Source organism: Dickeya aquatica, assembly GCF_900095885.1.
GTDB classification, from domain to species: Bacteria; Pseudomonadota; Gammaproteobacteria; order Enterobacterales; family Enterobacteriaceae; genus Dickeya; species Dickeya aquatica.
This window is the reverse complement of record NZ_LT615367.1, coordinates 4,032,679-4,084,841: the sequence shown is the minus strand read 5'-3', so window position 1 is coordinate 4,084,841 and position 52,163 is coordinate 4,032,679. Positions and strand designations below refer to the sequence as shown.

Here is a 52,163-nt window from a genome sequence, read left to right as displayed (position 1 = left end):
GGTAAATTACCGATTCTTGGCGTGTGCCTGGGTCATCAGGCGCTGGGTCAGGTTTTTGGCGCACGCGTGGTGCGGGCGCGCGAGGTGATGCATGGCAAAACCTCACCGGTGCGTCATACCGCGCAGGGGGTGTTTCGCGGGCTGGCGAATCCGCTGACGGTGACGCGCTATCACTCGCTGATTCTGGAACACGCCTCGTTGCCCGATTGCTTTGAGGTGACCGCCTGGACGGCGCGCGATGGCGCGATGGATGAGATCATGGGGGTGCGTCATCGCACCTTGCCGCTTGAAGGGGTGCAGTTTCACCCGGAAAGTATTCTCAGCCAGCAAGGGCACCAGCTATTGAGAAATTTCCTTGATTTATAGCCGGATAACCCGCACCACGCGCACACAGGCAGATTAGGGATTGCCTATTTTTGATTTTTTATGCATATTTATTGACTATATTTTCACTGGTAGTCACGGAATAACACGACGGGGCCGCAGATGGCGACAGAAAAAACAGCAGTAACACGGGATACATTCGACAAGGTTATTCTTCCGGTTTATGCACCTGCGCAGTTTGTGCCGGTAAAAGGCAAGGGAAGCCGGGTGTGGGATCAACAAGGCAAAGAGTACATCGACTTTTCCGGCGGTATCGCGGTGACGGCGCTGGGCCATTGCCATCCGGCGCTGGTGGCGGCGTTGAAAGAGCAGGGTGAAATGCTCTGGCACACCAGTAATGTGTTCACCAATGAACCGGCGCTGCGCCTGGCCAGCAAGCTGATTGCCGCCACCTTTGCCGACCGTGTGTTTTTTGCCAACTCCGGCGCAGAAGCCAATGAAGCGGCGTTCAAGCTGGCGCGCCATTATGCGATAACCCGCCACAGCCCGTACAAAACCAAAATCATTTCGTTTTATCAGTCGTTCCACGGTCGTACGCTGTTTACCGTATCGGTCGGCGGGCAGCCGAAATACGCCGACGGCTTTGGCCCGAAACCGGCGGATATCGTGCATGTGCCGTTTAACGATCTGGATGCCGTGAAAGCGGTAATGGATGACCACACCTGTGCGGTGGTGCTGGAGCCGATTCAGGGCGAAGGTGGCGTAACGCCAGCGACCCCTGAGTTTCTCAAGGGCGTGCGTGAACTGTGCGACCAGCATCAGGCGCTGCTGGTGTTTGATGAAGTGCAGTGCGGCATGGGGCGCAGCGGCAAGCTGTTCTCGTACATGCATTACGGCATTACGCCTGACATTCTGACCACCGCCAAAGCGCTGGGCGGCGGTTTCCCTGTCAGCGCCATGCTGACGACCGAAGAGATTGCGTCGGTGATGGCGGTTGGCACACACGGCACCACCTATGGCGGCAACCCGCTGGCGTGTGCGGTGGCGGAAGCGGCGCTGGATGTTATCAACACGCCGGAAGTGCTCTCGGGCGTGGCTGAAAATCATGCACGTTTCGTCAGTGCGCTGGAGCGCATTAATGCGCAGTACGCGATTTTTGATGAGGTGCGCGGTATGGGGCTGTTGCTCGGCGCGCAGTTAAAACCGGCCTGGCATGGTCGTGCCCGCGATTTTCTGGCGGCCTCGGCCGAGCTGGGGCTGATGATTCTGGTGGCGGGGCCGGATGTTATCCGGTTTGTGCCGTCGCTGGTGATTACACCGCAAGAGATAGACCAGGGCATGGCGCTGTTTGAAAAAGCAGTCGCGCAGGTGGTTCAGGGCGCATAAGCCTTATTGTTATTCGTGCCTGACGCGGTATCACCGGGTCAGGCACTCGTCAGTCACACCAATATTACATGGACGCCTTTATCACGTAGCCGGGCAACCACTTGCGCATCAGCATCGTTGCCAGTGATGAGAATATCTATCCTGTCTGAGGGGCAAAACAGCATTCCGGCACGTTGTCCTACCTTCGAACTATCCGCCAGCACTACCAACTGCCCGATATGATTGAGCATTTTTTGCTCGGCCATCGCCGTGAGCATGTCCATTTTGTATAAACCATCGGCAGTAATGCCTTTGCCGCTGGTAAACATCCAGTGCCCGGCGTACAGCGAGGAGATTTCATCCTGTGGTGCCAGCGTGATGGACTGTGATTTGTTGTATTGACCACCGATAATCACCACGCCGTCATGATCATGCTCAATCAGGTAGTTCGCCAGCGGGAAATAGTTGGTTATCACCTGTACATCCTGCCCGCAAATCTCCTGACCGAGTACAAACGCGGTCGAACCACAGTTGATAACCGCACTCTCACCGGGTTTGATGAGCGCCGCCGCTGCCTGGGCGATGCGCATTTTCTCTCCGTGATTAGAAAACTCACTGTGATTAAAATTCTCATGGCTGTTGAGCGGCGACCAGTGAGTTTTGGTTTGGGCGAGTGCTTCTGCGCCATTGCGCACCTTACGCAACTTACCGGAATCGTTCAGTTTATTGATATCACGGCGGGCGGTGGCGGGCGAAATATCAAAGGCTTGTATGATGCCCGTCACCGACAGGTGGCGTTTTTGATTGAGCAATTCCAGGATGGCGCTGTGGCGCTGAGCTTCTGTCATATCGTGCCTGATAATGATTGAATTTGATTTTTTTAAGATTATATCCCGCATGCGCGTGAATGACAGCCGTTCCTGAGATTCTTTTGATGACACCGGATTAGACCAGTATCAGCCCAGTTTGACGCCCTATCTCGGCCAGGCGCGAGCGGGCCAGCGTCAGGTTTTGCGCCCACTGCGCATCATTGGCCCACATCTCCAGCACCAGCGGGCCGTTGTAACCGATATCGGCCAGCGTCTGGAAGATGGCGCTAAAATCAACCTCGCCTTCACCAATCACCAAATCGCGGAATTGCCCCGGACTGCTGGCCGAGACTTTATGGGTGTCTTTGAGGTGGATCTGCACGATGTGATCGCAACTGAGTTTTAGCTCGGTACAGGTGTCGTAGTTCCAGCCAGTGATATTGCCCACGTCCGGGTAGGCCATGAAGTAAGGCGAGGGAATGGCTTTTTTCAGCACCTCAAATTTACTCAGTGAGTTGAGGTAGGGGGTATCCATGATTTCGACGCCCAGCATGATGCCTGCGCGCTCTGCCATGCGGGTGGCGGCTTTCATCCCTTCGATAAAGTGCTGATGCGTTTCGGCAGACGGGGTTTCGTAATAGACATCATAACCCGCCAACTGAATGCAGCGGATGCCCAGTTTGTAAGCCAGATTGATAGCCTGCGCCATGATGTCATGGGCTTTCTGGCGTATTGCCGGGTCGTGTGAGCCAAACGGAAAACGGCGGTGTGCGCTCAGACACAGGGATTGCAACGGGAAGTTGTGTTGTTCGCACACATGGCGCAGTTGATAGATTTCCGCATCGCTCCAGGCCAGACGCTGCAATTTGTCGTCAGATTCGTCCACCGACATTTCAATAAAATCAAAGCCCAGCTCTTTGGCCGCCAGGATCTTCTCTTCCCACGTCAGCGTGGCGGGCAGCGCCTTCTCATACAGCCCAAGGCGAAAGGGTTTGTTAAAGTTGTGCATGGTGCCTCCTGAGTCAGGCGGGAAAATGGCGCAGCAGAATATCGAGAATGCCGCGCCCATCATTGCTTTGTTCGGTAACGCAATCAGCCTGCCAGCGGATGGCCTCTTCAGCGTTAGCCATGGCGACGCCGAGACCGGCAAGGCGCAGCATCGACAGGTCATTGTGGTTATCGCCGATGGCGATGAGTTGTGCCGGGTCGATGTGCTGCTGTTGGAGATAGTCGTTCAGGCGCGCGCCCTTGTTGTTGCCGTGGCGGGCAAAATCAATGCGGTTCGACCAGGATTGCTCGCCGCTAAAGTGCGCCTTCACCCACGGCAATTCGGCAAAGGCGCGGACTTCGGCCACCTCGCCTTCCACCACAAATTTCCAGACATGGCGGCTTTCGGCCAACGCCGCATCCAGGCTCCCGACTTTCATGATTTGCGGGCGAATCGGGTCAGGAAAGCGGCTGGCCCACTGGCAGAGTGCTTCCATATACCGGATTGGCGAGTGCGCGGCGTACACCATCCGGTCAGTCAGGTACATCACCAGATTGAGCTGGTGCTCACGCGCCAGCGCCATGAAGCGTTTTGCATCATCATGGGGGATGGCGTTTTCCGCCAGAATGCGTTGCGCGCGGTAGTCGTATACATAGGTGCCGTTGCAGCAGATGATGGGGGTGTTAAGGCCAAGCTCATGGTGATAAGGATGGGCGGCGGTGTGGTGTCGGCCGGTGACGAGGATCACGCAGGCCTGTTGTTTAATGCGCTCAATGGCGGCTTTGATGGCCGGGTTAATGGTGTGCTGGCTGGTGAGCGTGGTGCCATCGAGATCCAGCGCCAGTGCCTGATAACGCATGATGAGCCTCTTTCTGTTACCGGTTGCTTGCCGTATGTGACAAAGGCCACGGCGACCCATGCCGGGCCGCCGTGACGCTTTGTGGCATCTGCCTTACAGGAACGATTTGTAGGGCAGTTCTGGCTCATCGATGAAGATATCGTCGAAGCCACGCGGGTGCTGGTAGTGCAATGTGTTTTTATCGGTCGGGAAGGTGTATTTACCGCCAACCTGCCAGAAGAACGGGCGGAACTGGTAGCCGAGGCGATCCTTTTTCATGTTCCACAGCACTTCGATTTCACGCGGGTCACTCTGGAAGTTAGCCCAAATATCATGATGGAACGGGATAACCACCTGGGTATTGAGGGATTCACCGGCGCGCAAAATGTCAGATGCGGTCATTTTGTCGGTGACACCGCGCGGGTTCTCACCATAAGAGAGCAGCGCGACATCAATCTGGTAATCGTTGCCGTGTTTGGCGTAGTAGTTGGAGTAGTGCGAGTCACCGGAGTGATACAGGTTGCCGCCGGAGGTTTTCACCAGATAGTTGACCGCGCGGTCATCCATGCTGTCCAGAATGCTTTTATCTTTTGATGACACGCCCGCAGGCAGCGTGACCAGCGCGGTGCGATCGAATGCATCCAGCACCTGAATGACGATATCGCCAACCGGGATCTCATCGCCGACACGGGCGACGATGCAGCGCTCGGCGGGCACTCCCCAGCGTTGCCAGAGCTCGACACAGGCTTTCGGGCCGATAAATTTTACGTGTGAGCCGCCGTTCTTCAGCACGGCGGCTGCCACGTTCACATCAATGTGATCGGCATGGTCGTGGGTCGCCAGCACGGCGTCTATCTGTTTGATACCAAACGGGTCGAGCACAAATGGCGAGGTTCTCAGGTTGGGTTGCAGTTTGCGCACCCCACCCATGCGCATCATCTGGTGTTGTTTATTCATATACGGGTTGGCGTGGGTTTTTTTGCCCGTACCGCACCAGAAATCGATAGAGATATTGGTATTGCCTGCCGACTTCAGCCAAATACCGGTACAGCCCAGCCACCACATGGCGAAGGTATCGGCCTTGACCTCTTCTTGTTCAATCTCTTCGTTTAGCCAGGTGCCCCATTCCGGGAACGTGCTCAGGATCCAGGATTCACGGGTGATTTCATCAATCTTGCTCATCGGACATACCTTTCTGGTTTGGATGGCGCACTGCGATAGGGAAACCCGACAGACATATCTGGGAACCCGGCAGCGGATCATCGGACATGACAGGGCGCACATTGCGGCACGCCTATGATTGCTTTTGATTTTTCGTGACTATATCAGTGGCGTTTTTGATTATCAATGATTGCAATGATTGTTTTGTGATTCAGACGATGATTTGCTTTTTGTCTCACCGGGAGTGGTTTTTTATCTTTATGTTTTTATTAATTTTAATGATTTTTTGTGTCTTCGTGGCTGGATCGTTTGCATTAAATGCCAGGGAAAATCATTCTCAATCGAGAACGATTGTCGATCATTTTGGGGTTTTTAAGAGATTTTATACCCCACGACATTCATCACAAAAAATCATTTTTTGATGAAATATGATTCTTCCGTGAGTTTATTAAGGCGCTGGCCAATGCTGTCCAACGCCAACCGCATGAATGCAAGCAAGAATGAATGCAAGAAAACCCATACCTATACGGGTGGTGATGTCCTCCACCACTCCAATAGCAGTGTAATTGTCCTTGTGTTGGACGGAGCAACGTTATGGAAACCCTCTACAGCATTTTTTACATTTTCTACAGCCAGGTGATGACCAAAGCCCCGTTGTTACTCGGGCTGGTGACGTGTATTGGTTATCTGCTGCTCAGGCGTGATGGCACCACCGTCATTAAAGGCACTGTCAAAACGATTGTGGGTTTTATGCTGGTGCAGGTGGGGTCAACCACGCTGGTGTCAGGTTTTAAACCCGTTATCGATAAAATCTCGGAATATCATCACCTGACGGGCTCGGTCATCGACCCTTACACCACCATGATGGCGACCATGGAAACCATGGGCAGCCGCTATTCCTGGGTGGGGTATGCGGTGTTGCTGGCGCTGGGCCTGAATATCCTGTTGGTGGTGTTTCGGCGCTTAACCGGTATTCGTACCATCATGTTGACCGGCCACATCATGTTCCAGCAGGTTGGGCTGGTGGCGGTGTTCTATGTGGTGATGGGGGCATCGATGTGGGAAACCATCCTCTATTCCGCGGTCATCATGGCGCTGTACTGGGGTATTTCGTCCAACATCATGTTTAAGCCGACGGAAGCAGTAACGGGTGGCGCGGGGTTCTCGATTGGGCACCAGCAGCAGGTGGCCTCCTGGATTGCGACCAAACTGGCTCCCAGGCTGGGTGATAAAGACGACAGCGTGGATAAGCTCAACCTGCCTAAGTGGTTGCACATTTTTCACGACAGTATTACGGCTACCGCCATTGTGATGACGCTGTTTTTCGGCATCATCTTGCTCTCTTTCGGCCTGGAGAATCTCCAGAAAATGGCCGGTTCGACGCACTGGACTATCTATATTTTGGAAACCGGCCTGCGCTTTGCGGTGGCGATTCAAGTGATTGTGGCTGGCGTGCGTATGTTTGTGGCCGAGCTTTCCGAAGCCTTTAAAGGCATTTCCGAACGCGTTATCCCCAATGCGGTGCTGGCGATTGACTGCGCGGCTATCTACGCCTACTCACCGAACGCGATGGTATTCGGTTTTATCTGGGGCACCTTAGGTCAGTTCCTCGCCGTGCTTGGCCTGCTGCTGTGCAACTCCTCCATCATGATAATCCCCGGCTTTATTCCCATGTTCTTCTCTAACGCTACCATCGGCGTGTTCGCCAACCATTTCGGCGGCTGGCGCGCGGTGATGAAAATCTGTTTTGTGATGGGGATTATTGAAGTGTTGGGTTCCGCCTGGGCGATTCACCTGTTTGCCCAGAACGGCACCAGTTTTAATGGCTGGATGGGGATGGCGGACTGGGCGCTGGTGTTCCCGGCCATCATGCAGGGGCTGTCGTTCTCTTCGCTGTTCTTTGTGTTACTGCTGGCCGGTGCACTGGTCTACATGTACTTCGCGTCCCGCACGCTGCGTGCAGAGGAAGATTCGGCGCAACCGCTAGTCAGTGAGGCGGCCGCGGGCAATGTGCGCAGCAGCGATGCCGATGCCCAGCCGGTGAGCGCTGCGAACGCTCGGGTGGTGCGTATTCTGGCGGTGTGCGGCAACGGCCAGGGGTCTTCGATGATGATGAAAATGAAGATAGGCAAGTTCCTTGAACAACGGGGAGTGCCGCACATCATGGATTCCTGCGCTGTGGCAGATTACAAGACCAAACTCCCGACCACCGACATCATCGTTTCCTCGAAACATCTGGCGGGTGAAATGAGCCCCGGTGACGGCAAGTTTGTGTTGGGTGTGCAAAACATGCTCAACCCGAACTCTTTCGGTGACGAGCTGCTGGGCCTTATCAATAAAAACTTTGCCGGTTAATCACGCGTGCCTTCCTTGCAGGGTGAGGAAGGCCTAAGGAGAAGAGCATGAAATTCAAACAATCGTTAATCGACAATCACTCCGTATTGCTCAACGCCACCGCCGCTGACTGGCGTGATGCCATCAAACTGGGTACGGACATGCTGATTGCGTCCGGTGCCGTCGAGCCGCGCTATCACGAAGCGATTATCAGCAGCATCGAGAAAATGGGGCCGTATATCGTGATTGCGCCGCAATTCGCCATGCCGCACGCCCGGCCGGAAAACGGCGTGAACCGCACCGCCTTTGCGCTGGTGACGCTGACCACGCCGGTGAAGTTTGATGGCGAAGATGAACCGGTGGATGTGCTGGTGACGCTGGCGGGCAGCACCTCGGATGAGCACATGGAAGGGCTGATGGAAGTGACCCAGGTGCTGGAAGACGAGAACAGCGATACCGGAATTAACCTCGATAAACTGCGGGTGTGCACCAGCCGTGAAGAGGTATTCAGTGTGATTGATAAGGCGCTGGCACAGCCTGCCTGAGCCGCAATAAGGCGCTCCGTGCAGGGGCGCAGGAGAGAATGATGATGTACCCGCAATTGAAGGCTATCGTACTGGAAGCCAACCTGTTGCTTCCCCGTCACGGCCTGGTGACGTTGACCTGGGGCAATGTCTCCCAAATTGACCGCGCTCAGGGCGTTATTGCCATTAAACCGTCGGGCGTTTCCTATGAGCAGATGACCCTCGACGATATCGTGGTAGTGGACATGGACGGGCGTGTGGTGGAAGGGCACCTTAACCCTTCCAGCGACACGGCTACCCATCTGGCGCTCTATCAGGCGTTTAGCGGTATCGGCGGTATTGTGCATACCCATTCACGCCACGGCACTATCTGGGCGCAGGCGGGGCTGGATATTCCCGCGCTCGGTACGACCCATGCCGACTATTTCTACGGCGATATTCCCTGCACCCGCGCGTTGAGCGAGCAGGAAATCGCCCGTGAGTATGAAAAAAATACCGGTGCGGTGATCGTGGAGGAGTTTCAGCGCCGGGATCTCGATCCGCTGGCCGTACCGGGTGTGGTGATCACCGGCCATGCGCCCTTCTGCTGGGGGAAAAACGCGCTGGATGCGGTACACAATGCGCTGGTGCTCGAAGAGGTGGCGGCGATGGCGCTGTCAACCCGCCTGCTCAACCCGGCGATTCATATCGATCAGGCGCTTTCTGATAAACACTATTTCAGAAAACACGGCGCGAATGCCTACTACGGCCAGCGTTAAGCCACCGCGCCTGAATAACGTCACTGTTTGAAATAGCGACTTGAAATGAATAGTGGCATCACGCCACGGGCAGCGCTCGCCCGCACGTCGCTGTTTCCGGTATTTTCACTTTTGGAAAGGAAATAACATCATGACTAAACCTATGCTGCAAATTGCCCTGGATTCGACAGACCTGGCCACAGCGGTTGAGATTGCTGAGCGTGTTGGCGGGTTCGTTGAGGTTATCGAGGTCGGTACCATTCTGGCCTTTGCTGAAGGCATGACGGCGGTGCGCACCCTGCGCGAGCGCCACCCTAAACACATTATTGTGTGTGACATGAAAACCACTGACGGCGGAGCCATTCTGGCGCGCATGGCGTTCTCTGCCGGGGCGAACTGGATAACCGTCTCGGCGGCAGCGCACGTTGCCACTATTGCCGCCTGCAAAAAAGTGGCCGATGAGTTTGGTGGCGAAATCCAGATTGAGCTGTACGGCAACTGGAGCCTTGATGATGCCCGGCAGTGGGTTGATATGGGCATTACCCAGGCGATTTATCACCGCTCGCGCGATGCGGAGCTTGCCGGAGTTAACTGGACGAGTGACGACCTCGGCCGGATGCGTGCGCTTTCTGAACTGGGGCTGGCGTTGTCGATTACCGGCGGCATTGTGCCGCAGGATATTCACCTGTTTGAAGGTATCAGCGCCAAGACCTTTATCGCCGGTCGTGCGCTGGCGTCTGAGCGTGGTAAGGCGACCGCTGAGGCACTGCGCACCGAGATCAATAAATACTGGTCGTAACGCGTCGCACGCGACACTCACCGATACGCAACGCAAAATAAGCAGGGCGGCCATTGGCCGCCCTTGCTGGTGATGGAGACACGTTGATGAAGGTATCAACGGGTACCGTAAACCACGATGGTTTTACCGTGGGCAGAGATGAGATCCTGGTCTTCCAGCATTTTCAGGATACGGCCGACAGTTTCACGGGAACAGCCGACAATCTGGCCTATCTCCTGACGGGTTATCTTGATTTGCATACCGTCCGGGTGGGTCATGGCATCCGGTTGTTTGGCCAGGTTCAGCAAGGTCTGTGCGATACGCCCTGTTACGTCCAAAAATGCCAAATTGCCGACCTTCTGCGAGGTCACTTGCAGGCGGCGGGCCATCTGTGAGGAGAGGCGCATCAGAATATCCGGGTTAACCTGGATAAGCTGACGGAATTTTTTATAGGAAATTTCAGCGACTTCGCAGGCAGTTTTTGCCCGAACCCACGCACTGCGCTCCTGCCCATCTTCAAACAAGCCAAGCTCGCCAATAAAATCGCCCTGATTCAGATAAGACAGAATCATTTCCTTGCCTTCTTCATCCTTAATCAGCACGGCAACCGAGCCTTTCACGATGTAGTAAAGCGTCTCTGCTTTTTCACCCTGATGGATCAGAGTGCTCTTCGATGGGTACTTGTGAATGTGACAATGAGAAAGGAACCATTCGAGAGTCGGGTCTGTTTGCGGTTTGCCGAGAACCATTCGCTGTTATCCTCTGTTGTAATTCACTGCGCAAATCACAGGGCTCAGAGTTCCCTGTACGGCGTGATAACATAGTTATAATTCAAATTCCGTCCTGGCGGAATGACGTCAGGGATGATACGGAGACGGTCTATCAATGACGCCGGTAAACTGGTGGCAGTCAGGCAGAGGCCCGACACACACGGGTTTACGTCCTCCGTTTGTAACACAGGTTGAGTGTAGTGTCTCGTGTTGTCTCGCTTCAGCATGATTAAGCTCTGATTATCAGGCTTTTTTGTTCATGAGCGGTGCAAAATTTCAAAAATAGTTGATTGAGGGCAAAATTATGCAGGCTCGGGTGAAATGGGTTGAAGGATTGACGTTTTTGGGTGAGTCCGCATCCGGTCATCAGGTGCTGATGGATGGCAACTCAGGCGACAAAGCGCCCAGCCCGATGGAGATGGTACTGATGGCCGCCGGAGGCTGTAGCGCCATTGATGTGGTGTCCATCCTGCAAAAAGGTCGCCATGATGTGGCCGACTGTGAAGTGCGTCTGAGCGCCGAGCGCCGTGAAGAGGCACCGCGCCTGTTCACCGCCATTAATTTGCACTTTATCGTGACCGGCAAAGCCTTATCGGAAAAAGCCGTGGAGCGGGCGGTTGCGCTCTCGGCAGAAAAATATTGCTCGGTGGCACTGATGCTGGAAAAAACGGTGACGGTGACTCACAGCCATGAAGTCATTGCGCGGGGTTAAGGCATTGACGCGCGGCGGCTTAACCACCGCCGCGAGACGTCACGCTATCCCGTTACCTTCAACAAGCCGCTGTACCAGCGGTGCCATAATCAGCTCCATTGCCAGCCCCATCTTGCCGCCCGGCACCACCAGGGTATTGATGTGCGAAATAAATGACCCCTGTAACATCGCCAGCAGATAGGGGTAATCCATATTGTTTAATCCCTGAAAGTGGATAACCACAAAGCTCTCATCCATTGAGGGAATGGCTTTGGCGGCAAACGGGTTGGAGGTATCGACCGTTGGGACGCGCTGAAAATTGATATGGGTGCGGGAAAATTGCGGCGTGATATGGGTGATGTAATCTTCCATTGAGCGCACCACCGAGTCCATCACCGCTTCGCGTGAATGGCCGCGCTCGTTGATGTCACGCACCAGCTTTTGAATCCACTCCAGATTGACGATAGGCACCACCCCCACCAGCAGGTCAACGTGCTGCGCGACGTTATGCTGTGCGCTGACAACGCCGCCATGCAGCCCTTCGTAGAACAGCAGATCGGTCGGTTGTGGTATCGGTTCCCAGGGCGTAAAGGTGCCAGGCACCTGATTGTAGGGAATAGCTTCATCATAGGTGTGCAGGTATTTGCGGGTCTGGCCGGTGCCGGTGCGGCCATAATCGATAAATGCCTGTTCCAGCTGGCTAAAATCATTGGCTTCCGGCCCGAAATAGCTGATATGACGGCCGACATCGCGCGCTTTACGGATAGCCATATCCATTTCCGGGCGGGTATAGCGGTGGTAACTGTCACCGTCTACCAGCGCGGCGCGCAGGTTAAGTTGCTGGAATATTTTACGAAATGCCAGGCTGGTGGTGGTCGTCCCGGCACCACTGGAGCCTGTAACCGCGATAATCGGGTGCTGATGAGACATGCGAACCTCCGCTGACATTGCCGCCGGTAAACCGGGTCATCGTCGTGAAATGTTTATTAAAAGCCTGAGTATGAATGCCTTGCTTATTGAAGGCGATATCTTGCGAACCGTCAGGGATATCCGATAAGTGTTAGCATATCTGTTGCCTGCCGACACGCCAATTTGCGTGTTTCACCCCCGTGACTCACGGGTGTTCGCGCTCTGTACGGCCAAGCTGGCGGCGCGGCATGATATTGACGGTTTCATGCAGTTCAGACCACACCAGCACCACCTCGCCCTGGCGTAACTGCTGCTCGACGGCGGCGACTTTCTCTTCCAGCGTGCGTTCATGCTCACCGTAATCGGTGCCTTCGCGCAGCACAAAGGCTTCAATCAGGTTTTTTAGCGTCGGTGCCGCCAGTTCCTGCCAGGGGATTATCATGGTTTCAGCTCCGCTTGGGTTCCAGATACGCAGTCAGCCAGTCAGGGACGCACTGCTCCAGCCATAATTGTGGTTGACGCCAGGTACCGCTGACAAAGCCGACATGGCCGCCGTGCTGCGTCAGGCAGTAGTGGATGTTGCCCGGCAATTGCGACAGTTTAGGGATAACCTCCGTTGTCATAAACGGGTCATCTTTGGCATGTACCACCAGCAACGGCTGGCGAATCTGCGCCAGTCGCGGCAGGGCGCTGCTGCGCCGGTAGTAGTCATCCGCATCAGCAAACCCGTGTAACCGGGCGGTGACGAGCTGGTCGAACTCTTTCAGATGGCGGATTTGGCGCAAGCGCTCTGCCGAAACCGGCAGGCAGTTGGGGTAGGCAGCAAGCTTGCGCAGCGCATTGCGGCGTAACAAATTAAGCAAATAGCCCTGATAAACGCGAGAAAATCCGCGCTCCAGCCGACGGCTGCACGGCTCTAGCTGCAACGGTGCCGAGATAATGGCCGCGACGTCCGGCAGGTTGGCGCTATCGTGCTGGCTCAACAGGCAGGCGAGCATGTTGCCGCCAAGCGAGACGCCGATGGCAGCGGTAGGGGCATTGCCGAAGGTGCGCGCAAGCCAACCGAGGAAGTAGCTCGCGTCATCCGTTTCCCCGGCGTGGTAGCCGCGAGCCAGTCGGTTGGGCTGGCGGCCACAGCCGCGAAAATGCATCACCACCGCCAGCCAGCCGCGTTGCTGGCAGGCGGCCATCATGCCGTGGGCATACGGGCTGTGAAAACTGCCTTCCAGCCCGTGGAACAGCACCACGCGCGGCTTGTGCCGTGCCGCTGCCGGGTCTTCGCTCCAGGCCAGCTCTACAAAGTCACCATCCGGCAGCGTGAGTGTTTGCCAGTGCGGCTGGAGTGCCGGGCGACGGCGCAGCAGGCGTGGCAGCATCGTTTGCAAATGAGGGTTACTGCCTCCTGCCAAAGGCTGAAATGGCAGGTTGTTGTGTGAAATCCGGTTCATAAACAGTGAGTGATGAGCCATTCGTCATGATGAAACGGTGCCCCTGCACAGGGATACCGGGCGAAAAACTTGTCTGTGCCGTGGTGCGCTGTTAGCTTGATGGTTTCATGCCAAATTGATACCTATTAAGGGATTGCTGTTTCATGGAGCACGTCGGTCTGTTTTTCTCAATGCTCGGTTTTTTGTGGGTCGCCGCCATTACGCCAGGCCCTAATAATATGCTACTTACCGCCTCGGCGGCCAATTTTGGTCTGTGGCGCTCAATGCCGCTGATGATAGGCATTATGCTGGGTATGCAAAGCATGCTGCTGCTGGTGGCGCTGGGATTAGGCAGCCTGATTCTGCTGTATCCGACGCTGCATCTGGCCTTAAAGGTACTGGGTAGCCTCTACCTGCTCTGGTTGTCATGGAAAATCGCCACCGCCGCTTATGAGCGGCTTGATACCGAGAGTGCGCCCTCACGGCCAATGCCGTTCTACCAGGGCGGGCTGTTGCAGTTTCTTAACCCGAAAGCCTGGTTAATGGCATTGGGCGCAGTGGCTGGTTTTAGCCTTGCCGGTGAAGGCTATGTCGGCTCGGTGGTCGCTATCAGTATCGCAATGTTCAGCGTTAATTTGGTCGCCGGGTTTATCTGGTTAGGGTTTGGCGCGCTGATAGGCCGCCTGCTGCAAAGCCCGCGCGCCTGGAAAATATTCAATCTGGCGATGGGCGTGCTGACGGCCACCTGCGTGTTGATGGTCTGGCACTAGTCTGGTGTGACGCACGGCGGGCTTTCAGGCCGCGCCGTGATTAACGCCAGTGTATGCCTTACGCCGGGTTTTCCGCTTCACGCAGGAACTGCTCAAGCTGCTCTTGCGCGTCCAGCCACGCCATTTCCGCGTCTTCCAGTGCGGTTTTGGTGCTGCTTTGCTGTTGCAGGCAGTCGGTTAGCTCGCTTTTACGGCTGGCGTCGTAAAGGGCGCTATCCGAAAGGCGCTCTTCCAGCGTACTGAGCGTGGCCTGCAGTTTCTCCATTTGCTGTTCAAGCTGGCTGATTTGCTTACGCAATGGTTGCGTGAGCGTGCGCAGCTCCGCCTCCCGGCGCTTTTGCTCTTTGCGCGATTGCGCGCTGTTGGCGGCATTTTCTTTCGGCACGCTATCTGCGCTGTTGTCCTGCTTTTGCGCATCCAGCAGCCATTGCTGATAGTCCTCCAGGTCGCCATCAAACGGCTCGACCTTGCCGCCGTGCACCAGATAGAGGTCATCGGTGGTGGAGCGGATCAGGTGCCTGTCGTGCGATACCACCACCAGCGCGCCTTCAAAATCAATCAATGCTTCGGTCAGTGCCTGACGCATATCGAGGTCAAGGTGGTTGGTCGGTTCATCGAGCAGCAGCAGGTTCGGGCGCTGCCAGACGATGAGCGCCAGCACCAGCCGCGCTTTTTCACCACCGGAAAAGCGCTCGGTGTGCTCGGTGACTTTATCGCCGCGAAAACCGAAGCCGCCCAGATAATCACGCAGTTGCTGCTCGGTTTCCCGTTCAGCCAGCCGGGTTAAATGCTGGATAGGTGATTCGTCTGCGCGCAGAAACTCCAACTGATGCTGGGCGAAATAGCCAAGGCGCACGCCTTTGGCCAGGCCGATATCGCCGCTAAAGGGCTGGATTTCACCGGCCAGCAGCTTGATAAGCGTCGATTTCCCGGCCCCGTTATGACCCAGCAAACCAATGCGTGAACCCGGTACCAGATTGAGTTTAATGGAGTCGAGGATCAGGCGATCGCCATAGCCTGCGCTGACTTTTTCCATACGCAACAGCGGGTTGGGCAATGCTTCTGGCACCCGGAAACTGAAGCGGAACGGGTTATCGACATGCGCGGGCGCAATCAGCTCCATGCGCTCCAGCATTTTGATGCGGCTTTGTGCCTGCTTGGCCTTGCTGGCCTTGGCACGAAAGCGGTCAATATAGTGTTGCAGGTGGGTGACGCGCTCCTGCTGGTGCTCGTAGAGCGCCTGCTGCTGGGCCAGCCGCGTCGCACGTTGCTGCTCAAACGAGGTGTAATTGCCGGTGTACTCAAACAGCGTTTCCTGCTCGATATGCAGGATTTTATTGGCAATCGGGTCAAGAAAGTCGCGGTCATGGGAGATGAGCACCAGCGTACCGGGGTAGCTTTTCAGCCATTTCTCCAGCCAGATGACCGCATCCAAATCCAGGTGGTTGGTCGGTTCGTCGAGCAGCAGCAAGTCAGAGCGGCAAATCAGTGCCTGCGCCAGATTCAGGCGCATACGCCAGCCACCGGAGAAATCGCTGACGGAACGTTGCAATTGTTCTTGCTGAAAACCGAGCCCGTTGAGAAGGCTGGCGGCGCGGGACTGGATTGTCCAGGCTTGTATCGCATCCAGCTTGCCGTGCAAGGTGGCGATGGCATGGCCATCATTATGCGTATTGGCGGCATCCAGCTCTGCTTCCAGTTGCCGGAACTCACGATCGCCGTCAATCACGTAGTCAATCGCGGAGCGCGCCAGCGCCGGGGTTTCCTGATTCACCCAGGCCAGCGCCCAGTTTTGTGGAAACGTCATGCTGCCGCCATCGGCGCTGATTTCCCCTTTCAGCAGTGACAACAGGGTTGATTTACCACAGCCATTCTTCCCCACCAGGCCCACTTTTTGGCCGGGGTTAATCGTGGCTGAGGCGTTATCCAGCAGTACCCGTGTACCGCGTCGAATTTGCAATGAAGAGAAAACAATCATAACGCGCCAAATGTTCAAATATGTTAAATTACTGAGCAACTGTCAGGACGGCTACGCCCTGCCGTATTGCTGCTTGTATTACTGCATCGCATGGTAGCCGAAAATACCTACAATGACGACGCTTTGGAGGGGAATGATGTCGCAGCCACCGAAGATTTTGCTGCTGTTTGCCCATCCGGAATTACAGAGTTCGGTCGCGAATAAGCTGTTATTGCATTATGCCCGTCAGTGCGGGCATGTCACTGTGCACGATCTTTACGCGCACTACCCTGATTTTTTTATTGATATTCATCATGAACAGCAGTTGCTGCGGGAACATCAGTTGATTGTTTTTCAGCATCCGCTTTACACCTACAGTTGTCCGGCCTTGCTAAAAGAGTGGATGGACCGGGTGCTGGCCCGTGGCTTTGCCAACGGTGTCGGCGGTACGGCGCTGACGGGCAAGTATTGGCGTTCGGTTGTCACCACCGGTGAGCAGGAAGATGCCTATCACGCGTCAGGCATCAACCGTTACACGATGGATGATGTTTTAAGGCCGTTTGAAATGACCGCCGAGATGTGTCACATGAACTGGTTATCGCCACTGGTCATTTACTGGGCCCGGCGTCTGCCGCCCGGTGTATTGCAGGATCATGCCAGAGCCTACGGCGACTGGCTGGCCTCGCCCTTTCTTCCGGGGGAACTCTAGAGCATGGAAACATCCTCTTCGTTGCTAAATGCGGGCGTGCTGTTTTTATTTGTGGCGGTGTTGATGGTGCCGATTGCCGCCCGTCTGGGGATTGGCGCGGTACTGGGCTACCTGCTGGCCGGGATTGCTATCGGCCCTTGGGGGCTGGGATTTATTCGTGATGTCGATGCCATTTTGCATTTTTCCGAGCTGGGTGTCGTGTTTCTGATGTTTATCATCGGCCTGGAACTGGAGCCGGATAAACTTTGGCGGCTGCGGCGCTCCATTTTTGGCATTGGCGCGGCACAGGTACTGATTTGTGCGGCGGTACTCGGCAGTGTGTTGTATCTGAACCGTTTTTCCTGGCAGTCGGCGTTAATTGGCGGTATTGGGCTTGCGATGTCATCGACGGCGATTGCGCTGCAATTGATGCGTGAAAAGGGCATGAACCGCAACGAGTCCGGTCAGCTTGGCTTTTCGGTACTGCTGTTTCAGGATCTGGCGGTGATCCCGGCGCTGGCGTTGATCCCGGTGCTGGCGGGTGTGCAAGGCGAGCTGGATGACTGGAATCAGGTGGGGCTGAAAGTCGTGGCCTTCGGCGGCATGTTGATTGGCGGGCGGTATCTGGTACGGCCGTTGTTCCGCTTTATCGCGGCTTCCGGGGTACGCGAGGTGTTTACTGCCGCTGCCCTGTTGTTGGTATTAGGCTCTGCGCTGTTTATGGATGCGCTGGGGCTGTCAATGGCGCTTGGCACCTTTATTGCGGGGGTGCTGCTGGCGGAAAGTGAGTACCGCCACGAACTGGAAATTGCCATCGAGCCGTTCAAAGGGCTGTTGCTGGGGCTGTTTTTCATCTCGGTCGGCATGGCGCTGAATCTTGGTGTGCTGTACGCCAATATTCTGATGGTGCTATCAGCGGTGGCGATTCTGGTGGTGGTCAAGGGGCTGATTTTGTACCTGCTGGCGCGTTTATATGGCTTGCGTTCCTCGGAGCGCTTGCAGTTTGCCGGGGTGTTGAGTCAGGGCGGCGAGTTCGCCTTTGTGTTGTTCTCGTCAGCGGCGGCTCACAAGGTACTGAAAGGCGGGCAATTGCCGCTGTTGCTGGTGACTGTCACGCTATCGATGATGGTCACACCGCTGTTAATGCAGGTGATTGACCGCATTCTGGCGCGCCGTTTCAATGCCATCGATGAGCCGGATGAAGCCCCCTACGTAGAAAACGATGAGCCGCAGGTGATAGTGGTCGGCTTTGGCCGTTTCGGCCAAGTGATTGCCCGCCTGCTGATGGCCAACAAAATGCGCATTACCGTACTGGAGCGTGATATCAGCGCCGTGAGCCTGATGCGCAGCTATGGCTATAAGGTCTATTACGGTGATGCGACGGAACTTGAACTGCTACGGGCGGCCGGAGCTGAACAGGCTCAATCCATCGTGATTACCTGTAATGAACCGGAAGACACCATGACCATTGTGCACCTGTGCCAGCAACATTTTCCCAATCTGGAAATTCTGGCGCGGGCACGCGGGCGCGTTGAAGCCCATGAATTGTTGAAATCGGGTGTGACGCAATTTTCGCGTGAAACGTTTTCCAGCGCACTGGAGCTAGGGCGTAAGACGCTGATTACGCTGGGTATGCACCCGCATCAGGCTTATCGGGCACAGCAGCATTTTCGGCGGCTCGACATGCGCATGCTGCGAGAGCTGATGCCACAAACCCAGGGCGACGTGGCGCAAATTTCCCGTGTGAAAGAAGCTCGGCGTGAGCTGGAAGATATTTTTGAACGCGAAATGCAGCGAGAGCGGCGCAGGCCAGATGACTGGGATGAGTTTTAACCGCGCGTAACGGGCCTGCACTGCCGCCAGACGTATTACCCATGAGGAGCATCATGCAAAAAGTCACCACACGAAAACGTTTTATTGCCGGTGCCGTCTGCCCGAAATGCCAGACACAGGATACGCTGGCTGTCGGGCGAGAAGGGGAAGAGGACATTGTGGTCTGCGTGCAGTGCGGCTATCAGCAGAGCCAGTCCGATGCGCCGCCGAAGGCAACCTCTGTGCCGGCGGGCGAGATAATCGGCCTGTTTCGCCCGCAATAAAACCGAGGGGCTTGACCTGCGTGGCTTGCGCCGGTGTTCGCCCGCCGGCGCGATCGCCGAGAGTTTTTTTCCCCCGGACAGTACAGAGGGGCAATTTTCCGCTACAATTTGCGCAAAATTGATTTCCAACGCTAGGAGATATCATGAAAGTAGCAAAAGACCTGGTGGTCAGCCTGGCCTATCAGGTACGTACGGAAGATGGAGTATTGGTTGATGAGTCTCCGGTGAGCGCACCGCTGGACTATCTGCACGGTCACGGTTCGCTGATTTCCGGTCTGGAAAAAGCGCTGGAAGGCCGTGATGTGGGTGAACATTTCGACGTTAGCGTCGGTGCTAACGACGCCTACGGCGAATACGATGACAACCTGGTGCAGCGTGTGCCGAAAGACGTGTTTGTTGGCGTAGATGAATTGCAGGTTGGCATGCGTTTTCTGGCCGATACCGATCAGGGGCCGGTGCCGGTGGAAATCACCGAGGTGCAGGACGACCACGTTGTGGTTGATGGCAACCACATGCTGGCGGGCCAGAACCTGAAATTCAACGTGGAAGTGGTTGCTATCCGCGAAGCAACAGCAGAAGAGCTGGAGCACGGTCATGTGCATGGCGCACACGATCACGACCACGATCATGAAGGCTGCTGCGGCGGTCATGGCCACGACCACGACCATGAGCATGGTAAAGGTGGTTGCGGCGGTAACGGCGGCTGCGGTTGCCACCACTGATTGACCCTTCTTTGAAAAGGCCGCGTTTGCGGCCTTTTTTTATACGCGGCTCCACCCCTCAATAGCTTTGATACACTCCCCCTCTCCTCAGGGGAGAAGGGGATGAAGCCGTGCGTTAAACCCCGGGTGTCAGTAAAACCGGTTACTCTTTGCCGACCAGCATGGCATCTTGCGGGGCGTTATCGCGCTGGGTGCGCGTCATCAGGAAATAGCTGTACCCTGCCAGCATCAGCACGATAAACAGCCCGCCAATAACCGGGTTGAACCACAGCATCGCTATCAGGCAGATGACGGAGAGCCCCAGGGCAATCGCGGGCAATACCGGGTAGCCGGGGGCCAGGAAAGTGCGCGTTAACATCGGTTCGGTACGACGCAGGCGAAACAGGCTCAGCATACTCATCATGTACATCACATTGGCACCGAACACGGCCATGGTAATCATGGCGGCCGTCAGGTTCATGTCCTGTAGATGAATCCAGTTGTCGCTAAAGATGGTCGCAATACCGATAACGCCGCCGGTCAGAATGGCGCGGTGCGGTGTCTGAAAGCGCGACAGTTTCGCCAGCCCGGCAGGCAGATACCCGGCGCGCGCCAGTGCAAAGAATTGCCGTGAATAGCCGAGAATAATGCCGTGAAAACTGGCGATAAGCCCAAATAACCCAATCCACACCAGCATGTGCATCCAGCCTGAATTTTCGCCAACGACTGCTTTCATAGCCTGTGGCAGCGGGTCGTTAATATTAGAGAGGGTGCGCCAGTCGCCGACACCTCCGGCCATCACCATCACCCCCAGGGCCAGTACCACCAGCGTAATAATGCCGCCGATGTAGGCTTTAGGAATGGTGCGCTGCGGGTCTTTGGCTTCTTCCGCCGCCATTGCCGCGCCCTCAATCGCTAAAAAGAACCAGATAGCAAAAGGGATGGCGGCAAAAATACCGGCAATCGCCGGGCTGCCGAACTGGTCGCTGCCAGCCCAGCCGTTGGCGACAAAATGGCTGACGCTAAAACCCGGTGCCACCACGCCCATAAACACCAGCAACTCGATAACCGCCAGCACCGTCACGCACAGCTCAAACATGGCGGCGAGTTTCACGCCCAGAATATTGAGCGACATAAAGATAAGATACGCACCGGTTGCGGCATAACGCGGGTCAAGAGAGGGGTACTGCACATTCAGGTACGCGCCAATTGCCATGGCGATAGAAGGCGGTGCGAATACGAACTCGATAAGCGTAGCCATACCGGCAATCAACCCGCCCGTTTCACCAAAGGCGCGGCGGCTGTAGGCAAACGGGCCACCGGCGTGCGGAATGGCGGTAGTCAGCTCGGTAAAACTGAAAATAAAACAGGTGTACATGGCGGCAATAATTAACGTGGTGACGAGAAAGCCCAGTGTCCCCGCTACCCCCCAGCCATAACTCCAGCCAAAATATTCACCGGAAATCACCAGACCAACGGCGATCCCCCACAGATGAAGCGTACCCAAAGTGGGTTTTAACTGCGTTGTCATGACGCTCTCCCCTATAAGACGTGGGATGAAAACAACCGGTTCTCATCACCATTGATGGCTAAAAAATGGATGGTTAACCGTCCGCTAAATGGCGGGTTTCTCAGAACCGTATGGCGATTCGTTGATTGAGGCGGGGCATGGTTTTTGTCCGTGCGCTGGGTATCTTTGTCATGCCGTTAGCCTGCCGGAGGTGCCGGGAGGCCCGCTTGTTGCCGATAATGCGCCAGCGCTGTGCCGGTGACTTGACACCAACCCGGAGATTTTTGCGCTCTGCGGTCAAACGGCCTGCCGCCGGATGGGGGGAGGTGGTGTGCGGTCAAGTAATGATGGTTTTGCGTCAAGCATCACAGCACAAGAGATTTCATCCTGAAAGCCTGGCAGTGCCCTGTCACGGGCACCCCGTTGGATAAGATAACCGTGGGGCAACAGGATATGGCTGAACAGTACGATACGCTTGATAACACTACTCTTGACCAGTTGGCCGCGCGGGCGATGCAACGTTACCCGGCGGTGTTGCAGGGCTCTCTGGCATTGTTGTGTCGCTCGGAGAATGCCACTTACAGCTTGCAGGCGCAGGGCAAGCGCTATGCGATGCGTATTCATCGCCCCGGCTACCATCAGCGTGAGGAGATAGCCTGCGAGCTGCTGTGGCTTGATGCGCTGCGTGCCGAGGGAATTACCGTACCGCAGGCGCTCAGCGGGCTGGATGGCGAGAAGGTGCAAACCGTCATCATGGATGATGGCACCACTCGCAACGTGGTGTTATTCCACTGGATTGACGGCGTGATGCCGACGACCGCCGTCGATGCGGCGGCTTTCGAACAACTTGGGGCCATCACCGCCCGGCTGCATCAGCACAGTCGCCGCTGGGCTGCACCGCAAGGCTTTCGTCGCATCATCTGGGATCACGAGACGATGGTCGGGCCCAGGGGGCATTGGGGGCGCTGGCAGGACGCGCCGAACCTGCACGCGGCGGATCACCCGATTATTGAAGAAACCCTGGCACAGGTGCGTGAAACGCTGGCGGCATATGGTAAGGATAGCCAGCGTTACGGGTTGATTCACGCCGATCTCCGCCTCACCAATTTGTTGCTGCACGCGGGGGAAACCCGGGTGATTGATTTTGATGATTGCGGTTTTAGCTGGTATTTGCACGATCTGGCGGCGGCTATCAGTTTTGTGGAACATCACCCCAGCGCGCCGGACTGGGTAAACGGCTGGCTGGCAGGCTATCAGCGTATCTGTCCGTTGAGCGCAGAGGATAAGGCGGTTATCCCGGCGTTGCTGATTCAGCGGCGTATTCAACTGATGGCCTGGGTCGGTTCCCATAGCCAGACGGAGCAGGCGATTAGCCTGGGGGCTGACTGGAGTGCGCACAGTGTGCGGCTGTGCCGCCGCTATCTGGAAAACTGTGCCTTGCCGGTGGGAGCCTGAGCCAGCCGCTGCGCCTCATCCACTGATGCGCAGCGGCTAGCGGAATGTGCGGCATCTTTGCCCGCTGGGTGCACCATAACCGCGCAAACAGCGCTGTCCGCCAGTGCCTTGATGGCCGCCTTATCCATATGACCCGATGTTTATCAATGCGTTATGAATGGTATGGAAATTGCAGGTTGATAATATTGTGTCGGTTGTGTGAGGCAGCATCATGGAAAACCCCTCTTTTCGACTCCCGCCGCTTGCGGCGTTACCCATCGGGCACCACGGGGTTCTGGCCGCGGCGGCATCCGGCCTGACGGCGTTTATTGGTGAGAAGGGCGGCGATGTCGATCGCATTTTGGGCATCAGCGGTATTGACCCGGAACGGCTCGGCTGCCCGACGCTGAGTGTCGGGTTGGTTAACTATTGCCGGGTATTGGAAGAAGCCGCGCGTTATTCCGCCTGTGATAACTTCGGTTTGCACTATGGCAGGCAATTTAAACCGCAGTCCCTTGGGTTGATAGGCTATGTCGGGTTATGCAGTGCCACGCTGGAGCAGGCATTGCATAACGTCGTCACCGCTTTCCCGTTTCATCAGCACGACACCCTGATCCGTCTGGTGGATAAAGGTGACTGCTGGCGCTTTGACTATCAGGTGCGCCACGGTGCAATCTTGCACTGCCGTCAGGATGCGGAACTGACACTGGGGATGATCTTAAACCTGATTCGTCATGCTGCCGGTAAAAACTGGGCTCCCCGTGCAGTGCATTTTGAACATCCCCGCCCCGAGCAGTGGCATGAGCACTGTAAAGTGTTTGATGCGCCAGTCTATTTTGACCAACCGTTCAACTCCTTGCTGATCCCTAAACGGGATGTGATGCGGGCCATGCCGGAACATGACCCGCTGTTGCTGCTGGTGGTGCAGGATGCGCTACGCCAGCTCAATAGCGACGTGCCGCAGCAAAGTGTGGTTGAGATGGCGCGGGCGCGGTTACGCCAGGCGCTGCCGCAGGGCGAACCGGCACTGGAAGAGGTGGCCGAACAGTTAGGACTCTCGAGTTGGTCTTTACAGCGCCGCCTGAAAGAAGAGGGCATCACCTTTACCCAACTGGTGGAGAAGGTGCGCTGTGAAATGGCCACGCACTATCTGCAACAGCGCCAGCTGTCGATTTCCGAAATGGCGTTTTTACTCGGTTATTCTGAGGTCAGTGCCTTTTCCCGCGCGTTTCGCCGTTGGTTCGGCATCAGCCCCCGGCAGTGGCGTAAAGCCTGACTGCCTGACCCGCTTGCCCGTGGGGCAGGCCGCTTGTGACGCACCGGGTGCTGCTGGCAGTGATTCAGTAATGCGGCGGTGGCGTCTCTTCAGATTGCGAGGCAATCATGGAAAGCGAGGCTGTGCGCAGTTTTTCGGTCATCAGCCGCAATTGCTCGCGCAACCGCGCCATTTCCAGTTCGTGCTGAACCACAATCTGGTTCAACTCCTCAATGGTCATATCCTGAAAGGCCAGGCGGCTTTCCAGCAATTCGAGCCGTTGCTCCAGTGATGATAGTGACATTGTGTTTCCTCCGCTGCGATGTGCGCAGAGTGTGTCAGAAAGCGGAAATTTCTGGTAGTAAAACCGCATGTCATCGCGCGCGCTGACGGCGGGGCGGAATTTTTCGCTATCCGGTGCGGCACGTCGTTGTATTGTCTTTATGCACGACGTTATAGTAGCTGGCGAAATGTTAATGTTGCCGGGGCATGGTGCTCCGAATGTTGGAGAGATGGATGAAATCACTGTTTAAAGTCACGCTGTTGACGGCGGCTATGGGACTGGCCTTGAGCACGGGTGTTATGGCTGAAGAAGCGGTTAAAACCACGGATGCGGCAAATGCTGCACCGGCTGCGGTTGATGCGACGAAAGCTGCACCGTCAAAATTCAAGAGCGACGAAGAAGCTGCCGCGTATGCACTGGGCGCTTCTTTGGGTCGTTACATGGATAATTCCCTGAAAGAACAGGAAAAATTGGGTATCAAACTGGATAAGCAGCAGTTGATCCAGGGGGTACAGGATGCGTTTGCAGACAAGAGCAAACTGTCTGATGAAGAGATAGAGAAAACGCTGCAATCATTTGAGGGCCGCGTTAAAGAAGCCGCCCAGACGAAAATGAAGCAGGATGCGAAAGATAACGCGGATAAAGGCACCAAATATCGCGATACCTTTGCTAAAGAGAAGGGCGTGAAGAAAACCGAATCCGGCCTGCTTTATCAGGTAGATAAAGAAGGAACCGGTAATGCACCGAAAGACAGTGACACCGTTGTTGTGAACTACAAAGGCTCACTGGTTGATGGTGCGGAGTTTGATAACTCCTACAAACGCGGCGAGCCGCTCTCTTTCCGTCTGGATGGCGTTATTCCCGGCTGGACAGAAGGCCTCAAGCATGTGAAGAAGGGCGGCAAGATCAAGCTTGTGATCCCACCGGCACTGGCTTACGGCGAAGCGGGCGTGCCGGGTATTCCGGCTAACTCTACGCTGGTGTTTGAAGTTGAATTGCTGGATATCAAAGCGGATGCCGAAGCGAAAGCCGCTGATGCACCGAAGGCTGATGCCGCAAAAGCTGAAAAACCGGCTGACGAAAAAGCGAAGAAAACCGCACAGTAAGTGCGTTGCAATAAGCGTTATGGCCGCGCCTGACAGCAGGGCGCAGGCACAAAAAATACCGCTGGTGCGCAACACCGGCGGTATTTTTTTGTCTCAGGATACGTCACTGACAAGCGCGTTATTCAGCCTTTCAGGCCGCGCCCTGCGGCTCATAGCCTGCCAGGCCATCATCGCGGTATCGAAATACCACCCGCGCCTGGGTTCCGGTTCTGTCGCTGCGATTTTCCAGAAAAAACTCGCCGTAATGCAGTTGCACGATACGGGTGACAATACTCAGCCCAAGGCCTATACCGCCATAGCGGGTATCCATACGCACAAAGGCTTTGGTCAATTCACCGACCTGTGATTCGTTAATGCCCGGCCCTTCATCGGCGACAATAAACTCGGTACTGTCATCATCGTGTTCAGTGATGGTAATAGTGATAGTGCTGTTTTCCGGGCTATAGCGATGCGCATTTTCCACCAGATTGCGTAACAGCAGTTGTATCAACGTCATGTTGCCCGGCACGCGTCTGATGTGTGCCGGGTGTCGCCAGTTAAGCTGCTGATGGCGTAGTGCGACCATTTCTTCCAGTTCGTCCTGTTTGGGGGCGATGACGTCCTCCAGCAGCGAGATCATCTCATAATGCCCGGCAGCCAGCTCGTTACTGGCACGGGCCAGCAATAACAGTTGTTCAATGGTTTTTGTCAGTTGATCCACGCGTTTTATTAATGGCTGGCAATCAATATGGTGCAGTTGTTCGTGCAGTTCCAGACTCAGCCTGATGCCTGCCAGTGGCGTGCGCAGCTCATGAGCGACATTCGAGGCAAACTGCCTGTCACGGCGCAGCGACTCACTAAAACGGACGAAGAGCTGATTCATGCTGGCGATGACCGCCGCGATTTCGGTGACGTCGCTACGCTGTTGCAGCGGTTCCAGGTTTTCTGCCGTGCGATTGTGCAATTCGTCCTGAAGTTTGAGCAATGGCCGGGTTATCCAGTTCACGGCATGGGCGCACATCACCAGTGAGGCAATCACCATCACCAGGCTTGGAATACTTAGCGAGGCAATGGCTTCATGAACCTCAAGCTCAATGTCCTGATTGAGGTCTGTTGCGTGTAGCGTCTGCTCCACCAGTAACTGAATCTGCTCTTCACTTTCGTGCCACAGCCAAACCACACTCAATAACTGGCAGACCAGTAAAATGCACCCCAGCGTCAGAATTAATCGGGTACGGATACTGGCGGTACGCTCCAGTGGAGAAGGGCGTGGAAATAGCTTCATGATTGATCGTCCTTGGTTAACAGATAACCAAAGCCACGCAGCGTTTTGATGCGGTTTTTACCAATTTTCTGCCGCAGGTTGTGGATGTGAACTTCCAGTGAATTGGAGGAGGGGTCATCATCCCAACTGTAGAGATCCTGATGCAGCACTTCGCGGTGCACCTGAGAGCCGGCTTTTAAGATAAGCCGCGACAAAATCGCAAACTCTTTGGGCGTCAGCACCACCGGTTTCTCATCCAGCATCACCTGCTGATTGTTGAGATCAAGCGTAATGTTATCCACCCGGATCCAGCTATCGCTGGAACCTTGATGACGGCGTATCAGCGCCCGAACCCGGGCCTGAAATTCGCTCAGTGCAAAGGGTTTTATCATGTAATCATCCGCCCCGACATCGAGGCCGATTACGCGGTCATCTACCGTGTCGCGAGCGGTCAGGATCAACACCGGCTGCTTGTAATTATTCCGCCGCCAGCGGCCCAGCAAGGTGAGGCCATCTTCATCGGGTAGCCCCAAATCCAGCACCACCAGGCTATAGTGGGCGCTAACAATCAGTGCGTCTGCTTCGCGGGCGGTGGCGGCGCAATCACACACATAACCCTCGTGGCGCATCGCCTGTAACAACCCTTCCTGTAACAACGCATCATCTTCAACAATCAACAGTTTCATGAAGTGCCCCGACACGATTGCAGGATATCAAGCGATGCCTGATATTCCTGGGTCGCAATGTTAAACATGCCCAGAACGGTATGGAACAAATTGTCCTGGGAGAAACGCTGCTCGCTGGCTTGTTTACGCATGCAGCTGTCATTAATGGCAAATTGTTGCTGATAGCCGCTGGAAAACCACATGAGCATCGGGATATGCGTTTGCTGTGTCGGGGCGATGGCATACGGCATGCTGTGCAAATACACCCCATCCTCACCCAGAGACTCGCCGTGGTCAGAGAGGTAGACCAAAGCGGTATTAAACTTATCCTGATGCCCTTTCAAGACATTAATTGCCTTATCAACAATATAGTCTATGTAGAGAATCGTATTGTCGTAAGTATTGATTAATGATTCTCGTGAGCACGTTTGGATTTGGTTCGTGTCACAGCTTGGGGTAAATACCTTGAAGGTGTCAGGGTAACGTTGATAATAGGCCGGCCCGTGGCTGCCCATAGTATGCAGTACGATAATACCGTCATTATTCAATTGGTTAATGTGTTCTTCCAGGCCGCTAAACAGCGCTTCGTCAAGACACTCACCGTTTGAACACAGTTCCGGCAGGTTCAGGTTAATGATGTCTTGCGTGGCAACCCGGGCGCAAGCGCCTTTGCAACCGCCATCATTTTCGTGCCAGCGCACGTTAACATCGGCATGTTGCAGAACATCCAGCAACCCTTCCTGGTGCGATGCCAGTTGCTCGTCATAGCTGTCTCTTGGCATGTTGGAAAACATACAGGGAACGGAAACACCGGTAGAGGTGCCGCAAGAGGTGGTTTGGCTGAAGTAGACCACGTTTTGCTTGGTCAGCCGTGGGTTGGTCGGCTTGCTGTAACCGCCGAGGGAGAAATTTTCGGCGCGAGAGGTTTCTCCTACGACCAGAATGACCAGGTTTTTCTTGCCATTATCAGATGGTGTCGGCTTTTTATGCGCATCCTGACCAATTTGCACTAACGGCAGATTACTCTGTGCACGGTGTCGGTAATACGAAATATTGGCGAAAATCAGGTTACTGGGAGTCAGTGATTTGACCAGTTCTTTATTGTTGCGCATCAGTGAAGCGTAATCTTTATAGAAAAACGCGGCTACCAGCAAAATGGCCATAATCGATACCATGACATGGAGGCAACGCGCCCCGACGGCCAGGTAAGTTAACGGCATCGGCTTGATTTTTATCCATAACGCCACCAGCGCAGGTAGGATACCCAGCAACGTTAACCAGATGACATATTGCGGTGTCACCAGAGCCATTGACTCGGCGGCGGTGGTTTCAAACACATTTTGCATCATGATGCGGTCGATGATGATGCCGTAATTAATCATGAAATATTGCACGGCCGCGCCGCCGATGAGCAGCAGCGCTACCACTATCTGACGTAGCCAGGAAAAACAAAGCAGAATTAAAAGAATATTCAAAACAGAAAAAATCACTAACGGCATGGACGCTAAAAACAGACCATCGCGCAGGGTTGTGACCTCGACTAAATGAGAAACCTGACGGTAATAGGCAACGTTTTGTACCAGTGTGATAAAAGCGGAAAATATCAGGTTATAAGTAAAGCTGCTCCAGACTGGGCGGGAGATTCGAGGCATTTTAAACATGAGGATTGGCCATCCATGCGGAAAAACGTGATGTGACGCACTCTAAAGAGCGTAAATTAACTCAACCTTAAGATGCCACAGTGCGAGCGTAACGTGAAATACAAAGGACGAGGTCGGGGTTATTTGATAAACTTATTGCCCTGTCAAATACAATGATAATGACGTTGAGGGTGGTGCCTGTCATGTCTACTTCGCTTGTGAATGGCGAATCCCATGATCTTGACTTACTGGACCAGCGCCCGTTTCTGCCAACGGATTACGAGATACTGAAATCGTATGAAGCGGTGGTTGACGGTCTGGCGATGTTGATTGGCGATCATTGCGAGATAGTGTTGCATTCGTTGGAAGACCTGAAGTGTTCGGCTGTGCGCATTGCAAACGGTGAACATACCGGACGTAAAATCGGCTCACCCATTACCGATTTGGCGCTGCGCATGTTGCATGATATGGCCGGTGAGGATAGCAGCGTCTCCAAAGCTTACTTCACGCGCGCCAAGAGCGGTGTGCTAATGAAATCCGTGACCATTGCTATTCGCAACCGTGAGCAGCGTGTGATTGGCTTATTGTGCATCAATATGAACCTTGATGTGCCGTTCTCTCAGATTATGCAAACCTTCCTGCCGCCAGAAATCAAGGAAGTGGCTTCTTCGGTGAATTTTGCCTCCTCGGTTGATGAGCTGGTGGCACAGACGCTGGAATTTACCATCGAAGAGGTGAATGCTGACCGCAGCGTATCCAACAATGCCAAAAACCGCCAGATTGTGCTCAACCTGTATGAAAAAGGGATTTTTGACATCAAAGATGCCATTAACCAGGTGGCAGATCGGTTAAATATCTCCAAGCACACGGTGTATTTGTACATCCGCCAGTTCAAAAGTGGCGACTTCAGCGGGCACGATCGGTGATGTTGCGTTACTGCCTGCTGGTGACTGGCCCGGCGTATGGTACACAGCAAGCCAGCAGTGCTTTCCAGTTTGCGCAGGCGCTGCTTGCTCAAGGGCACCGGTTAGAACGGGTGTTTTTCTATCGCGAAGGGGTGTTGAATGCGAACCAGCTCACCGCCCCGGCCAGTGATGAGTTTGACCTGATTCGTGCCTGGCAGCAATTGGCACAGACGCATCAGGTAGCGCTGAACGTGTGTGTGGCAGCCGCGCTACGGCGTGGCGTAACCGATACTCAACAGGCAGAGCAGTTAAACCTGACAGGCACTAACCTTCAGCCAGGGTTCGCGTTAAGCGGGCTGGGCGAGTTGTCCGAGTCTGTGCTCACCTGTGACCGCGTCGTTCAGTTTTAGCGATATCTAGTTGTGGAGAAGACGTAAGATGGCCGGTCGCGTTGCCTTTGTGTTTACCCAGCCGCCCCACGGTAACTCCGCCGGGCGCGAAGGGCTGGATGCGTTGCTGGCGATGTCGGCACTTACCGAAGAGATTGGCGTTTTCTTTATTGCCGATGGCGTATTCCAGCTACTCCCTGCACAGCAACCCGATAAAATTTTGATGCGTAATTATATTGCTACGTTCGGCGTGTTGCCGCTTTATGACATCGAACACTGCTACCTGTGTGAAACGTCAATGCGCCAGCGTGGTGTATCACCCCAGACAAACTGGGTGCTGGATGTCGAATTACTGGCCCCTGATGCACTGCGTGCCATACTGAATACGTATGATACGGTGCTGACTTTTTGAGTTGCCTGCCATGCTACATACGCTTTCCCATTCGCCTTATCACACCGATTTGCCCGCATTACTGCGAATGGTCACGGCTGATGATGCGCTTTTGCTGATACAAGACGGCGTGATTGCGGCCATTGACGGTTCGTTAGCCTGGGAGCACCTGTGCGCATCCTGTCCCGCACCTGTTTACGCCTTGATAGAAGATGTGCACGCGCGTGGCCTTTCTGCGCAAATTTCCACCATGGTCACGCTGGTTGACTATACTGAGTTCGTGAGACTGACTGCCCTGCATGCCCGGCAACTGGCCTGGTGATTTCACCTTTTTGTATATTTCTTGACTCCTTACCCGGCCAGTCCTAAAATTCTGCGTCCTCATGCTTTGCCTCTGTCTGGTATGAGGAGATTTATTACGTGTTTACGAAGCAAAAACCAGGAGCTTTTTGAATGGCAACAATTAACCAGCTGGTACGCAAGCCACGCTCTCTGAAGGTTGCTAAAAGCAACGTTCCGGCGCTGGAAGCCTGCCCGCAGAAACGTGGTGTATGTACCCGTGTATATACCACCACTCCGAAAAAACCGAACTCTGCACTGCGTAAAGTATGTCGTGTTCGTTTAACTAACGGTTTTGAAGTTACCTCCTACATTGGTGGTGAAGGTCATAACCTTCAGGAACACTCCGTGATCCTGATCCGTGGCGGTCGTGTTAAAGACCTGCCAGGTGTGCGTTACCACACCGTCCGTGGCGCGCTGGACTGCTCTGGTGTTAAAGACCGTAAGCAATCCCGTTCCAAATACGGCGTGAAGAAGCCGAAGGCTTAATGGTTCTCCGTTAAGTAAGGCCAAACGTTTTAACTTTAATGTCAAACTAAACTCGTAGAGTTTTGGACAATCCTGAATTAACAACGGAGTATTTCCATGCCACGTCGTCGCGTCATTGGTCAGCGTAAAATTCTGCCAGATCCGAAATTCGGATCAGAACTGCTGGCTAAATTCGTCAACATCCTGATGGTAGATGGTAAAAAATCTACCGCAGAAGCTATCGTCTATACTGCGCTGGAAACCCTGGCTCAGCGTTCAGGTAAAGACCATCTGGAAGCCTTTGAAGCAGCACTGGATAACGTGCGTCCGACTGTCGAAGTGAAGTCTCGTCGCGTTGGTGGTTCTACTTATCAGGTTCCAGTTGAAGTTCGTCCGGTTCGTCGCAATGCTCTGGCTATGCGTTGGATCGTTGAAGCTGCTCGTAAACGCGGTGATAAATCCATGGCTTTGCGCCTGGCGAACGAACTTTCTGATGCAGCAGACAACAAAGGTACTGCTGTGAAGAAACGTGAAGACGTTCACCGTATGGCTGAAGCCAACAAGGCGTTCGCTCACTACCGCTGGTAATCCCTGCGTAGACGTTAATAACCCAGCGGGCGCTCAACAGGCTAACCCGCTTGGGTTTTACTACTTTGAACGCCCTAGGAATAGAGGAAACAAATGGCTCGTACAACACCCATTGCACGCTATCGTAATATCGGTATCAGTGCACACATCGACGCCGGTAAAACCACTACCACTGAACGTATTCTGTTCTACACCGGTGTAAACCACAAAATCGGTGAAGTTCACGACGGCGCCGCGACCATGGACTGGATGGAGCAGGAACAGGAGCGTGGTATTACCATTACCTCCGCTGCGACCACCGCTTTCTGGTCCGGTATGGCTAAACAGTATGAACCGCACCGCATCAACATCATCGACACCCCGGGGCACGTTGACTTCACCATTGAAGTAGAACGTTCCATGCGTGTACTGGATGGCGCAGTGATGGTTTACTGTGCGGTAGGTGGTGTTCAGCCGCAGTCTGAAACCGTATGGCGTCAGGCAAACAAATATAAAGTTCCGCGTATCGCGTTCGTTAACAAAATGGACCGTATGGGCGCGAACTTCCTGAAAGTGGTTGACCAGATTAAAGCGCGTCTGGGTGCCAACCCGGTTCCGTTGCAACTGGCTATTGGTGCTGAAGAAGCATTCACCGGTGTTGTTGACCTGGTGAAAATGAAAGCCATCAACTGGAACGAAGCAGACCAGGGTACCACCTTCGTTTACGAAGATATCCCGGCTGACATGCAGGATCTGGCTGACGAATGGCATCAGAATCTGATTGAATCCGCCGCTGAAGCTTCCGAAGAGCTGATGGAAAAATACCTGGGCGGTGAAGAGCTGACTGAAGCAGAAATCAAGACTGCTCTGCGTCAGCGCGTTCTGAATAATGAAATCATCCTGGTTACCTGTGGTTCTGCGTTCAAGAACAAAGGTGTTCAGGCAATGCTGGACGCCGTTATTGACTATCTGCCGGCTCCGACAGATGTTCCGGCAATCAAAGGTATGCTGGACGACGGTAAAGACACCCCAGCTGAGCGTCACGCCAGCGATGACGAGCCGTTCTCTGCACTGGCGTTCAAAATCGCAACCGACCCGTTCGTGGGTAACCTGACCTTCTTCCGCGTGTACTCCGGTGTGGTTAACTCCGGCGACACTGTGCTGAACTCAGTGAAATCTGAGCGTGAGCGTTTTGGTCGTATCGTTCAGATGCACGCCAACAAGCGTGAAGAAATTAAAGAAGTTCGTGCGGGTGACATCGCTGCGGCTATCGGTCTGAAAGACGTGATTACTGGTGACACCCTGTGTAACCCGGATCACCCGATCATTCTGGAGCGTATGGAATTCCCGGAACCGGTTATCTCCATCGCCGTAGAACCGAAAACCAAAGCTGACCAGGAAAAAATGGGTCTGGCTCTGGGCCGTCTGGCGAAAGAAGACCCGTCTTTCCGCGTATGGACTGACGAAGAATCGAACCAGACCATCATCGCGGGCATGGGCGAGCTGCACCTCGACATCATCGTTGACCGTATGAAGCGTGAGTTCAACGTAGAAGCAAACGTCGGTAAACCGCAGGTTGCTTACCGCGAAGCGATTCGCGCTAAAGTTACCGATGTTGAAGGTAAACACGCCAAACAGTCTGGTGGTCGTGGTCAGTATGGTCACGTTGTTATCGACATGTATCCGCTGGAGCCGGGCTCAAATCCGAAAGGTTACGAGTTCGTCAACGATATCAAAGGTGGTGTTATTCCTGGTGAATACATCCCGGCCGTTGATAAAGGTATTCAGGAGCAGCTGAAAGCGGGTCCGCTGGCTGGCTTCCCGGTGGTTGATCTCGGCGTGCGTCTGCACTTCGGTTCTTACCATGACGTTGACTCCTCCGAACTGGCGTTTAAACTGGCTGCCTCTATTGCCTTTAAAGCGGCGTTTGGTAAAGCGAACCCTGTTCTGCTTGAGCCTATCATGAAGGTTGAAGTAGAAACGCCAGAAGAGAACACCGGTGACGTCATCGGTGACCTTAGCCGTCGTCGTGGTATGCTGCGTGGTCAAGAATCCAACGTGACTGGCGTTGTGATTCATGCTGAAGTGCCGCTGTCTGAAATGTTCGGATATGCAACCCAGCTGCGTTCTTTGACCAAAGGTCGTGCTTCTTACTCCATGGAGTTCCTGAAGTACGATGATGCACCGAACAACGTTGCTCAGGCTGTTATTGAAGCCCGTCGTAAGTAATAAACCCGTAGTAAATCACTCGGGTTTAACAAAACATTGATCCCGTGCTCTCTCCATGAGGGGAGAGCATTTGAGTAAGGAATATAGCCGTGTCTAAAGAAAAATTTGAACGTACAAAACCGCACGTTAACGTCGGTACTATCGGCCACGTTGACCATGGTAAAACAACGCTGACCGCTGCCATCACTACCGTTCTGGCAAAAACCTACGGTGGTCAGGCTCGTGCATTCGACCAGATCGATAACGCACCGGAAGAAAAAGCGCGTGGTATCACCATCAACACCTCTCACGTTGAATACGATACCCCGACTCGCCACTACGCGCACGTTGACTGCCCAGGGCACGCCGACTACGTGAAAAACATGATCACCGGTGCAGCCCAGATGGACGGCGCTATCCTGGTTGTTGCTGCGACTGACGGCCCGATGCCGCAGACGCGTGAGCACATCCTGCTGGGTCGTCAGGTCGGCGTTCCGTTCATCATCGTGTTCCTGAACAAATGCGACATGGTTGATGACGAAGAGCTGCTGGAACTGGTTGAGATGGAAGTGCGTGAGCTGCTGTCTCAGTACGACTTCCCAGGCGACGACACGCCGGTTATCCGCGGTTCCGCGCTGAAAGCGCTGGAAGGCGAAGCCGAGTGGGAAGCGAAAATCATCGAACTGGCCGAAGCGCTGGACAGCTACATCCCGGAACCTGAGCGTGCGATTGACAAGCCGTTCCTGCTGCCGATCGAAGACGTATTCTCTATCTCTGGCCGTGGTACTGTCGTGACCGGTCGTGTAGAGCGCGGCATCGTTAAAGTGGGCGAAGAAGTGGAAATCGTGGGTATCAAAGACACCACGAAAACCACCTGTACCGGCGTTGAAATGTTCCGCAAATTGCTGGACGAAGGCCGTGCAGGCGAGAACGTTGGCGTTCTGCTGCGTGGTACCAAACGTGATGAAGTTGAGCGTGGTCAGGTACTGGCTAAACCGGGTTCAATCAAGCCGCACACTCAGTTCGAATCTGAAGTGTATATTCTGAGCAAAGACGAAGGTGGCCGTCACACGCCGTTCTTCAAAGGCTACCGTCCGCAGTTCTACTTCCGTACCACTGACGTGACAGGCACCATCGAACTGCCGGAAGGCGTGGAAATGGTGATGCCAGGCGACAACATCAAGATGGTCGTAAACCTGATCGCGCCGATCGCGATGGACGACGGTCTGCGTTTCGCAATCCGTGAAGGTGGCCGTACCGTAGGTGCTGGCGTGGTTGCCAAAGTTATCGCTTAATAAGCAATAACTCACATACGAAATGAAAAGGGTACTTCGGTACCCTTTTTTATTAGTCTTTTTGGTAATTGAAATAAAAACCATTCTTATTTACTATACGGGTGGCTGATTAAAAAGTGAGTGATTCGTGTATGTATATCTGCTTGTGTAATGCAATTTCCGATAAAGTCATTCGGCAGGTTGTTCGCCAACATCGCACGGTGTCTCTCAAACAATTAAAGCAGTTCATTCCCGTTGGCACGGAATGTGGAAAATGCCTGCGTCAGGCTCGGCTGATTATTGATGATGAAATGACAAAAAATGCGCAATTAAACCAAGTTGCATAACCAAACCAGCCAGCTTTTTGACTCTGCCTGAAGCGCTTCTACACTTTTTAGTACTGGAGCGGAGGAGTCGAGCTATGAAAGGTGATAAAAACGTCATTACTCATTTGAATAAGCTGTTGGGCAACGAGTTGGTTGCGATTAACCAGTATTTTTTGCATGCCCGAATGTTTAAGAACTGGGGGCTTAAGCGCCTTAATGACCATGAATACCATGAGTCTATTGATGAAATGAAACATGCTGATCGCTACATCGAGCGGATCTTGTTTCTGGAAGGTATCCCGAATTTACAAGACCTTGGCAAGCTGAATATTGGCGAAGATGTAGAGGAAATGCTGCGCTCTGACCTGGCATTAGAGCTCGAAGGAGCAAAGAGTTTGCGTGAGGCTATCGCTTATGCTGACTCGGTGCGAGATTATGTCAGCCGCGACCTTATGATCAGCGTGCTGGCAGATGAAGAAGAGCACATCGACTGGCTGGAAACGGAACTGGAACTGATTGCCAGATTAGGTATCCAGAATTACCTACAGACTCAACTGAAAGAAGAAGCATAATCACCACGCTTCAATTAAATCCCCGAGTTTCATCTTTAGGTTGCTTCCTGAACAAATATACGTATAATGCGCGGGCCTACCTGAAATGGTAGGCCTGATTCGTTATGAATCCGCAGGCAGGCAATAAGCCCGCCAAACAATATCCCCGATATGGGGGTTACGTACTGTGAACGATTACACTCTCCCATCAATCGTAATGGGCTCGAGGAGTAATTACTTTCGTTTATAAATAATTGGAGCTCTGGTCTCATGCAGAACCAAAGAATCCGTATCCGCCTGAAAGCGTTTGATCATCGTCTGATCGATCAATCAACTGCGGAAATTGTCGAGACTGCCAAGCGCACTGGTGCGCAGGTTCGCGGTCCGATTCCGCTGCCGACCCGCAAAGAGCGCTTTACCGTTCTGATCTCTCCGCACGTTAACAAAGACGCGCGCGATCAGTACGAAATCCGCACTCACAAGCGTCTGGTTGACATCGTTGAGCCAACTGAGAAAACCGTTGATGCTCTGATGCGTCTGGATCTGGCTGCCGGTGTAGACGTGCAGATCAGCCTGGGTTAATCAGGTCATTGAGCGATTGAGAGGTTGAAACAATGATTGGTTTAGTCGGTAAAAAAGTGGGTATGACCCGCATCTTCACTGAAGAAGGCGTTTCTATCCCCGTAACCGTAATCGAAATTGAAGCAAACCGCGTAACTCAGGTCAGAGACCTGGAGAACGACGGATACCGTGCTGTTCAGGTCACTACCGGTGCTAAAAAAGCTAACCGTGTGACTAAACCGGAAGCGGGCCATTTCGCTAAAGCGGGTGTTGAAGCTGGTCGCGTTCTGCGTGAATTCCGTCTTGCTGACGGTGAAGAATTTGCGGTAGGGCAGAACATCAGCGTTGAAATCTTCGCTGACGTTAAAAAAGTAGACGTTACCGGTACTTCTAAAGGTAAAGGCTTTGCCGGTACCGTTAAGCGCTGGAACTTCCGCACTCAGGATGCTACCCACGGTAACTCCTTGTCTCACCGTGTTCCGGGTTCTATCGGTCAGAACCAGACTCCGGGCAAAGTGTTCAAAGGCAAGAAAATGGCAGGCCAGCTGGGTAATGAACGTGTCACTGTTCAGAGCCTGGACGTAGTACGTGTTGACGCTGAGCGCAACCTGCTGCTGGTTAAAGGTGCAGTCCCGGGTGCAACCGGTAGCGACCTGATCGTTAAACCGGCTGTGAAGGCGTGAGGAGATAGCAATGGAATTAGTATTGAAAGACGCGCAAAGCGCGCTGACTGTTTCCGAAACTACCTTCGGTCGTGATTTCAACGAAGCGCTGGTTCACCAGGTTGTTGTTGCTTATGCAGCAGGTGCCCGTCAAGGTACTCGCGCTCAGAAGACCCGTGCTGAAGTAACTGGTTCCGGTAAAAAACCGTGGCGTCAGAAAGGCACTGGCCGTGCGCGTTCTGGTTCTATCAAGAGCCCGATCTGGCGTTCTGGTGGCGTAACGTTCGCTGCCAAGCCTCAGGATCACAGCCAGAAAGTAAACAAAAAGATGTACCGCGGCGCGCTGAAAAGCATTCTGTCCGAACTGGTACGTCAGGATCGTCTGATCGTTGTCGAGAAGTTCTCTGTTGAAGCGCCGAAAACTAAGTTGCTGGCTCAGAAACTGAAAGAACTGGCGCTGGATGACGTGCTGATCATCACTGGTGAACTGGATGAGAACCTGTTCCTGGCCGCTCGTAACCTGTACAAGGTTGACGTGCGTGACGTGACAAGTATCGACCCGGTTAGCCTGATCGCCTTCGACAAAGTGGTTATGACTGCTGATGCTGTTAAGCAAGTTGAGGAGATGCTGGCATGATTCGTGAAGAACGTCTGCTGAAAGTATTGCGCGCGCCGCACGTTTCTGAAAAAGCGTCTACTGCGATGGAAAAACACAACACCATCGTGCTCAAAGTTGCCAAAGACGCGACTAAAGCAGAAATCAAAGCTGCCGTGCAGAAACTGTTTGAAGTCGAAGTCAATGACGTACGTACCCTGGTAGTTAAAGGGAAAGTGAAACGTCATGGACAGCGTATCGGTCGTCGTAGCGACTGGAAAAAAGCTTACGTCACCCTGAAAGAAGGCCAGAATCTGGACTTCATCGGCGGCGCAGAGTAAGTCGGAGGAGTAATACAATGGCAGTTGTTAAATGTAAACCGACATCTCCGGGTCGTCGCCACGTTGTTAAAGTGGTTAACCCTGAGCTGCACAAGGGCAAACCGTTTGCTCCGTTGCTGGAAAAAAACAGCAAATCCGGTGGTCGTAACAACAATGGCCGTATCACCACTCGTCATATCGGTGGTGGCCACAAACAGGCTTACCGTATTGTTGACTTCAAACGCAACAAAGACGGTATTCCGGCAGTTGTTGAGCGTCTTGAGTACGATCCGAACCGTTCTGCGAACATCGCACTGGTTCTGTACAAAGACGGCGAGCGCCGTTATATCCTGGCACCGAAAGGCCTGAAAGCAGGTGACCAGATTCAGTCTGGTGTTGATGCTGCAATCAAAACCGGTAACACCCTGCCGATGCGTAACATCCCGGTCGGTTCAACGGTTCACAACGTAGAAATGAAACCAGGTAAAGGCGGCCAGTTGGCTCGTTCTGCTGGTGCCTACGTTCAGATCGTTGCTCGTGAAGGTGCTTACGTTACTCTGCGTCTGCGTTCTGGCGAAATGCGTAAAGTCGAATCTGACTGCCGCGCAACGCTGGGCGAAGTCGGCAACGCTGAGCATATGCTGCGCGTTCTGGGTAAAGCAGGTGCTGCACGCTGGCGTGGCGTACGTCCGACCGTTCGCGGTACGGCGATGAACCCGGTTGACCACCCGCACGGTGGTGGTGAAGGTCGTAACTTTGGTAAGCACCCGGTTACTCCGTGGGGCGTTCAGACCAAAGGTAAGAAGACCCGCAGCAACAAGCGTACTGATAAATTCATCGTACGTCGCCGTACTAAATAATTTTAGAGGATAAACCATGCCACGTTCTCTCAAGAAAGGTCCATTTATTGACCTGCACTTGCTGAAGAAGGTAGAGAAAGCGGTGGAAAGCGGTGACAAGAAGCCCCTGCGCACCTGGTCCCGTCGTTCAACGATCTTTCCAAACATGATCGGTTTGACCATCGCTGTCCATAATGGTCGTCAGCACGTTCCGGTATTCATCTCTGATGAGATGGTCGGACACAAGCTGGGTGAATTCGCGCCGACTCGTACTTATCGCGGCCACGCGGCTGATAAAAAAGCCAAGAAGAAATAAGGTAGGAGGAAGAGATGGAAACTATCGCTAAACATCGCCATGCTCGTTCTTCTGCTCAGAAGGTTCGCCTGGTGGCTGACCTGATTCGCGGTAAGAAAGTGTCGCAAGCTCTGGAAATTCTGACCTACACCAACAAGAAAGCTGCTGGTCTGGTTAAGAAAATACTGGAGTCTGCCATTGCTAACGCAGAACACAACGATGGCGCTGACATTGACGATCTGAAAGTTGCGAAAATCTTCGTAGACGAAGGCCCGAGCATGAAACGCATTATGCCGCGTGCTAAAGGTCGTGCGGATCGCATCCTGAAGCGTACCAGCCACATCACTGTGGTTGTGTCCGATCGCTGAGACTCTGGAGACTAGCAATGGGTCAGAAAGTACATCCTAATGGTATTCGCCTGGGTATTGTCAAAACTTGGAACTCTACCTGGTATGCGAATACCAAAGAATTCGCTGACAACCTGGACAGCGATTTTAAAGTTCGTCAGTACCTGAACAAGGAACTGGAGAAAGCCTCCGTTTCCCGCATCGTTATCGAGCGTCCGGCTAAAAGCATCCGTGTGACTATTCACACTGCTCGCCCGGGTATCGTTATCGGTAAAAAAGGTGAAGACGTCGAAAAACTGCGTAAGGGCGTAGCGGATATCGCTGGCGTACCGGCGCAGATTAATATCGCCGAAGTTCGTAAGCCTGAACTGGACGCAAAACTGGTTGCCGACAGCATCACTTCTCAGCTGGAGCGTCGTGTGATGTTCCGTCGCGCGATGAAGCGTGCTGTTCAGAACGCCATGCGTCTGGGCGCTAAAGGTATCAAAGTTGAAGTTAGCGGCCGTCTGGGCGGCGCGGAAATCGCACGTACCGAGTGGTACCGTGAAGGCCGTGTTCCGTTGCATACACTGCGCGCTGACATTGATTACAACACCTCTGAAGCGCACACCACTTACGGTGTCATCGGTGTGAAAGTGTGGATCTTCAAAGGTGAGATCCTGGGTGGTATGGCTGCCGTTGAACAACCGGAAAAACCGGCTGCTCAACCGAAAAAGCAGCAGCGTAAAGGCCGCAAGTAAGGAGAGTCGCTGAATGTTACAACCAAAGCGTACAAAATTCCGTAAGGTGCACAAAGGCCGCAACCGTGGTCTGGCTGCCGGTACGGATGTGAGCTTCGGCACTTTCGGTCTGAAAGCTGTTGGCCGCGGTCGCCTGACTGCTCGTCAAATCGAAGCTGCTCGTCGTGCTATGACTCGTGCTGTTAAGCGTCAAGGTAAGATCTGGATCCGTGTATTCCCGGACAAACCGATCACCGAGAAACCGCTTGAAGTGCGTATGGGTAAAGGTAAAGGTAACGTGGAGTATTGGGTTGCCTTGATTCAGCCAGGTAAAGTCCTGTACGAAATGGACGGGGTGCCGGAAGAGTTAGCCCGCGAGGCATTCGAACTGGCAGCAGCGAAACTGCCGATCAAAACCACCTTTGTAACTAAGACGGTGATGTAATGAAAGCAAAAGAGCTGCGTGAAAAGAGCGTTGAAGAGCTGAATACCGAACTGCTCGGACTGCTGCGTGAACAGTTCAATCTGCGCATGCAGGCTGCCAGCGGTCAGCTGCAACAAACTCACCTGTTGAAGCAAGTGCGCCGTAATGTCGCACGCGTTAAGACTTTACTGACTGAGAAGGCGGGTGCGTAATGACCGATAAAATCCGTACTCTGCAAGGTCGTGTTGTTAGTGACAAAATGCAGAAATCTGCTGTTGTTGCTATTGAGCGTTTTGTGAAACATCCGATCTACGGTAAATTCATCAAGCGCACGACTAAGCTGCACGTGCATGACGAGAACAACGAATGTGGAATCGGCGACGTGGTTGAAATCCGCGAATGCCGCCCGCTGTCCAAGACTAAATCCTGGACTCTGGTTCGCGTTGTAGAGAAAGCGGTTCTGTAATACAGTAAGCGCTCTCGAATAAGATAAACGGCTCAATGTGTTGAGCCGTTTATTTTTTCTACCCATATTGAATGAGCAGTGTTATAATGCTGCGCCCTCAATTATGGGGCTTTTTTAACGACCTGATTCTGGGTCCCATAAGTAGTAGTTGACATTAGCGGAGCACTAACATGATCCAAGAACAGACTATGCTGAACGTGGCCGACAACTCCGGTGCACGTCGCGTAATGTGTATCAAGGTTCTGGGTGGCTCGCACCGTCGCTACGCAGGCGTCGGCGACATCATCAAAATTACCATTAAGGAAGCAATTCCTCGTGGCAAGGTGAAGAAAGGCGATGTGCTGAAGGCGGTAGTGGTGCGCACCAGGAAGGGTGTTCGTCGCCCGGACGGTTCTGTCGTTCGCTTCGATGGCAATGCTTGCGTTCTTCTGAACAACAACAGCGAGCAGCCGATCGGTACGCGTATTTTTGGGCCGGTAACTCGTGAGCTGCGTTCTGAGAAGTTCATGAAAATTATCTCTCTGGCACCAGAAGTATTGTAAGGAGCGAACCATGGCAGCGAAAATCCGTCGTGATGACGAAGTTATCGTGCTGACCGGCAAAGATAAAGGTAAGCGCGGTAAAGTAAAAAATGTCCTGTCCTCTGGTAAGGTCATTGTTGAAGGTATCAACCTGGTTAAAAAACATCAGAAGCCGGTTCCGGCACTGAACCAACCGGGTGGCATCGTTGAAAAAGAAGCTGCAATTCAGGTTTCTAACGTTGCAATCTTCAATGCGGCTACCGGCAAGGCAGACCGTGTAGGCTTTAGATTCGAAGACGGCAAAAAAGTCCGTTTCTTCAAGTCTAACAGCGAAACTATCAAGTAACTTGGAGTAGTACGATGGCGAAACTGCATGATTACTACAAAGACGAAGTAGTTAGCAAACTGATGACTCAGTTTAACTACCATTCTGTCATGCAAGTCCCTCGGGTCGAGAAGATCACCCTGAACATGGGTGTTGGTGAAGCGATTGCTGACAAAAAACTGCTGGATAACGCAGCAGCTGATTTGACAGCGATCTCCGGTCAGAAACCGTTGATCACCAAAGCACGCAAATCTGTTGCAGGCTTCAAAATCCGTCAGGGCTATCCGATCGGCTGTAAAGTAACCCTGCGTGGCGAACGCATGTGGGAGTTCTTTGAGCGTCTGATTACCATTGCTGTACCGCGTATCCGCGATTTCCGTGGTCTGTCTTCGAAATCTTTCGATGGACGTGGTAACTACAGCATGGGTGTGCGTGAGCAGATCATCTTCCCGGAAATCGACTATGACAAAGTCGATCGCGTTCGTGGTTTGGACATTACCATTACCACCACTGCGAAATCCGATGATGAAGGCCGTGCGCTGTTGGCCGCCTTTAACTTCCCGTTCCGCAAGTAAGGTAGGGTTACTAATGGCTAAGCAATCCATGAAAGCACGCGAAGTTAAACGCGTGAAATTAGCTGACAAATTCTTCGCTAAGCGCGTTGAGTTGAAAGCTATTATCTCCAATGTGAACTCATCCGACGAAGATCGTTGGGATGCTGTTCTCAAGCTGCAGACTCTGCCGCGTGATTCCAGCCCGTCCCGTCAGCGTAACCGCTGCCGCCAGACTGGTCGTCCGCACGCTTTCCTGCGGAAGTTCGGGTTGAGCCGTATCAAGGTCCGTGAAGCCGCCATGCGCGGTGAAATTCCGGGTCTGAAAAAGGCTAGCTGGTAATTGTCACCAATTGAATCACGGGAGTAAAGACAGATGAGCATGCAAGATCCGATCGCGGATATGCTGACCCGTATCCGTAACGGTCAGGCCGCGAACAAAGTTGCGGTCACCATGCCTTCCTCCAAGCTGAAAGTGGCAATTGCCAAAGTGCTGAAGGAAGAAGGTTACATTGAAGATTACAAAATCGAAGGCGACACCAAGCCTGTACTGGAACTGAGTCTGAAATATTTCCAGGGCAAGGCAGTGGTAGAAAGCATTCAGCGAGTAAGCCGTCCTGGTCTGCGCATCTACAAACGTAAAGATGAGCTGCCGAAAGTTATGGCCGGTTTAGGTATCGCAGTTGTTTCTACCTCTAAAGGTGTGATGACTGATCGTGCAGCTCGCCAGGCTGGTCTTGGTGGCGAGATTATCTGCTACGTAGCTTAATCGGGAGGAAAGAATGTCTCGTGTTGCAAAAGCACCCGTCGTCATTCCTGCCGGCGTAGAGGTAAAACTCAACGGTCAGGATATTTCGGTCAAGGGTAAAAACGGCGAGCTGACCCGCAAAGTCAACGCTGCTGTAGAAGTTAAACAGGCTGATAACGTGCTGACTTTCGCTCCGCGCGAAGGTTTTGCTGATGGCTGGGCTCAGGCCGGTACTACCCGCGCTCTGCTGAACAGCATGGTTATCGGTGTTACCGAAGGCTTCACCAAAAAGCTGCAGCTGGTAGGTGTTGGTTATCGTGCAGCCGTGAAAGGTAATGTGGTGAATCTGGCCTTGGGCTTCTCTCACCCGATCGATCACGAACTGCCTGCAGGTATTACTGCTGAATGTCCGTCTCAGACTGAAATCGTGCTGAAAGGCGCTGATAAACAGCTGATCGGTCAGGTGGCAGCTGATCTGCGCGCCTACCGTAGTCCTGAGCCTTACAAAGGCAAGGGTGTTCGTTACGCCGATGAAGTCGTGCGTACCAAAGAGGCTAAGAAGAAGTAAGGTAACACTATGGATAAGAAATCAGCTCGTATCCGTCGTGCAACCCGCGCACGTCGCAAGCTCCGTGAACTGGGTGCGACACGTCTGGTGGTACATCGTACCCCGCGTCATATTTACGCGCAGGTCATCGCACCGAACGGTTCTGAAGTCCTGGTAGCCGCTTCTACTGTAGAAAAAGCTATCGCTGAGCAACTGAAGTACACCGGTAACAAAGACGCAGCTGCTGCTGTAGGTAAAGCTGTTGCTGAACGCGCTCTGGAAAAAGGCATCAAAGCAGTCGCTTTTGACCGTTCCGGTTTCCAATATCATGGTCGAGTCCAGGCACTGGCAGATGCTGCCCGTGAAGCTGGCCTTCAGTTCTAAGGTAGAGGTGTAAGATGGCTCACATCGAAAAACAAGCTGGCGAACTGCAGGAAAAGCTGATCGCGGTAAATCGCGTATCTAAAACCGTTAAAGGTGGTCGTATTTTTAGCTTCACCGCACTGACTGTAGTGGGTGATGGTAATGGCCGCGTTGGTTTTGGTTACGGTAAAGCACGCGAAGTTCCGGCAGCGATACAGAAAGCGATGGAAAAAGCCCGTCGCAATATGATGAATGTCGCGCTGAACAACGGCACTCTGCAGCACCCGGTTAAAGGTGCACACACAGGTTCTCGTGTGTTCATGCAGCCAGCTTCCGAAGGTACCGGTATTATTGCCGGTGGTGCAATGCGCGCCGTTCTGGAAGTTGCAGGGGTTCATAACGTATTGGCTAAAGCCTATGGTTCCACTAACCCGATTAACGTGGTACGTGCAACTATCGACGGCTTGGCTAACATGAAGTCCCCGGATATGGTCGCTGCCAAGCGTGGTAAATCCGTTGAAGACATTCTGGGGTAATTGACCATGGCAAAGACTATTAAAATCACTCAAACCCGTAGTGCAATCGGTCGTCTGCCGAAACATAAGGCAACGCTGCTTGGCCTGGGTCTGCGTCGTATTGGTCATACCGTAGAGCGTGAAGATACGCCCGCCGTACGTGGTATGGTCAACGCGGTTTCCTATATGGTTAAAGTGGAGGAGTAACAGATGCGTTTGAATACTCTGTCTCCGGCCGAAGGCGCTAAACACGCTGCGAAGCGTGTAGGTCGCGGTATCGGTTCCGGCCTCGGTAAAACGGGCGGCCGTGGTGTCAAAGGTCAGAACTCTCGTTCTGGCGGTGGCGTGCGCCGTGGTTTTGAAGGCGGCCAGATGCCTTTGTACCGTCGTCTGCCGAAGTTCGGCTTCACTTCTCGCAAAGCGATGATTACAGCCGAAGTTCGTCTGTCTGATCTGGCTCGCGTTGAAGGTGATGTTGTCGATCTGAATACGCTTAAAGCTGCTAACGTCATCGGCGTTCAGATTGAATTCGCGAAAGTGATTCTGTCTGGCGAAGTTGCACGTCCGGTAACGATCCGTGGCTTGCGCGTCACCAAAGGTGCTCGTGCTGCGATCGAGGCTGCTGGCGGCAAAATTGAGGAATAAGTAGCAGATGGCTAAGCAACCAGGATTAGATTTTCAAAGTGCTAAAGGCGGAGTTGGCGAGCTGAAGCGCAGACTGCTGTTTGTAATCGGTGCGCTAATTGTTTTCCGTATTGGCTCTTTTATTCCGATTCCTGGTATTGATGCCACTGTGCTTGCCAAATTGCTCGAACAACAGCGTGGCACCATCATTGAAATGTTCAATATGTTCTCTGGTGGTGCACTTAGCCGTGCTTCAATTTTTGCTCTGGGTATCATGCCGTATATTTCGGCGTCCATCATCATTCAGTTGTTGACGGTGGTTCATCCAGCTCTGGCAGAAATAAAGAAAGAAGGGGAAGCTGGCAGACGTAAAATCAGCCAGTACACCCGTTACGGTACTTTGGTGTTGGGTATATTTCAGTCAATCGGTATTGCTACTGGTTTACCGAATATGCCTGGAATGCAGGATCTTGTTATTAACCCGGGTTTTGCATTTTATTTCACCGCTGTTGTCAGTCTGGTCACAGGAACAATGTTCCTTATGTGGTTAGGCGAGCAGATTACTGAACGAGGTATCGGTAACGGTATCTCGATCATAATTTTTGCTGGTATCGTTGCGGGACTGCCGCCGGCCATTGGCCATACCATCGAGCAAGCGCGGCAAGGCGATCTGCACTTCCTCCTGTTGCTGTTGGTTGCGGTGCTGGTATTCGCAGTGACTTTCTTTGTTGTATTTATTGAGCGTGGTCAACGTCGTATCGTCGTTAATTATGCTAAACGTCAACAAGGGCGTCGTGTTTATGCCGCTCAGAGTACACATCTGCCTTTGAAGGTAAATATGGCGGGGGTTATTCCGGCCATTTTTGCTTCAAGCATAATACTGTTTCCTGCTACGATTGCATCGTGGTTTGGGGGCGGTACTGGTTGGAATTGGCTGACAACTATTTCGTTGTATTTGCAGCCAGGGCAACCGCTTTATGTGTTACTCTATGCATCTGCAATCATCTTCTTCTGTTTCTTCTATACAGCGTTGGTATTTAACCCGCGTGAAACAGCAGATAACCTGAAGAAGTCCGGTGCATTCGTGCCAGGAATTCGTCCGGGAGAACAAACGGCAAAATATATTGATAAAGTAATGACGCGTCTGACGTTGGTCGGTGCGATGTATATTACTTTTATCTGCCTCATCCCGGAGTTCATGCGCGACGCAATGAAAGTGCCGTTCTACTTTGGTGGTACGTCACTGTTAATTGTTGTTGTTGTGATCATGGACTTTATGGCTCAAGTGCAAACGCTATTGATGTCCAGTCAATATGAGTCTGCATTGAAGAAGGCAAACCTGAAAGGCTATAGCCGCTAATTAGGTTTAGCTTGAGAAGTTACGGAGAGTAAAAATGAAAGTTCGTGCTTCCGTCAAGAAATTATGTCGTAACTGTAAGATCGTTAAGCGTAACGGCATCGTTCGCGTCATCTGCAGCGCCGAGCCTAAGCATAAACAGCGCCAAGGCTGATTATCTCACATATTTTTCTTGCAAAGTTGGGTTGAGCTGGCTAGATTAGCCAGCCAATCTTTTGTATGTAACTGCAATATCATTTGAGTATCCTGAAAACGGGCTTTTCAGTATGGTATTGCTTTATAAAAATTGTAGGAGTGCATAGTGGCCCGTATAGCAGGCATTAACATTCCTGATCATAAACATACCGTTATCGCATTAACTTCGATTTACGGTATCGGCAAAACCCGTTCTAAGGCCATCTGTGCTGAAACGGGAATCGCTGAAGATGTTAAGATCAGTGAGCTGTCTGAAGAACAAATTGATCAGCTGCGTGATGCAGTTGGTAAATTCGTTGTTGAAGGTGATCTGCGTCGTGAAATCACCCTGAGCATCAAGCGTCTGATGGACCTTGGTACTTATCGTGGTTTGCGTCACCGTCGTGGTCTGCCGGTACGCGGTCAGCGTACTAAGACTAACGCCCGTACCCGTAAGGGTCCGCGCAAACCGATCAAGAAATAATCGGGGTGATTGAATAATGGCAAAGGCACCTATTCGTGCACGTAAGCGTGTAAGAAAGCAAGTCTCTGACGGTGTGGCTCATATCCATGCTTCTTTCAACAACACCATCGTTACCATTACCGATCGTCAGGGTAATGCGTTGGGTTGGGCAACTGCCGGTGGTTCCGGTTTCCGTGGTTCTCGTAAATCCACTCCGTTCGCCGCTCAGGTAGCAGCAGAGCGCTGCGCCGAAGCTGTGAAAGAGTACGGTATCAAGAATCTGGAAGTTATGGTTAAAGGACCTGGTCCGGGCCGTGAGTCTACTATCCGCGCTCTGAACGCGGCTGGTTTCCGCATCACTAATATTACTGATGTGACTCCGATCCCTCATAACGGTTGTCGTCCGCCGAAAAAGCGTCGCGTGTAACGCTGCTTTTAGGATTGCTGGAGAAAGAAAATGGCAAGATATTTGGGTCCTAAGCTCAAGCTGAGCCGTCGTGAAGGCACCGACCTGTTTTTAAAGTCTGGTGTTCGTGCGATCGATTCCAAGTGTAAAATTGAACAAGCTCCTGGTCAGCATGGCGCACGTAAACCGCGTCTGTCCGACTATGGCGTGCAGTTGCGTGAAAAGCAGAAAGTTCGCCGTATCTACGGTGTGCTGGAACGCCAGTTCCGTAACTACTACAAAGAAGCCGCTCGTCTGAAAGGCAATACAGGTGCAAACCTGTTGCAGTTGCTGGAAGGTCGTTTGGACAACGTTGTTTACCGTATGGGGTTCGGCGCTACTCGTGCAGAAGCTCGTCAGCTGGTGAGCCACAAAGCTGTCATGGTAAACGGTCGCGTTGTTAATATCGCTTCTTATCAGGTATCTCCGAATGACGTAGTCAGCATCCGCGAGAAAGCGAAAAAGCAGTCTCGTGTTAAGGCCGCTTTGGAGCTGGCTGAACAGCGTGAAAAGCCAACTTGGCTGGAAGTTGATGCTGCCAAGATGGAAGGTGTGTTCAAACGTATTCCTGAACGTACCGATCTGTCTGCGGACATTAATGAACACCTGATCGTCGAGCTTTACTCCAAGTAAAGCTTAGTACCAAAGAGAGGACACAATGCAGGGTTCTGTGACAGAGTTTCTAAAACCGCGCCTGGTAGATATCGAGCAAGTCAGTTCGACGCACGCCAAGGTGACCCTTGAGCCGTTAGAGCGGGGCTTCGGCCATACTCTTGGTAACGCACTGCGCCGTATTCTGCTTTCATCCATGCCTGGTTGCGCGGTGACCGAGGTTGAGATTGATGGTGTACTGCACGAGTACAGCACCAAAGAAGGCGTACAGGAAGATATCCTGGAAATCCTGCTCAACCTGAAAGGGCTGGCGGTGAGAGTTCAAGGCAAAGATGAAGTTATTCTTACCCTGAATAAATCTGGCATTGGCCCTGTGACTGCAGCCGACATCACCCATGATGGTGATGTCGAAATCGTCAAGCCACAGCATATAATCTGCCATCTGACCGATGAGAACGCATCTATTAGCATGCGTATTAAAGTTCAGCGTGGTCGTGGTTATGTGCCGGCGTCTGCCCGTATTCATACGGAAGAAGATGAGCGCCCGATTGGTCGCCTGTTAGTTGACGCTTGCTACAGCCCTGTGGAGCGTATCGCCTACAATGTTGAAGCAGCGCGTGTTGAACAGCGCACCGACCTGGACAAGCTGGTCATCGAGATGGAAACCAATGGTACGATCGATCCTGAAGAGGCGATCCGCCGTGCGGCGACTATTCTGGCCGAACAACTGGAAGCTTTTGTTGATTTACGTGATGTACGTCAGCCTGAAGTGAAAGAAGAAAAACCAGAATTCGATCCGATCCTGCTGCGCCCTGTTGACGATCTTGAATTGACTGTCCGCTCTGCTAACTGTCTTAAGGCAGAAGCTATCCACTACATCGGTGATCTGGTACAGCGTACCGAGGTTGAACTGCTTAAAACGCCTAACCTGGGTAAAAAATCTCTTACCGAGATTAAAGACGTGCTGGCTTCCCGTGGTTTGTCTCTGGGCATGCGCCTGGAAAACTGGCCACCAGCAAGCATTGCCGATGAATAACCAGATCACAGGTTAAGGTTTTACTGAGAAGGATAAGGTCATGCGCCATCGTAAGAGTGGTCGTCAACTGAACCGTAACAGCAGCCATCGCCAGGCTATGTTCCGTAACATGGCTGGTTCTTTGGTTCGTCATGAGATCATCAAGACGACCCTGCCGAAAGCGAAAGAGCTGCGTCGTGTTGTTGAACCGCTGATTACTCTTGCCAAGACCGACAGCGTTGCTAATCGTCGTCTGGCATTTGCCCGTACTCGTGATAACGAGATCGTGGCTAAACTGTTTAATGAACTGGGCCCGCGTTTCGCGAGCCGCGCTGGTGGTTACACTCGCATTCTGAAGTGTGGCTTCCGTGCTGGTGACAATGCGCCGATGGCATACATCGAGCTCGTTGATCGCACAGTTTCTCAGACAGAAGAAGTGGCTACTGCGGAGTAATCCGTATTAGCGTAAAAAAACCGGGGAAACCCGGTTTTTTTACGTCTCAATTTTAGTTCTGTTTTATTCTTTCCTGACCGACTATTATGAATCTCTGGGTATTTTGTGAGAGCTGATATGTTCCCTATTGATGAATGGGCTGAACGCCATATCCTTGAGTCACAAAAACGTGGAGAATTTGAGCACTTGCCTGGAGCTGGTAAACCGCTTCAGTTGGATGACAACAGTGCAGTGCCCGTTGAACTGCGTAGCATATATCATTTAATGAAGAATGCGGGTTTTATGCCAGCAGAGTTATTAGATTGCAAAGAGGCTCTGAAAGTGGCTGATCTATTGTATGCCACGGACCCGGAATCAAAAGAATATATAGAGTTATCTGGAAAACTGAGATCGTTAGAATTACGTTTACAGCTATCAGGAATAAGCACGGATTTTTTAAATGGTACGTATCAGGGGGCGTTTAAACATAAAATTGATAAATCTGATGATAGCGGTGAAGTGTAGTGTTAAACCTGTACGAATGTAGCTAGTACCATCACTCTCTAATAAGGTAAATATATGTCGAGATATCGTCACACCAAAGGAAAAATAAACGATAATGCGCTGGAAGCATTACTTCATGACCCATTATTCCGCCAGCGTGTTGAAAAAAATACTAAAGGTAAGGGAAGCTACCGCCGGAAAGACAAATATCAGAATGTGCGTGGAAGTAATAACTGGGAGGCCAGTGGTAAGAATATCTTTTTACCACTGGCTTTCTGGCATATTGATTTAGCTTTGGGAGCCACTAATTATTTCTGGACTGCCTCTCGGCCTGTTGTTTGAGCAAATCTCGAATCTCTGTTAATAACTTCTCTTCTGTCGTGATCTTCGGTGTGGTATCAGGTTGTACTTGTTGTGCACGGCGTAGTTTATTCATTAATTTAATAGCTATAAAAATGGCAAAAGTAACAATAATAAAATCAAAAATGTTCTGAATAAAAGTACCGTAATTGATGCTGACAGCTGAAATGTTGTCGTGTGCTTCTCGTAATACCCAGTGAAACTGCCTGAAATCGACACCGCCAATTAATAATCCTAACGGTGGCATAATGATGTCAGAAACCAGTGACGATACTATTTTACCAAAGGCAGCACCAATGATAACGCCCACGGCCAGGTCAACAACGTTGCCCCGCATGGCAAACTCACGAAATTCTTTCATTACACTCATCGCCATTTCCTCGTTATATCTGTTTCGTTAAGCTTAACAAGTGGCTGAGAAATTACCATAACAGGCCCCATAAGGCGTGAAGGTACGCCCGATAGTTTTTTGGCATTACAAAAAGAAGGGGCTTGGCTGGAATAAACGCTCGACATCAGAAATGTATTTCTTATCGGTCAGGAACATAATCACGTGATCACCTTGTTCAATTTGAAGGTTATTGTTAGCGATAATCACATCATCGCCACGTACAATTGCACCGATAATCGTACCCGGCGGCAGCTTAATGTCCGCCACCATGCGGCCAACAACTTTGGATGTGCCTTCATCGCCATGTGCGATAGCCTCGATGGCTTCTGCCACACCACGGCGTAGTGATGATACACTGACAATATCTGCCTTGCGTACATGCCCCAGCAGTGCGGAAATCGTTGCCTGCTGTGGTGAAATAGCAACGTCAATGACGCTTCCCTGAACGAGGTCAACATAGGCTCGGCGCTGAATCAGCACCATGGCTTTTTTGGCTCCCATACGTTTAGCTAGCATAGCCGACATGATGTTGGCTTCATCATCATTGGTAATCGCAATAAATACAT

The 52,163-nt window shown here is 52.8% G+C and carries 72 protein-coding genes (2 of these 72 only partly in view); 56 read left to right on the top strand and 16 right to left on the bottom strand.

The features are described from left to right. Nucleotides 1–366, top strand: the 3' portion of a protein-coding gene (locus DAQ1742_RS18565; protein WP_035344609.1) for an aminodeoxychorismate synthase component II. 210 nt of this gene lie to the left of the window's left edge; only the last 366 of its 576 coding nucleotides appear in the window; the start codon falls outside the window, past its left edge; the stop codon is at nt 364–366. 120 nt (nt 367–486) lie between these two features. Next, nucleotides 487–1,710, top strand: a complete 1,224-nt coding sequence (gene argD / locus DAQ1742_RS18560) for a bifunctional acetylornithine/succinyldiaminopimelate transaminase (protein WP_035344607.1) — start codon at nt 487–489, stop codon at nt 1,708–1,710. A 53-nt stretch (nt 1,711–1,763) separates the two neighbouring features. Here argD and ulaR read toward each other — a convergent pair whose 3' ends face one another. From ulaR to ulaG, 4 genes are all read right to left on the bottom strand, one after another. Then, nucleotides 1,764–2,537 carry an HTH-type transcriptional regulator UlaR gene (ulaR, locus tag DAQ1742_RS18555; RefSeq protein WP_035346365.1) on the bottom strand — a complete coding sequence of 258 codons (774 nt, stop codon included), beginning with the start codon at nt 2,535–2,537 and terminating at the stop codon, nt 1,764–1,766. A gap of 97 nt (nt 2,538–2,634) precedes the next feature. Beyond that, complete coding sequence (locus tag DAQ1742_RS18550; protein WP_035344605.1) at nt 2,635–3,507, bottom strand: L-ribulose-5-phosphate 3-epimerase; 873 nt, start codon at nt 3,505–3,507, stop codon at nt 2,635–2,637. Nucleotides 3,508–3,520: 13 nt separating this feature from the next. Next, nucleotides 3,521–4,345: a Cof-type HAD-IIB family hydrolase gene (locus DAQ1742_RS18545; RefSeq protein WP_067487338.1), complete on the bottom strand. Its 825-nt coding sequence runs from the start codon at nt 4,343–4,345 to the stop codon at nt 3,521–3,523. 93 nt (nt 4,346–4,438) lie between these two features. Beyond that, on the bottom strand, nt 4,439–5,506 hold the full coding sequence (gene ulaG / locus DAQ1742_RS18540) for an L-ascorbate 6-phosphate lactonase (protein ID WP_035344600.1): 1,068 nt from the start codon (nt 5,504–5,506) through the stop codon (nt 4,439–4,441). A 573-nt stretch (nt 5,507–6,079) separates the two neighbouring features. Between ulaG and DAQ1742_RS18535 the strand changes: the two genes are divergently transcribed. The 4 genes from DAQ1742_RS18535 to DAQ1742_RS18520 all read left to right on the top strand — a co-directional run bounded on the left by DAQ1742_RS18535 (nt 6,080) and on the right by DAQ1742_RS18520 (nt 9,879). Continuing rightward, a complete protein-coding gene (locus DAQ1742_RS18535; protein WP_035344598.1) occupies nt 6,080–7,840 on the top strand; it encodes a PTS ascorbate-specific subunit IIBC in 1,761 nt (586 codons plus the stop codon). A 47-nt stretch (nt 7,841–7,887) separates the two neighbouring features. Beyond that, on the top strand, nt 7,888–8,364 hold the full coding sequence (locus DAQ1742_RS18530) for a PTS sugar transporter subunit IIA (RefSeq protein ID WP_035344596.1): 477 nt from the start codon (nt 7,888–7,890) through the stop codon (nt 8,362–8,364). A gap of 44 nt (nt 8,365–8,408) precedes the next feature. Beyond that, complete coding sequence (locus tag DAQ1742_RS18525) at nt 8,409–9,101, top strand: L-ribulose-5-phosphate 4-epimerase (protein WP_035346362.1); 693 nt, start codon at nt 8,409–8,411, stop codon at nt 9,099–9,101. A gap of 130 nt (nt 9,102–9,231) precedes the next feature. Beyond that, nucleotides 9,232–9,879: a 3-keto-L-gulonate-6-phosphate decarboxylase UlaD gene (locus tag DAQ1742_RS18520; protein WP_035344594.1), complete on the top strand. Its 648-nt coding sequence runs from the start codon at nt 9,232–9,234 to the stop codon at nt 9,877–9,879. Between the two features lie 95 nt (nt 9,880–9,974). Here the strand turns inward: DAQ1742_RS18520 and crp are convergent, their stop codons facing one another. After that, entirely contained in the window at nt 9,975–10,607 is a 633-nt protein-coding gene (gene crp, locus DAQ1742_RS18515; protein WP_035344592.1) for a cAMP-activated global transcriptional regulator CRP, read from the bottom strand. A 325-nt stretch (nt 10,608–10,932) separates the two neighbouring features. Between crp and DAQ1742_RS18510 the strand changes: the two genes are divergently transcribed. Beyond that, nucleotides 10,933–11,340: an OsmC family protein gene (locus DAQ1742_RS18510; RefSeq protein ID WP_035344590.1), complete on the top strand. Its 408-nt coding sequence runs from the start codon at nt 10,933–10,935 to the stop codon at nt 11,338–11,340. Between the two features lie 39 nt (nt 11,341–11,379). On the opposite strand, the gene DAQ1742_RS18505 is transcribed toward DAQ1742_RS18510, so the two are convergent. Then, entirely contained in the window at nt 11,380–12,249 is an 870-nt protein-coding gene (locus tag DAQ1742_RS18505) for a phosphoribulokinase (RefSeq protein WP_035344588.1), read from the bottom strand. Between DAQ1742_RS18505 and DAQ1742_RS20760 the strand changes: the two genes are divergently transcribed. Beyond that, entirely contained in the window at nt 12,248–12,376 is a 129-nt protein-coding gene (locus tag DAQ1742_RS20760; protein WP_255342499.1) for a hypothetical protein, read from the top strand. The two genes, DAQ1742_RS18505 and DAQ1742_RS20760, sit on opposite strands and share 2 nt — an antisense overlap. A 57-nt stretch (nt 12,377–12,433) precedes the next feature. Here the strand turns inward: DAQ1742_RS20760 and DAQ1742_RS18500 are convergent, their stop codons facing one another. Continuing rightward, nucleotides 12,434–12,670, bottom strand: a complete 237-nt coding sequence (locus DAQ1742_RS18500) for a YheU family protein (protein WP_035344586.1) — start codon at nt 12,668–12,670, stop codon at nt 12,434–12,436. A gap of 4 nt (nt 12,671–12,674) precedes the next feature. Continuing rightward, nucleotides 12,675–13,604 carry a hydrolase gene (locus DAQ1742_RS18495; RefSeq protein WP_371327849.1) on the bottom strand — a complete coding sequence of 310 codons (930 nt, stop codon included), beginning with the start codon at nt 13,602–13,604 and terminating at the stop codon, nt 12,675–12,677. A 215-nt stretch (nt 13,605–13,819) separates the two neighbouring features. Between DAQ1742_RS18495 and DAQ1742_RS18490 the strand changes: the two genes are divergently transcribed. After that, nucleotides 13,820–14,425: a LysE family translocator gene (locus tag DAQ1742_RS18490; RefSeq protein WP_035344584.1), complete on the top strand. Its 606-nt coding sequence runs from the start codon at nt 13,820–13,822 to the stop codon at nt 14,423–14,425. A gap of 58 nt (nt 14,426–14,483) precedes the next feature. Here the strand turns inward: DAQ1742_RS18490 and DAQ1742_RS18485 are convergent, their stop codons facing one another. Beyond that, entirely contained in the window at nt 14,484–16,403 is a 1,920-nt protein-coding gene (locus tag DAQ1742_RS18485) for an ABC transporter ATP-binding protein (protein ID WP_035344582.1), read from the bottom strand. Nucleotides 16,404–16,539: 136 nt separating this feature from the next. On the opposite strand from DAQ1742_RS18485, the gene kefG reads away from it, so the two are divergent. The 4 genes from kefG (at nt 16,540) to slyD (ending at nt 19,888) form a co-directional block, all read left to right on the top strand. Further along, nucleotides 16,540–17,091 (top strand): glutathione-regulated potassium-efflux system ancillary protein KefG, encoded by a 552-nt coding sequence (kefG, locus tag DAQ1742_RS18480; RefSeq protein ID WP_067487336.1) that lies wholly within the window; start codon nt 16,540–16,542, stop codon nt 17,089–17,091. Between the two features lie 3 nt (nt 17,092–17,094). Then, nucleotides 17,095–18,903, top strand: a complete 1,809-nt coding sequence (gene kefB / locus DAQ1742_RS18475) for a glutathione-regulated potassium-efflux system protein KefB (RefSeq protein ID WP_035344578.1) — start codon at nt 17,095–17,097, stop codon at nt 18,901–18,903. A gap of 53 nt (nt 18,904–18,956) precedes the next feature. Further along, a complete protein-coding gene (locus DAQ1742_RS18470) occupies nt 18,957–19,166 on the top strand; it encodes a YheV family putative zinc ribbon protein (RefSeq protein WP_051124127.1) in 210 nt (69 codons plus the stop codon). A 143-nt stretch (nt 19,167–19,309) separates the two neighbouring features. Continuing rightward, nucleotides 19,310–19,888: a peptidylprolyl isomerase gene (slyD, locus tag DAQ1742_RS18465; protein ID WP_035344574.1), complete on the top strand. Its 579-nt coding sequence runs from the start codon at nt 19,310–19,312 to the stop codon at nt 19,886–19,888. A 142-nt stretch (nt 19,889–20,030) separates the two neighbouring features. Here slyD and eat read toward each other — a convergent pair whose 3' ends face one another. Continuing rightward, nucleotides 20,031–21,398, bottom strand: a complete 1,368-nt coding sequence (eat, locus tag DAQ1742_RS18460; protein WP_067487333.1) for an ethanolamine permease — start codon at nt 21,396–21,398, stop codon at nt 20,031–20,033. Between the two features lie 432 nt (nt 21,399–21,830). On the opposite strand from eat, the gene DAQ1742_RS18455 reads away from it, so the two are divergent. Both DAQ1742_RS18455 and qhpR read left to right on the top strand, forming a co-directional pair. Then, nucleotides 21,831–22,832 (top strand): phosphotransferase enzyme family protein, encoded by a 1,002-nt coding sequence (locus tag DAQ1742_RS18455; RefSeq protein ID WP_035344570.1) that lies wholly within the window; start codon nt 21,831–21,833, stop codon nt 22,830–22,832. Nucleotides 22,833–23,043: 211 nt separating this feature from the next. Beyond that, complete coding sequence (gene qhpR / locus DAQ1742_RS18450; protein ID WP_067487331.1) at nt 23,044–24,087, top strand: AraC-like transcriptional regulator QhpR; 1,044 nt, start codon at nt 23,044–23,046, stop codon at nt 24,085–24,087. Between the two features lie 64 nt (nt 24,088–24,151). On the opposite strand, the gene DAQ1742_RS18445 is transcribed toward qhpR, so the two are convergent. Further along, nucleotides 24,152–24,370, bottom strand: a complete 219-nt coding sequence (locus tag DAQ1742_RS18445; RefSeq protein ID WP_067487326.1) for a SlyX family protein — start codon at nt 24,368–24,370, stop codon at nt 24,152–24,154. 212 nt (nt 24,371–24,582) lie between these two features. Here DAQ1742_RS18445 and fkpA point away from each other — a divergent pair, with 212 nt between their 5' ends. Next, nucleotides 24,583–25,455, top strand: coding sequence for an FKBP-type peptidyl-prolyl cis-trans isomerase (gene fkpA, locus DAQ1742_RS18440; RefSeq protein WP_067487317.1), 873 nt, complete (start codon nt 24,583–24,585; stop codon nt 25,453–25,455). A 130-nt stretch (nt 25,456–25,585) separates the two neighbouring features. Here the strand turns inward: fkpA and pmrB are convergent, their stop codons facing one another. Genes pmrB through eptA form a run of 3 tightly spaced genes read right to left on the bottom strand, consistent with a single transcriptional unit; the run spans nt 25,586 to nt 29,024 of the window. After that, the gene (gene pmrB, locus DAQ1742_RS18435) at nt 25,586–26,719 is read right to left on the bottom strand and encodes a two-component system sensor histidine kinase PmrB (protein ID WP_035344564.1); all 1,134 of its coding nucleotides are present in this window, start codon (nt 26,717–26,719) and stop codon (nt 25,586–25,588) included. Beyond that, the gene (gene pmrA / locus DAQ1742_RS18430; RefSeq protein WP_035344559.1) at nt 26,716–27,384 is read right to left on the bottom strand and encodes a two-component system response regulator PmrA; all 669 of its coding nucleotides are present in this window, start codon (nt 27,382–27,384) and stop codon (nt 26,716–26,718) included. Before pmrA ends, pmrB begins: the two co-directional genes overlap by 4 nt. Further along, nucleotides 27,381–29,024: a phosphoethanolamine transferase EptA gene (eptA, locus tag DAQ1742_RS18425; protein WP_035344558.1), complete on the bottom strand. Its 1,644-nt coding sequence runs from the start codon at nt 29,022–29,024 to the stop codon at nt 27,381–27,383. Before eptA ends, pmrA begins: the two co-directional genes overlap by 4 nt. A 182-nt stretch (nt 29,025–29,206) precedes the next feature. On the opposite strand from eptA, the gene DAQ1742_RS18420 reads away from it, so the two are divergent. From DAQ1742_RS18420 to DAQ1742_RS18225, 40 genes are all read left to right on the top strand, one after another. Next, nucleotides 29,207–29,929 carry a helix-turn-helix transcriptional regulator gene (locus DAQ1742_RS18420; RefSeq protein ID WP_035344554.1) on the top strand — a complete coding sequence of 241 codons (723 nt, stop codon included), beginning with the start codon at nt 29,207–29,209 and terminating at the stop codon, nt 29,927–29,929. After that, on the top strand, nt 29,929–30,318 hold the full coding sequence (tusD, locus tag DAQ1742_RS18415; protein ID WP_035344552.1) for a sulfurtransferase complex subunit TusD: 390 nt from the start codon (nt 29,929–29,931) through the stop codon (nt 30,316–30,318). Before DAQ1742_RS18420 ends, tusD begins: the two co-directional genes overlap by 1 nt. A gap of 28 nt (nt 30,319–30,346) precedes the next feature. Continuing rightward, nucleotides 30,347–30,709 carry a sulfurtransferase complex subunit TusC gene (tusC, locus tag DAQ1742_RS18410; RefSeq protein ID WP_035344551.1) on the top strand — a complete coding sequence of 121 codons (363 nt, stop codon included), beginning with the start codon at nt 30,347–30,349 and terminating at the stop codon, nt 30,707–30,709. A gap of 10 nt (nt 30,710–30,719) precedes the next feature. Beyond that, entirely contained in the window at nt 30,720–31,010 is a 291-nt protein-coding gene (gene tusB, locus DAQ1742_RS18405) for a sulfurtransferase complex subunit TusB (RefSeq protein ID WP_035344550.1), read from the top strand. 131 nt (nt 31,011–31,141) lie between these two features. After that, nucleotides 31,142–31,516, top strand: a complete 375-nt coding sequence (gene rpsL / locus DAQ1742_RS18400; RefSeq protein WP_012768095.1) for a 30S ribosomal protein S12 — start codon at nt 31,142–31,144, stop codon at nt 31,514–31,516. 96 nt (nt 31,517–31,612) lie between these two features. Continuing rightward, nucleotides 31,613–32,083, top strand: a complete 471-nt coding sequence (gene rpsG, locus DAQ1742_RS18395) for a 30S ribosomal protein S7 (RefSeq protein WP_013319707.1) — start codon at nt 31,613–31,615, stop codon at nt 32,081–32,083. 93 nt (nt 32,084–32,176) lie between these two features. Next, nucleotides 32,177–34,291 carry an elongation factor G gene (gene fusA, locus DAQ1742_RS18390; protein ID WP_035344549.1) on the top strand — a complete coding sequence of 705 codons (2,115 nt, stop codon included), beginning with the start codon at nt 32,177–32,179 and terminating at the stop codon, nt 34,289–34,291. An 89-nt stretch (nt 34,292–34,380) separates the two neighbouring features. Continuing rightward, complete coding sequence (gene tuf, locus DAQ1742_RS18385) at nt 34,381–35,565, top strand: elongation factor Tu (RefSeq protein WP_180706188.1); 1,185 nt, start codon at nt 34,381–34,383, stop codon at nt 35,563–35,565. A 131-nt stretch (nt 35,566–35,696) separates the two neighbouring features. After that, nucleotides 35,697–35,891 (top strand): bacterioferritin-associated ferredoxin, encoded by a 195-nt coding sequence (gene bfd / locus DAQ1742_RS18380; RefSeq protein ID WP_035344548.1) that lies wholly within the window; start codon nt 35,697–35,699, stop codon nt 35,889–35,891. Nucleotides 35,892–35,965: 74 nt separating this feature from the next. Further along, entirely contained in the window at nt 35,966–36,442 is a 477-nt protein-coding gene (bfr, locus tag DAQ1742_RS18375) for a bacterioferritin (RefSeq protein ID WP_035344547.1), read from the top strand. A gap of 249 nt (nt 36,443–36,691) precedes the next feature. Then, nucleotides 36,692–37,003, top strand: a complete 312-nt coding sequence (gene rpsJ, locus DAQ1742_RS18370; RefSeq protein WP_001181005.1) for a 30S ribosomal protein S10 — start codon at nt 36,692–36,694, stop codon at nt 37,001–37,003. A gap of 32 nt (nt 37,004–37,035) precedes the next feature. Continuing rightward, nucleotides 37,036–37,665, top strand: a complete 630-nt coding sequence (gene rplC, locus DAQ1742_RS18365; protein WP_035344545.1) for a 50S ribosomal protein L3 — start codon at nt 37,036–37,038, stop codon at nt 37,663–37,665. Between the two features lie 10 nt (nt 37,666–37,675). Further along, a complete protein-coding gene (gene rplD / locus DAQ1742_RS18360; protein WP_035344543.1) occupies nt 37,676–38,281 on the top strand; it encodes a 50S ribosomal protein L4 in 606 nt (201 codons plus the stop codon). Further along, entirely contained in the window at nt 38,278–38,580 is a 303-nt protein-coding gene (gene rplW / locus DAQ1742_RS18355; RefSeq protein ID WP_024107520.1) for a 50S ribosomal protein L23, read from the top strand. Before rplD ends, rplW begins: the two co-directional genes overlap by 4 nt. Nucleotides 38,581–38,597: 17 nt before the next feature. Beyond that, nucleotides 38,598–39,419 carry a 50S ribosomal protein L2 gene (gene rplB, locus DAQ1742_RS18350; RefSeq protein WP_035344541.1) on the top strand — a complete coding sequence of 274 codons (822 nt, stop codon included), beginning with the start codon at nt 38,598–38,600 and terminating at the stop codon, nt 39,417–39,419. Nucleotides 39,420–39,435: 16 nt separating this feature from the next. Beyond that, nucleotides 39,436–39,714 carry a 30S ribosomal protein S19 gene (gene rpsS / locus DAQ1742_RS18345; RefSeq protein WP_012764044.1) on the top strand — a complete coding sequence of 93 codons (279 nt, stop codon included), beginning with the start codon at nt 39,436–39,438 and terminating at the stop codon, nt 39,712–39,714. A 14-nt stretch (nt 39,715–39,728) separates the two neighbouring features. Further along, nucleotides 39,729–40,061, top strand: coding sequence for a 50S ribosomal protein L22 (rplV, locus tag DAQ1742_RS18340; RefSeq protein ID WP_035344539.1), 333 nt, complete (start codon nt 39,729–39,731; stop codon nt 40,059–40,061). Nucleotides 40,062–40,078: 17 nt separating this feature from the next. Then, nucleotides 40,079–40,780 carry a 30S ribosomal protein S3 gene (gene rpsC / locus DAQ1742_RS18335; protein ID WP_012768105.1) on the top strand — a complete coding sequence of 234 codons (702 nt, stop codon included), beginning with the start codon at nt 40,079–40,081 and terminating at the stop codon, nt 40,778–40,780. Between the two features lie 13 nt (nt 40,781–40,793). Further along, complete coding sequence (gene rplP / locus DAQ1742_RS18330; RefSeq protein ID WP_012768106.1) at nt 40,794–41,204, top strand: 50S ribosomal protein L16; 411 nt, start codon at nt 40,794–40,796, stop codon at nt 41,202–41,204. Next, the gene (gene rpmC / locus DAQ1742_RS18325; protein ID WP_012764048.1) at nt 41,204–41,395 is read left to right on the top strand and encodes a 50S ribosomal protein L29; all 192 of its coding nucleotides are present in this window, start codon (nt 41,204–41,206) and stop codon (nt 41,393–41,395) included. The genes rplP and rpmC overlap by 1 nt, the downstream gene beginning before the upstream one ends. Beyond that, on the top strand, nt 41,395–41,649 hold the full coding sequence (rpsQ, locus tag DAQ1742_RS18320) for a 30S ribosomal protein S17 (protein ID WP_035344537.1): 255 nt from the start codon (nt 41,395–41,397) through the stop codon (nt 41,647–41,649). Before rpmC ends, rpsQ begins: the two co-directional genes overlap by 1 nt. A 170-nt stretch (nt 41,650–41,819) precedes the next feature. Beyond that, nucleotides 41,820–42,191, top strand: a complete 372-nt coding sequence (gene rplN / locus DAQ1742_RS18315) for a 50S ribosomal protein L14 (protein WP_035344535.1) — start codon at nt 41,820–41,822, stop codon at nt 42,189–42,191. Nucleotides 42,192–42,201: 10 nt separating this feature from the next. Continuing rightward, nucleotides 42,202–42,516: a 50S ribosomal protein L24 gene (rplX, locus tag DAQ1742_RS18310; RefSeq protein WP_000729185.1), complete on the top strand. Its 315-nt coding sequence runs from the start codon at nt 42,202–42,204 to the stop codon at nt 42,514–42,516. A gap of 14 nt (nt 42,517–42,530) precedes the next feature. Beyond that, entirely contained in the window at nt 42,531–43,070 is a 540-nt protein-coding gene (gene rplE, locus DAQ1742_RS18305; protein WP_035344532.1) for a 50S ribosomal protein L5, read from the top strand. Nucleotides 43,071–43,083: 13 nt separating this feature from the next. After that, complete coding sequence (gene rpsN, locus DAQ1742_RS18300; RefSeq protein WP_012768111.1) at nt 43,084–43,389, top strand: 30S ribosomal protein S14; 306 nt, start codon at nt 43,084–43,086, stop codon at nt 43,387–43,389. A gap of 33 nt (nt 43,390–43,422) precedes the next feature. Continuing rightward, a complete protein-coding gene (gene rpsH / locus DAQ1742_RS18295) occupies nt 43,423–43,815 on the top strand; it encodes a 30S ribosomal protein S8 (protein WP_035344530.1) in 393 nt (130 codons plus the stop codon). Nucleotides 43,816–43,828: 13 nt separating this feature from the next. Continuing rightward, nucleotides 43,829–44,362 (top strand): 50S ribosomal protein L6, encoded by a 534-nt coding sequence (gene rplF, locus DAQ1742_RS18290; protein WP_035344529.1) that lies wholly within the window; start codon nt 43,829–43,831, stop codon nt 44,360–44,362. A gap of 9 nt (nt 44,363–44,371) precedes the next feature. Further along, the gene (gene rplR, locus DAQ1742_RS18285; RefSeq protein ID WP_035344524.1) at nt 44,372–44,725 is read left to right on the top strand and encodes a 50S ribosomal protein L18; all 354 of its coding nucleotides are present in this window, start codon (nt 44,372–44,374) and stop codon (nt 44,723–44,725) included. A gap of 14 nt (nt 44,726–44,739) precedes the next feature. Then, nucleotides 44,740–45,240 carry a 30S ribosomal protein S5 gene (rpsE, locus tag DAQ1742_RS18280; RefSeq protein WP_035344523.1) on the top strand — a complete coding sequence of 167 codons (501 nt, stop codon included), beginning with the start codon at nt 44,740–44,742 and terminating at the stop codon, nt 45,238–45,240. A gap of 6 nt (nt 45,241–45,246) precedes the next feature. Next, complete coding sequence (rpmD, locus tag DAQ1742_RS18275; protein ID WP_004846568.1) at nt 45,247–45,426, top strand: 50S ribosomal protein L30; 180 nt, start codon at nt 45,247–45,249, stop codon at nt 45,424–45,426. 3 nt (nt 45,427–45,429) lie between these two features. Next, on the top strand, nt 45,430–45,864 hold the full coding sequence (gene rplO / locus DAQ1742_RS18270) for a 50S ribosomal protein L15 (RefSeq protein WP_035344522.1): 435 nt from the start codon (nt 45,430–45,432) through the stop codon (nt 45,862–45,864). A gap of 7 nt (nt 45,865–45,871) precedes the next feature. Then, complete coding sequence (secY, locus tag DAQ1742_RS18265) at nt 45,872–47,203, top strand: preprotein translocase subunit SecY (RefSeq protein WP_035344521.1); 1,332 nt, start codon at nt 45,872–45,874, stop codon at nt 47,201–47,203. A 34-nt stretch (nt 47,204–47,237) separates the two neighbouring features. Continuing rightward, nucleotides 47,238–47,354: a 50S ribosomal protein L36 gene (gene rpmJ, locus DAQ1742_RS18260; RefSeq protein WP_012768118.1), complete on the top strand. Its 117-nt coding sequence runs from the start codon at nt 47,238–47,240 to the stop codon at nt 47,352–47,354. A 147-nt stretch (nt 47,355–47,501) separates the two neighbouring features. Beyond that, the gene (gene rpsM, locus DAQ1742_RS18255; protein ID WP_035344519.1) at nt 47,502–47,858 is read left to right on the top strand and encodes a 30S ribosomal protein S13; all 357 of its coding nucleotides are present in this window, start codon (nt 47,502–47,504) and stop codon (nt 47,856–47,858) included. Between the two features lie 16 nt (nt 47,859–47,874). Beyond that, nucleotides 47,875–48,264, top strand: coding sequence for a 30S ribosomal protein S11 (gene rpsK, locus DAQ1742_RS18250; protein ID WP_002919257.1), 390 nt, complete (start codon nt 47,875–47,877; stop codon nt 48,262–48,264). 30 nt (nt 48,265–48,294) lie between these two features. Next, complete coding sequence (gene rpsD / locus DAQ1742_RS18245) at nt 48,295–48,915, top strand: 30S ribosomal protein S4 (protein WP_012768120.1); 621 nt, start codon at nt 48,295–48,297, stop codon at nt 48,913–48,915. A 25-nt stretch (nt 48,916–48,940) separates the two neighbouring features. Next, the gene (locus tag DAQ1742_RS18240) at nt 48,941–49,930 is read left to right on the top strand and encodes a DNA-directed RNA polymerase subunit alpha (protein ID WP_035344517.1); all 990 of its coding nucleotides are present in this window, start codon (nt 48,941–48,943) and stop codon (nt 49,928–49,930) included. Nucleotides 49,931–49,970: 40 nt separating this feature from the next. Further along, on the top strand, nt 49,971–50,363 hold the full coding sequence (rplQ, locus tag DAQ1742_RS18235) for a 50S ribosomal protein L17 (RefSeq protein ID WP_024107510.1): 393 nt from the start codon (nt 49,971–49,973) through the stop codon (nt 50,361–50,363). 117 nt (nt 50,364–50,480) lie between these two features. Next, nucleotides 50,481–50,867 carry a DnaJ family domain-containing protein gene (locus DAQ1742_RS18230; RefSeq protein WP_035344512.1) on the top strand — a complete coding sequence of 129 codons (387 nt, stop codon included), beginning with the start codon at nt 50,481–50,483 and terminating at the stop codon, nt 50,865–50,867. A gap of 54 nt (nt 50,868–50,921) precedes the next feature. Beyond that, nucleotides 50,922–51,188: an alternative ribosome-rescue factor A gene (locus tag DAQ1742_RS18225; protein WP_071604112.1), complete on the top strand. Its 267-nt coding sequence runs from the start codon at nt 50,922–50,924 to the stop codon at nt 51,186–51,188. On the opposite strand, the gene mscL is transcribed toward DAQ1742_RS18225, so the two are convergent. Both mscL and trkA read right to left on the bottom strand, forming a co-directional pair. Continuing rightward, nucleotides 51,151–51,576 (bottom strand): large-conductance mechanosensitive channel protein MscL, encoded by a 426-nt coding sequence (mscL, locus tag DAQ1742_RS18220; RefSeq protein WP_035344505.1) that lies wholly within the window; start codon nt 51,574–51,576, stop codon nt 51,151–51,153. The genes DAQ1742_RS18225 and mscL overlap by 38 nt on opposite strands. Nucleotides 51,577–51,681: 105 nt before the next feature. Then, nucleotides 51,682–52,163, bottom strand: the 3' end of a protein-coding gene (gene trkA, locus DAQ1742_RS18215; RefSeq protein ID WP_035344502.1) for a Trk system potassium transporter TrkA. The gene runs 895 nt beyond the window's last position; the window shows 482 of its 1,377 coding nt (coding positions 896–1,377); its start codon lies off the right edge, out of view; it ends in the stop codon at nt 51,682–51,684.

Excerpts from the sequence above, each read along its gene's own strand:
- argD (WP_035344607.1), top strand. The coding sequence starts at position 487 with ATGGCGACAGAAAAAACAGCAGTAACACGGGATACATTCGACAAGGTT.
- DAQ1742_RS18240 (WP_035344517.1), top strand. The coding sequence starts at position 48,941 with ATGCAGGGTTCTGTGACAGAGTTTCTAAAACCGCGCCTGGTAGATATC.
- DAQ1742_RS20760 (WP_255342499.1), top strand. The coding sequence starts at position 12,248 with ATGCGAACCTCCGCTGACATTGCCGCCGGTAAACCGGGTCATCGTCGT.
- fkpA (WP_067487317.1), top strand. The coding sequence starts at position 24,583 with ATGAAATCACTGTTTAAAGTCACGCTGTTGACGGCGGCTATGGGACTG.
- slyD (WP_035344574.1), top strand. The coding sequence starts at position 19,310 with ATGAAAGTAGCAAAAGACCTGGTGGTCAGCCTGGCCTATCAGGTACGT.
- rplP (WP_012768106.1), top strand. The coding sequence starts at position 40,794 with ATGTTACAACCAAAGCGTACAAAATTCCGTAAGGTGCACAAAGGCCGC.
- DAQ1742_RS18420 (WP_035344554.1), top strand. The coding sequence starts at position 29,207 with ATGTCTACTTCGCTTGTGAATGGCGAATCCCATGATCTTGACTTACTG.
- rplQ (WP_024107510.1), top strand. The coding sequence starts at position 49,971 with ATGCGCCATCGTAAGAGTGGTCGTCAACTGAACCGTAACAGCAGCCAT.
- pmrA (WP_035344559.1), bottom strand. The coding sequence starts at position 27,384 with ATGAAACTGTTGATTGTTGAAGATGATGCGTTGTTACAGGAAGGGTTG.
- tusD (WP_035344552.1), top strand. The coding sequence starts at position 29,929 with ATGTTGCGTTACTGCCTGCTGGTGACTGGCCCGGCGTATGGTACACAG.
- DAQ1742_RS18470 (WP_051124127.1), top strand. The coding sequence starts at position 18,957 with ATGCAAAAAGTCACCACACGAAAACGTTTTATTGCCGGTGCCGTCTGC.
- DAQ1742_RS18490 (WP_035344584.1), top strand. The coding sequence starts at position 13,820 with ATGGAGCACGTCGGTCTGTTTTTCTCAATGCTCGGTTTTTTGTGGGTC.
- rpsC (WP_012768105.1), top strand. The coding sequence starts at position 40,079 with ATGGGTCAGAAAGTACATCCTAATGGTATTCGCCTGGGTATTGTCAAA.
- rplR (WP_035344524.1), top strand. The coding sequence starts at position 44,372 with ATGGATAAGAAATCAGCTCGTATCCGTCGTGCAACCCGCGCACGTCGC.
- DAQ1742_RS18535 (WP_035344598.1), top strand. The coding sequence starts at position 6,080 with ATGGAAACCCTCTACAGCATTTTTTACATTTTCTACAGCCAGGTGATG.
- rpsJ (WP_001181005.1), top strand. The coding sequence starts at position 36,692 with ATGCAGAACCAAAGAATCCGTATCCGCCTGAAAGCGTTTGATCATCGT.
- rplE (WP_035344532.1), top strand. The coding sequence starts at position 42,531 with ATGGCGAAACTGCATGATTACTACAAAGACGAAGTAGTTAGCAAACTG.
- rpsQ (WP_035344537.1), top strand. The coding sequence starts at position 41,395 with ATGACCGATAAAATCCGTACTCTGCAAGGTCGTGTTGTTAGTGACAAA.
- mscL (WP_035344505.1), bottom strand. The coding sequence starts at position 51,576 with ATGAGTGTAATGAAAGAATTTCGTGAGTTTGCCATGCGGGGCAACGTT.
- kefB (WP_035344578.1), top strand. The coding sequence starts at position 17,095 with ATGGAAACATCCTCTTCGTTGCTAAATGCGGGCGTGCTGTTTTTATTT.
- ulaG (WP_035344600.1), bottom strand. The coding sequence starts at position 5,506 with ATGAGCAAGATTGATGAAATCACCCGTGAATCCTGGATCCTGAGCACG.
- rpsG (WP_013319707.1), top strand. The coding sequence starts at position 31,613 with ATGCCACGTCGTCGCGTCATTGGTCAGCGTAAAATTCTGCCAGATCCG.
- rpmJ (WP_012768118.1), top strand. The coding sequence starts at position 47,238 with ATGAAAGTTCGTGCTTCCGTCAAGAAATTATGTCGTAACTGTAAGATC.
- DAQ1742_RS18505 (WP_035344588.1), bottom strand. The coding sequence starts at position 12,249 with ATGTCTCATCAGCACCCGATTATCGCGGTTACAGGCTCCAGTGGTGCC.
- rpsK (WP_002919257.1), top strand. The coding sequence starts at position 47,875 with ATGGCAAAGGCACCTATTCGTGCACGTAAGCGTGTAAGAAAGCAAGTC.
- bfd (WP_035344548.1), top strand. The coding sequence starts at position 35,697 with ATGTATATCTGCTTGTGTAATGCAATTTCCGATAAAGTCATTCGGCAG.
- DAQ1742_RS18545 (WP_067487338.1), bottom strand. The coding sequence starts at position 4,345 with ATGCGTTATCAGGCACTGGCGCTGGATCTCGATGGCACCACGCTCACC.
- DAQ1742_RS18525 (WP_035346362.1), top strand. The coding sequence starts at position 8,409 with ATGTACCCGCAATTGAAGGCTATCGTACTGGAAGCCAACCTGTTGCTT.
- DAQ1742_RS18445 (WP_067487326.1), bottom strand. The coding sequence starts at position 24,370 with ATGTCACTATCATCACTGGAGCAACGGCTCGAATTGCTGGAAAGCCGC.
- eat (WP_067487333.1), bottom strand. The coding sequence starts at position 21,398 with ATGACAACGCAGTTAAAACCCACTTTGGGTACGCTTCATCTGTGGGGG.
- rplV (WP_035344539.1), top strand. The coding sequence starts at position 39,729 with ATGGAAACTATCGCTAAACATCGCCATGCTCGTTCTTCTGCTCAGAAG.
- kefG (WP_067487336.1), top strand. The coding sequence starts at position 16,540 with ATGTCGCAGCCACCGAAGATTTTGCTGCTGTTTGCCCATCCGGAATTA.
- eptA (WP_035344558.1), bottom strand. The coding sequence starts at position 29,024 with ATGTTTAAAATGCCTCGAATCTCCCGCCCAGTCTGGAGCAGCTTTACT.
- DAQ1742_RS18500 (WP_035344586.1), bottom strand. The coding sequence starts at position 12,670 with ATGATAATCCCCTGGCAGGAACTGGCGGCACCGACGCTAAAAAACCTG.
- fusA (WP_035344549.1), top strand. The coding sequence starts at position 32,177 with ATGGCTCGTACAACACCCATTGCACGCTATCGTAATATCGGTATCAGT.
- rpsH (WP_035344530.1), top strand. The coding sequence starts at position 43,423 with ATGAGCATGCAAGATCCGATCGCGGATATGCTGACCCGTATCCGTAAC.
- rplW (WP_024107520.1), top strand. The coding sequence starts at position 38,278 with ATGATTCGTGAAGAACGTCTGCTGAAAGTATTGCGCGCGCCGCACGTT.
- pmrB (WP_035344564.1), bottom strand. The coding sequence starts at position 26,719 with ATGAAGCTATTTCCACGCCCTTCTCCACTGGAGCGTACCGCCAGTATC.
- rplD (WP_035344543.1), top strand. The coding sequence starts at position 37,676 with ATGGAATTAGTATTGAAAGACGCGCAAAGCGCGCTGACTGTTTCCGAA.
- DAQ1742_RS18230 (WP_035344512.1), top strand. The coding sequence starts at position 50,481 with ATGTTCCCTATTGATGAATGGGCTGAACGCCATATCCTTGAGTCACAA.
- DAQ1742_RS18550 (WP_035344605.1), bottom strand. The coding sequence starts at position 3,507 with ATGCACAACTTTAACAAACCCTTTCGCCTTGGGCTGTATGAGAAGGCG.
- tusB (WP_035344550.1), top strand. The coding sequence starts at position 30,720 with ATGCTACATACGCTTTCCCATTCGCCTTATCACACCGATTTGCCCGCA.
- ulaR (WP_035346365.1), bottom strand. The coding sequence starts at position 2,537 with ATGACAGAAGCTCAGCGCCACAGCGCCATCCTGGAATTGCTCAATCAA.
- rplX (WP_000729185.1), top strand. The coding sequence starts at position 42,202 with ATGGCAGCGAAAATCCGTCGTGATGACGAAGTTATCGTGCTGACCGGC.
- rplN (WP_035344535.1), top strand. The coding sequence starts at position 41,820 with ATGATCCAAGAACAGACTATGCTGAACGTGGCCGACAACTCCGGTGCA.
- DAQ1742_RS18455 (WP_035344570.1), top strand. The coding sequence starts at position 21,831 with ATGGCTGAACAGTACGATACGCTTGATAACACTACTCTTGACCAGTTG.
- rpsN (WP_012768111.1), top strand. The coding sequence starts at position 43,084 with ATGGCTAAGCAATCCATGAAAGCACGCGAAGTTAAACGCGTGAAATTA.
- DAQ1742_RS18225 (WP_071604112.1), top strand. The coding sequence starts at position 50,922 with ATGTCGAGATATCGTCACACCAAAGGAAAAATAAACGATAATGCGCTG.
- rplF (WP_035344529.1), top strand. The coding sequence starts at position 43,829 with ATGTCTCGTGTTGCAAAAGCACCCGTCGTCATTCCTGCCGGCGTAGAG.
- rpsD (WP_012768120.1), top strand. The coding sequence starts at position 48,295 with ATGGCAAGATATTTGGGTCCTAAGCTCAAGCTGAGCCGTCGTGAAGGC.
- crp (WP_035344592.1), bottom strand. The coding sequence starts at position 10,607 with ATGGTTCTCGGCAAACCGCAAACAGACCCGACTCTCGAATGGTTCCTT.
- rpsL (WP_012768095.1), top strand. The coding sequence starts at position 31,142 with ATGGCAACAATTAACCAGCTGGTACGCAAGCCACGCTCTCTGAAGGTT.
- rplC (WP_035344545.1), top strand. The coding sequence starts at position 37,036 with ATGATTGGTTTAGTCGGTAAAAAAGTGGGTATGACCCGCATCTTCACT.
- DAQ1742_RS18510 (WP_035344590.1), top strand. The coding sequence starts at position 10,933 with ATGCAGGCTCGGGTGAAATGGGTTGAAGGATTGACGTTTTTGGGTGAG.
- rpmC (WP_012764048.1), top strand. The coding sequence starts at position 41,204 with ATGAAAGCAAAAGAGCTGCGTGAAAAGAGCGTTGAAGAGCTGAATACC.
- DAQ1742_RS18485 (WP_035344582.1), bottom strand. The coding sequence starts at position 16,403 with ATGATTGTTTTCTCTTCATTGCAAATTCGACGCGGTACACGGGTACTG.
- DAQ1742_RS18520 (WP_035344594.1), top strand. The coding sequence starts at position 9,232 with ATGACTAAACCTATGCTGCAAATTGCCCTGGATTCGACAGACCTGGCC.
- rpmD (WP_004846568.1), top strand. The coding sequence starts at position 45,247 with ATGGCAAAGACTATTAAAATCACTCAAACCCGTAGTGCAATCGGTCGT.
- secY (WP_035344521.1), top strand. The coding sequence starts at position 45,872 with ATGGCTAAGCAACCAGGATTAGATTTTCAAAGTGCTAAAGGCGGAGTT.
- rplB (WP_035344541.1), top strand. The coding sequence starts at position 38,598 with ATGGCAGTTGTTAAATGTAAACCGACATCTCCGGGTCGTCGCCACGTT.
- rplO (WP_035344522.1), top strand. The coding sequence starts at position 45,430 with ATGCGTTTGAATACTCTGTCTCCGGCCGAAGGCGCTAAACACGCTGCG.
- DAQ1742_RS18530 (WP_035344596.1), top strand. The coding sequence starts at position 7,888 with ATGAAATTCAAACAATCGTTAATCGACAATCACTCCGTATTGCTCAAC.
- DAQ1742_RS18495 (WP_371327849.1), bottom strand. The coding sequence starts at position 13,604 with ATGCTGCCACGCCTGCTGCGCCGTCGCCCGGCACTCCAGCCGCACTGG.
- rpsE (WP_035344523.1), top strand. The coding sequence starts at position 44,740 with ATGGCTCACATCGAAAAACAAGCTGGCGAACTGCAGGAAAAGCTGATC.
- bfr (WP_035344547.1), top strand. The coding sequence starts at position 35,966 with ATGAAAGGTGATAAAAACGTCATTACTCATTTGAATAAGCTGTTGGGC.
- tusC (WP_035344551.1), top strand. The coding sequence starts at position 30,347 with ATGGCCGGTCGCGTTGCCTTTGTGTTTACCCAGCCGCCCCACGGTAAC.
- qhpR (WP_067487331.1), top strand. The coding sequence starts at position 23,044 with ATGGAAAACCCCTCTTTTCGACTCCCGCCGCTTGCGGCGTTACCCATC.
- rpsS (WP_012764044.1), top strand. The coding sequence starts at position 39,436 with ATGCCACGTTCTCTCAAGAAAGGTCCATTTATTGACCTGCACTTGCTG.